The 56954-nt window shown below is 70.4% G+C and carries 50 protein-coding genes and 1 pseudogene (2 of these 51 running past the window's edge); 29 read left to right on the top strand and 22 right to left on the bottom strand.

Features of this window, described 5'->3' with window-relative positions; genetic code table 11:
• Nucleotides 1-44, bottom strand: a pseudogene (locus AB0I51_RS13940) (alpha/beta hydrolase-fold protein); its annotated part reaches 391 nt to the left of the window's first position; the annotation flags it as partial.
• A 261-nt stretch (nucleotides 45-305) separates the two neighbouring features.
• On the opposite strand from AB0I51_RS13940, the gene AB0I51_RS13935 reads away from it, so the two are divergent.
• From AB0I51_RS13935 to AB0I51_RS13915, 5 genes are read left to right on the top strand one after another with little or no spacing between them, the layout of a single operon-like run.
• Complete coding sequence (locus AB0I51_RS13935; RefSeq protein WP_362974660.1) at nucleotides 306-1502, top strand: CoA transferase; 1197 nt, start codon at nucleotides 306-308, stop codon at nucleotides 1500-1502.
• On the top strand, nucleotides 1499-2377 hold the full coding sequence (locus AB0I51_RS13930) for a CoA ester lyase (RefSeq protein WP_362974658.1): 879 nt from the start codon (nucleotides 1499-1501) through the stop codon (nucleotides 2375-2377). Before AB0I51_RS13935 ends, AB0I51_RS13930 begins: the two co-directional genes overlap by 4 nt.
• Nucleotides 2374-3210: a cyclase family protein gene (locus AB0I51_RS13925; RefSeq protein ID WP_362974656.1), complete on the top strand. Its 837-nt coding sequence runs from the start codon at nucleotides 2374-2376 to the stop codon at nucleotides 3208-3210. Before AB0I51_RS13930 ends, AB0I51_RS13925 begins: the two co-directional genes overlap by 4 nt.
• Nucleotides 3207-4622 (top strand): MmgE/PrpD family protein, encoded by a 1416-nt coding sequence (locus AB0I51_RS13920; protein ID WP_362974654.1) that lies wholly within the window; start codon nucleotides 3207-3209, stop codon nucleotides 4620-4622. The genes AB0I51_RS13925 and AB0I51_RS13920 overlap by 4 nt, the downstream gene beginning before the upstream one ends.
• Nucleotides 4619-5725 (top strand): phenazine antibiotic biosynthesis protein, encoded by a 1107-nt coding sequence (locus AB0I51_RS13915; protein ID WP_362974652.1) that lies wholly within the window; start codon nucleotides 4619-4621, stop codon nucleotides 5723-5725. Before AB0I51_RS13920 ends, AB0I51_RS13915 begins: the two co-directional genes overlap by 4 nt.
• Nucleotides 5726-5737: 12 nt before the next feature.
• On the opposite strand, the gene AB0I51_RS13910 is transcribed toward AB0I51_RS13915, so the two are convergent.
• Nucleotides 5738-7087, bottom strand: a complete 1350-nt coding sequence (locus AB0I51_RS13910) for a carboxylesterase family protein (protein ID WP_362974650.1) — start codon at nucleotides 7085-7087, stop codon at nucleotides 5738-5740.
• Nucleotides 7088-7358: 271 nt separating this feature from the next.
• Between AB0I51_RS13910 and AB0I51_RS13905 the strand changes: the two genes are divergently transcribed.
• Entirely contained in the window at nucleotides 7359-8171 is an 813-nt protein-coding gene (locus AB0I51_RS13905) for an AfsR/SARP family transcriptional regulator (RefSeq protein ID WP_362974648.1), read from the top strand.
• A 58-nt stretch (nucleotides 8172-8229) separates the two neighbouring features.
• Here the strand turns inward: AB0I51_RS13905 and AB0I51_RS13900 are convergent, their stop codons facing one another.
• From AB0I51_RS13900 to AB0I51_RS13885, 4 genes are all read right to left on the bottom strand, one after another.
• Nucleotides 8230-8538 (bottom strand): antibiotic biosynthesis monooxygenase family protein, encoded by a 309-nt coding sequence (locus AB0I51_RS13900; RefSeq protein WP_362974646.1) that lies wholly within the window; start codon nucleotides 8536-8538, stop codon nucleotides 8230-8232.
• Between the two features lie 99 nt (nucleotides 8539-8637).
• Nucleotides 8638-9459 carry a hypothetical protein gene (locus AB0I51_RS13895; RefSeq protein WP_362974644.1) on the bottom strand — a complete coding sequence of 274 codons (822 nt, stop codon included), beginning with the start codon at nucleotides 9457-9459 and terminating at the stop codon, nucleotides 8638-8640.
• Entirely contained in the window at nucleotides 9456-12431 is a 2976-nt protein-coding gene (locus tag AB0I51_RS13890; RefSeq protein WP_362974642.1) for a DEAD/DEAH box helicase, read from the bottom strand. The genes AB0I51_RS13895 and AB0I51_RS13890 overlap by 4 nt, the downstream gene beginning before the upstream one ends.
• 141 nt (nucleotides 12432-12572) lie before the next feature.
• On the bottom strand, nucleotides 12573-13772 hold the full coding sequence (locus AB0I51_RS13885; RefSeq protein WP_362974640.1) for a class I SAM-dependent methyltransferase: 1200 nt from the start codon (nucleotides 13770-13772) through the stop codon (nucleotides 12573-12575).
• Between the two features lie 342 nt (nucleotides 13773-14114).
• Here AB0I51_RS13885 and AB0I51_RS13880 point away from each other — a divergent pair, with 342 nt between their 5' ends.
• Both AB0I51_RS13880 and AB0I51_RS13875 read left to right on the top strand, forming a co-directional pair.
• Nucleotides 14115-15398 (top strand): activator-dependent family glycosyltransferase, encoded by a 1284-nt coding sequence (locus tag AB0I51_RS13880; RefSeq protein ID WP_362974638.1) that lies wholly within the window; start codon nucleotides 14115-14117, stop codon nucleotides 15396-15398.
• 32 nt (nucleotides 15399-15430) lie between these two features.
• Nucleotides 15431-15724 carry a muconolactone Delta-isomerase family protein gene (locus AB0I51_RS13875; protein ID WP_362974636.1) on the top strand — a complete coding sequence of 98 codons (294 nt, stop codon included), beginning with the start codon at nucleotides 15431-15433 and terminating at the stop codon, nucleotides 15722-15724.
• A 48-nt stretch (nucleotides 15725-15772) separates the two neighbouring features.
• Here AB0I51_RS13875 and AB0I51_RS13870 read toward each other — a convergent pair whose 3' ends face one another.
• Complete coding sequence (locus tag AB0I51_RS13870; protein WP_362974634.1) at nucleotides 15773-17305, bottom strand: FAD-binding protein; 1533 nt, start codon at nucleotides 17303-17305, stop codon at nucleotides 15773-15775.
• 149 nt (nucleotides 17306-17454) lie between these two features.
• On the opposite strand from AB0I51_RS13870, the gene AB0I51_RS13865 reads away from it, so the two are divergent.
• The 4 genes from AB0I51_RS13865 to AB0I51_RS13850 all read left to right on the top strand — a co-directional run bounded on the left by AB0I51_RS13865 (nucleotide 17455) and on the right by AB0I51_RS13850 (nucleotide 21737).
• Nucleotides 17455-18261: an SDR family oxidoreductase gene (locus tag AB0I51_RS13865; protein WP_362974632.1), complete on the top strand. Its 807-nt coding sequence runs from the start codon at nucleotides 17455-17457 to the stop codon at nucleotides 18259-18261.
• A 64-nt stretch (nucleotides 18262-18325) separates the two neighbouring features.
• Nucleotides 18326-19408 (top strand): sugar phosphate nucleotidyltransferase, encoded by a 1083-nt coding sequence (locus AB0I51_RS13860; protein ID WP_362974630.1) that lies wholly within the window; start codon nucleotides 18326-18328, stop codon nucleotides 19406-19408.
• A complete protein-coding gene (locus AB0I51_RS13855) occupies nucleotides 19405-20604 on the top strand; it encodes a class I SAM-dependent methyltransferase (protein ID WP_362974628.1) in 1200 nt (399 codons plus the stop codon). Before AB0I51_RS13860 ends, AB0I51_RS13855 begins: the two co-directional genes overlap by 4 nt.
• Complete coding sequence (locus AB0I51_RS13850; RefSeq protein ID WP_362974626.1) at nucleotides 20601-21737, top strand: aromatic ring-hydroxylating dioxygenase subunit alpha; 1137 nt, start codon at nucleotides 20601-20603, stop codon at nucleotides 21735-21737. Before AB0I51_RS13855 ends, AB0I51_RS13850 begins: the two co-directional genes overlap by 4 nt.
• Before the next feature lie 67 nt (nucleotides 21738-21804).
• Here AB0I51_RS13850 and AB0I51_RS13845 read toward each other — a convergent pair whose 3' ends face one another.
• The 9 genes from AB0I51_RS13845 to AB0I51_RS13805 form a co-directional block, all read right to left on the bottom strand.
• Complete coding sequence (locus tag AB0I51_RS13845) at nucleotides 21805-21996, bottom strand: hypothetical protein (protein ID WP_362974624.1); 192 nt, start codon at nucleotides 21994-21996, stop codon at nucleotides 21805-21807.
• Nucleotides 21997-22691: 695 nt separating this feature from the next.
• The gene (locus AB0I51_RS13840; protein ID WP_362974622.1) at nucleotides 22692-23141 is read right to left on the bottom strand and encodes a hypothetical protein; all 450 of its coding nucleotides are present in this window, start codon (nucleotides 23139-23141) and stop codon (nucleotides 22692-22694) included.
• A 110-nt stretch (nucleotides 23142-23251) separates the two neighbouring features.
• Nucleotides 23252-24238, bottom strand: a complete 987-nt coding sequence (locus tag AB0I51_RS13835) for a L,D-transpeptidase (protein ID WP_362974620.1) — start codon at nucleotides 24236-24238, stop codon at nucleotides 23252-23254.
• A gap of 139 nt (nucleotides 24239-24377) precedes the next feature.
• Nucleotides 24378-24950 carry a YbhB/YbcL family Raf kinase inhibitor-like protein gene (locus AB0I51_RS13830; protein WP_362974618.1) on the bottom strand — a complete coding sequence of 191 codons (573 nt, stop codon included), beginning with the start codon at nucleotides 24948-24950 and terminating at the stop codon, nucleotides 24378-24380.
• A 109-nt stretch (nucleotides 24951-25059) separates the two neighbouring features.
• Nucleotides 25060-26889: an MFS transporter gene (locus AB0I51_RS13825; protein WP_362974616.1), complete on the bottom strand. Its 1830-nt coding sequence runs from the start codon at nucleotides 26887-26889 to the stop codon at nucleotides 25060-25062.
• Nucleotides 26890-26917: 28 nt separating this feature from the next.
• Nucleotides 26918-27361, bottom strand: a complete 444-nt coding sequence (locus AB0I51_RS13820; protein WP_362974614.1) for a MarR family transcriptional regulator — start codon at nucleotides 27359-27361, stop codon at nucleotides 26918-26920.
• Nucleotides 27362-27448: 87 nt separating this feature from the next.
• Complete coding sequence (locus AB0I51_RS13815; RefSeq protein WP_362974612.1) at nucleotides 27449-28945, bottom strand: cellulose binding domain-containing protein; 1497 nt, start codon at nucleotides 28943-28945, stop codon at nucleotides 27449-27451.
• Nucleotides 28946-29159: 214 nt separating this feature from the next.
• Nucleotides 29160-30479: a radical SAM protein gene (locus AB0I51_RS13810; protein ID WP_362974610.1), complete on the bottom strand. Its 1320-nt coding sequence runs from the start codon at nucleotides 30477-30479 to the stop codon at nucleotides 29160-29162.
• Nucleotides 30480-30709: 230 nt separating this feature from the next.
• A complete protein-coding gene (locus AB0I51_RS13805) occupies nucleotides 30710-31369 on the bottom strand; it encodes a pyridoxamine 5'-phosphate oxidase family protein (RefSeq protein WP_362974608.1) in 660 nt (219 codons plus the stop codon).
• 138 nt (nucleotides 31370-31507) lie between these two features.
• Here AB0I51_RS13805 and AB0I51_RS13800 point away from each other — a divergent pair, with 138 nt between their 5' ends.
• The 13 genes from AB0I51_RS13800 (at nucleotide 31508) to AB0I51_RS13740 (ending at nucleotide 46950) form a co-directional block, all read left to right on the top strand.
• Nucleotides 31508-32047 carry a helix-turn-helix domain-containing protein gene (locus AB0I51_RS13800; protein WP_362974606.1) on the top strand — a complete coding sequence of 180 codons (540 nt, stop codon included), beginning with the start codon at nucleotides 31508-31510 and terminating at the stop codon, nucleotides 32045-32047.
• 5 nt (nucleotides 32048-32052) lie between these two features.
• Nucleotides 32053-32379 carry a hypothetical protein gene (locus AB0I51_RS13795; protein ID WP_362974604.1) on the top strand — a complete coding sequence of 109 codons (327 nt, stop codon included), beginning with the start codon at nucleotides 32053-32055 and terminating at the stop codon, nucleotides 32377-32379.
• Nucleotides 32376-33620, top strand: a complete 1245-nt coding sequence (locus tag AB0I51_RS13790) for an FAD-binding protein (RefSeq protein WP_362974602.1) — start codon at nucleotides 32376-32378, stop codon at nucleotides 33618-33620. Before AB0I51_RS13795 ends, AB0I51_RS13790 begins: the two co-directional genes overlap by 4 nt.
• A 139-nt stretch (nucleotides 33621-33759) precedes the next feature.
• Nucleotides 33760-35007 carry an ROK family transcriptional regulator gene (locus AB0I51_RS13785; protein WP_362974600.1) on the top strand — a complete coding sequence of 416 codons (1248 nt, stop codon included), beginning with the start codon at nucleotides 33760-33762 and terminating at the stop codon, nucleotides 35005-35007.
• An 11-nt stretch (nucleotides 35008-35018) separates the two neighbouring features.
• A complete protein-coding gene (locus AB0I51_RS13780; RefSeq protein ID WP_362974598.1) occupies nucleotides 35019-36875 on the top strand; it encodes a glycoside hydrolase in 1857 nt (618 codons plus the stop codon).
• 213 nt (nucleotides 36876-37088) lie between these two features.
• The gene (locus AB0I51_RS13775; RefSeq protein ID WP_362974596.1) at nucleotides 37089-38354 is read left to right on the top strand and encodes a sugar ABC transporter substrate-binding protein; all 1266 of its coding nucleotides are present in this window, start codon (nucleotides 37089-37091) and stop codon (nucleotides 38352-38354) included.
• 20 nt (nucleotides 38355-38374) lie between these two features.
• Nucleotides 38375-39343, top strand: a complete 969-nt coding sequence (locus AB0I51_RS13770) for a sugar ABC transporter permease (RefSeq protein WP_362974594.1) — start codon at nucleotides 38375-38377, stop codon at nucleotides 39341-39343.
• Nucleotides 39340-40206: a carbohydrate ABC transporter permease gene (locus AB0I51_RS13765; protein ID WP_362974592.1), complete on the top strand. Its 867-nt coding sequence runs from the start codon at nucleotides 39340-39342 to the stop codon at nucleotides 40204-40206. The genes AB0I51_RS13770 and AB0I51_RS13765 overlap by 4 nt, the downstream gene beginning before the upstream one ends.
• A 27-nt stretch (nucleotides 40207-40233) precedes the next feature.
• The gene (locus tag AB0I51_RS13760; RefSeq protein WP_362974590.1) at nucleotides 40234-43125 is read left to right on the top strand and encodes a glycoside hydrolase family 2 TIM barrel-domain containing protein; all 2892 of its coding nucleotides are present in this window, start codon (nucleotides 40234-40236) and stop codon (nucleotides 43123-43125) included.
• Entirely contained in the window at nucleotides 43122-44294 is a 1173-nt protein-coding gene (locus tag AB0I51_RS13755; RefSeq protein WP_362974588.1) for an MFS transporter, read from the top strand. The genes AB0I51_RS13760 and AB0I51_RS13755 overlap by 4 nt, the downstream gene beginning before the upstream one ends.
• Nucleotides 44295-44328: 34 nt before the next feature.
• A complete protein-coding gene (locus AB0I51_RS13750; RefSeq protein WP_362974586.1) occupies nucleotides 44329-45339 on the top strand; it encodes an ATP-binding cassette domain-containing protein in 1011 nt (336 codons plus the stop codon).
• Between the two features lies 1 nt (nucleotide 45340).
• Nucleotides 45341-46144, top strand: coding sequence for an ABC-2 family transporter protein (locus tag AB0I51_RS13745; RefSeq protein WP_362974584.1), 804 nt, complete (start codon nucleotides 45341-45343; stop codon nucleotides 46142-46144).
• Nucleotides 46144-46950 (top strand): ABC-2 family transporter protein, encoded by an 807-nt coding sequence (locus AB0I51_RS13740; protein ID WP_362974582.1) that lies wholly within the window; start codon nucleotides 46144-46146, stop codon nucleotides 46948-46950. The genes AB0I51_RS13745 and AB0I51_RS13740 overlap by 1 nt, the downstream gene beginning before the upstream one ends.
• Nucleotides 46951-47104: 154 nt before the next feature.
• Here the strand turns inward: AB0I51_RS13740 and AB0I51_RS13735 are convergent, their stop codons facing one another.
• The 4 genes from AB0I51_RS13735 to AB0I51_RS13720 all read right to left on the bottom strand — a co-directional run bounded on the left by AB0I51_RS13735 (nucleotide 47105) and on the right by AB0I51_RS13720 (nucleotide 51616).
• The gene (locus AB0I51_RS13735) at nucleotides 47105-48313 is read right to left on the bottom strand and encodes an MFS transporter (RefSeq protein WP_362974580.1); all 1209 of its coding nucleotides are present in this window, start codon (nucleotides 48311-48313) and stop codon (nucleotides 47105-47107) included.
• A gap of 56 nt (nucleotides 48314-48369) precedes the next feature.
• Nucleotides 48370-49665, bottom strand: a complete 1296-nt coding sequence (locus AB0I51_RS13730; RefSeq protein ID WP_362974578.1) for an MFS transporter — start codon at nucleotides 49663-49665, stop codon at nucleotides 48370-48372.
• Nucleotides 49662-50270, bottom strand: coding sequence for a helix-turn-helix domain-containing protein (locus AB0I51_RS13725; protein WP_362974577.1), 609 nt, complete (start codon nucleotides 50268-50270; stop codon nucleotides 49662-49664). The genes AB0I51_RS13730 and AB0I51_RS13725 overlap by 4 nt, the downstream gene beginning before the upstream one ends.
• Before the next feature lie 65 nt (nucleotides 50271-50335).
• On the bottom strand, nucleotides 50336-51616 hold the full coding sequence (locus tag AB0I51_RS13720) for a DUF3533 domain-containing protein (RefSeq protein WP_362974576.1): 1281 nt from the start codon (nucleotides 51614-51616) through the stop codon (nucleotides 50336-50338).
• Between the two features lie 124 nt (nucleotides 51617-51740).
• Here AB0I51_RS13720 and AB0I51_RS13715 point away from each other — a divergent pair, with 124 nt between their 5' ends.
• The 3 genes from AB0I51_RS13715 (at nucleotide 51741) to AB0I51_RS13705 (ending at nucleotide 54623) form a co-directional block, all read left to right on the top strand.
• Nucleotides 51741-52322, top strand: coding sequence for a TetR-like C-terminal domain-containing protein (locus AB0I51_RS13715; RefSeq protein ID WP_362974574.1), 582 nt, complete (start codon nucleotides 51741-51743; stop codon nucleotides 52320-52322).
• A gap of 131 nt (nucleotides 52323-52453) precedes the next feature.
• Nucleotides 52454-53875 (top strand): hypothetical protein, encoded by a 1422-nt coding sequence (locus tag AB0I51_RS13710; protein WP_362974572.1) that lies wholly within the window; start codon nucleotides 52454-52456, stop codon nucleotides 53873-53875.
• Nucleotides 53876-53897: 22 nt separating this feature from the next.
• Nucleotides 53898-54623 (top strand): hypothetical protein, encoded by a 726-nt coding sequence (locus tag AB0I51_RS13705; protein ID WP_362974570.1) that lies wholly within the window; start codon nucleotides 53898-53900, stop codon nucleotides 54621-54623.
• A gap of 16 nt (nucleotides 54624-54639) precedes the next feature.
• Here AB0I51_RS13705 and AB0I51_RS13700 read toward each other — a convergent pair whose 3' ends face one another.
• Entirely contained in the window at nucleotides 54640-55062 is a 423-nt protein-coding gene (locus AB0I51_RS13700) for an NUDIX hydrolase (RefSeq protein WP_362974688.1), read from the bottom strand.
• Between the two features lie 224 nt (nucleotides 55063-55286).
• On the opposite strand from AB0I51_RS13700, the gene AB0I51_RS13695 reads away from it, so the two are divergent.
• Nucleotides 55287-56855, top strand: coding sequence for a hypothetical protein (locus tag AB0I51_RS13695; RefSeq protein WP_362974568.1), 1569 nt, complete (start codon nucleotides 55287-55289; stop codon nucleotides 56853-56855).
• Here the strand turns inward: AB0I51_RS13695 and AB0I51_RS13690 are convergent.
• On the bottom strand, nucleotides 56800-56954 hold the end of the coding sequence (locus tag AB0I51_RS13690) for a DUF2264 domain-containing protein (RefSeq protein ID WP_362974566.1). Its footprint extends 1552 nt past the window's final position; 155 of the gene's 1707 nt are visible here — the last part of the coding sequence; its start codon lies beyond the right edge, outside the window; it ends in the stop codon at nucleotides 56800-56802. The genes AB0I51_RS13695 and AB0I51_RS13690 overlap by 56 nt on opposite strands.

Below are 56954 nucleotides of genomic sequence, written 5' to 3'. Positions count from 1 at the left end.
CCGATCCTCAACTCACAGGCGACCAGGTCGCCATCGCCCAACATGTGTGATACCCCCAGATACCAGGACGGTGCCGCCGATTCCCGACGGGACGCCGTGACCGGCCTGGATTCTTATACACCGGAACCGCGATGACTCGCACAGGCAGATAACGGGCATATCGATTGCCAGGGTGTTGCCGTGAGCAAACGATCGAGCACGTCGCGCGCTCCCGTCGGGCCGCCCCAACCGGCGGCTTTACCCGCGCTCGACGCATCCTCGAGCCCAGCCATAGTCGGCATGGCGAGGATCGGGCCCACTGGACCATGTCCTTCGCCAGGTCGAGAGGGTGCCCTGTGACGGATACGCGACTTCCGTTGGCCGAAATCAAAGTCCTCGACGTGTCCACTCTGCTCGCCGGGCCTTTTGCCGCCCGGCTGCTGGCCGACTTCGGTGCCGAGGTGATCAAGGTCGAGCACCCGTCGGGCGACCCGTTCCGCAGGTTCGGCCGGTCGCGGGACGGCGTCCCGCTGTGGTGGAAGGTTTTCAATCGCAACAAGAAAAGTGTGGTGCTCGACCTCGCCGACAGCGAAGACGCGGCACAGTTCCTGGAGTTGGCGGCCGGTGCCGATGTCGTCATCGAGAGTTTCCGGCCCGGCACGCTGGAACGGTGGGGGCTGGGCCCGGAGTTGCTCACCGAGACCAACCCGCGGTTGGTCCTCACCCGGGTCACCGCGTTCGGCCAGGACGGGCCGTACCGGGACCGGCCGGGTTTCGGCACGCTCGCCGAGGCGATGAGCGGCCTGGCGGCCATGTCCGGCGAACCGGACGGACCGCCCCTGCTTCCCCCGTTCCCGCTGGGCGACGCCATCGCCGGCCTGCACGCCGCCTGCGCGACTCTGATCGCACTGCGCGCCCGTGACCTGCTGGGCCATGGACAGACCGCGGACGTCGCGATCACCGAGACCCTGATCAGCTCCCTGGGCGCCCAGCTCACCGAGTACGACCAACTCGGCGTCAAGCCCGCCCGGTTGGGCAACCGGTCGAACAACAACGCGCCGCGTGGCGTGTACCGGTGCCGGGACGGCCGGTGGGTGGCGGTGTCGGCACCGGCGGTGTCGGTGGCCGAGCGGGTCATGCGCCTGGTGGGCCGGCCCGAGCTGTGCGACGAGCCGTGGTTCGCACAGGGCTCCGGCCGCGCCGAGCACCGCGAGACCATCGACGAGGCGGTTCAGCTCTGGGTCTCGGTGCACGACCGCGACGCCGTACTGGCCGAGTTCGAGCGGGCCCAGGCGGCGGTGGCGCCCATCTACGAGGTCGACGACATCGCCGAGGACCCGCAGTTCCAGGCGCGGTCGCTGGTGGCCCGGGTGCCCGACGCCGATCTGGGCACGGTGGCCATGCCGACGGTGCCGTTCCGGCTGTCGCGGACACCCGGAAGCATCAGGTGGGCCGGCCCCCGCCTCGGCGAACACACCGAGGAACTGCTACCGCACCCATGGAAGGAGGCGGCGAGCAAATGAGCGACGCGCAGGTGACGCACCCTGTCTACCGGAGCTGTCTGTATGTGCCGGGCCATCAGCCGGACCGGATCGCGCGGGCGTACGAGTCCGAGGCGGACGCCGTGATCATCGATCTCGAAGACGCCGTTCCGGTCCTGCAGAAGCCCCTGGCCCGGGAAACGGCCGCAGCCATCACGTCGGTGCCCACCCCCAAACCGACCTTCGTACGCCTGAACTCGATGCGCTCCACGCTGTGCGAGCAGGACGTGGCGGCCGTGGCGGGGGTCGGTCTCACCGGTGTGCGACTGGCGAAGACCGAGTGGCCCGGCGAGATCCGGCAGGTGGCGGAGCTGCTGCGGGAGGCGGACAGCCCGGCCGTCATCCACGTGCTCGTCGAGACGGCCAGGGGGCTGGAGAACGCCTACCAGCTCGCCACCGCCTCACCGTCGGTCGGCATGCTGGGGCTTGGCGAGTCCGACCTCCGGGCGGATCTGTACGCCGACATGGACGGCGCCACCATGGACGCCACCCGGACTCGGGTGATCATCGTCTCCCGGGCCGTCGGCCTGCCGAACCCGCTGCAGAGCGTCTTCCCCGACCCGCGCAACCCGGAAGGACTGCTCGCCACGAGCATCCACGGCAAGCGGCTCGGCTTCATCGGGCGTATGGCCGTCCACCCTTCGCAGGTGCCGATCATCCACCACGTGTACACCCCGCAGCAGCACGAGATCGAGGAGGCGATGGAGATCTGCGCCGCAGCCGCGCTCGCCAAGGAACAGAACCGGTCGATCGTGATCAACAGCAAGGGGAAGATGGTGGGCCCGCCCGCGGTCGCCAGCGCACGGCAGACCCTTCGGCTGGCCAACGCCCTGGACCTGGTGGGGAATGCGACGTGACAGCCACTTCGGAGCGGACCGACCCGCTGCTGGCCGCGCTGGCGGCCGGTGTCGAGACGATCGACCTCGCCCAGCCGCTGGCCGACGGCATGCCCTGCTCGCCCAACCACCCGGGATTTCGCATGGTGCTGTCGCGGCGTCACGGGGACATGGTCCGGGAGGACGGCGGATCCGCGGCCAACGAGGTGATCGTGACCGGCGGTCACGTCGGCACGCACATCGACGCGCTCGCCCATGTGTCCCAGGACGGCATGGTGCACGGCGGCGTGGACGCCGCGTCGGCCCAGACCGGGGGCTCGTTCACGGTCCACGGTGTCGACGCGATCCGGCCCGGGCTGTGCCACGGTGTGCTGCTGGACGTGGCGGGACTGCACGGCGTGGAGCGCCTTCCCGGCGGCTACGGGATCACGGCGGACGATCTGACCGCGGCCGCGGAACAGGCGGCGGTGCGTCCGCGGCGGGGCGGGGTCTGCCTGGTCAACACCGGCTGGAGCACCCTGTGGTCGGACCCCCGGCGCTACCTCGGGATCGAGTCCGGCGTGCCCGGCATCACCCCGGACGCCGCGGAGTGGCTGGTCCGGCACGGAATCCTGGCGGCCGGCGCGGACACCTCGGCGTTCGAACAGGTGCATCCTGGCCGGGGTCACGCCACCCTGCCGGTGCACCGGATCCTGCTCGTCGAGCACGGCACGCACATCATCGAGCACCTCCGGCTCGGCGAACTCGCGGACCGCGGTGTGGCGGAGTTCGCGTTCGTCCTGGCACCGTTGAACATCGTGGGCGCGACCGGCTCGCCGCTGCGCCCGCTCGCCCTGGTGAGCGGCGACCGATGAGCGGGATCCGGGGACTCATCGACGACGTGGCCGACTTCGCCGAGCACGCGGCGCGAGAGGGCCTGCCGGCGAGGCGGCGGGAGGTGGCCGTGCGGGCCGTGCTGGACACCGTGGGCGTCATGGTCCTGGGCTCGGCGCAGCCCGTCCTGCACACGGTGCTCGCCGTGACCCGCCGATGGGGGGTGCTGCCCGAGTCCACCGTGATCGGACACGACGAGCGCATGCCCAGCGCCTCGGCCGCCTTCGTCAACGGCACGCTGGCGCACTGCATGGACTACGACGACACGCACCTGCCGTCGGTGCTGCATCCCAGCGCGTCGATCGTCCCCACCGCGCTGGCCGTCGCCGAGGCCACCGGAGCCGATGGCCCGCGTCTGCTGGACGCCGTCGCGGTGGGCACCGAGGTGTGCATCCGGCTGGGCATGGCCGGATACGACGAGGAGCGGCGGAACTCGATCTTCTTCGACCGGGGCCAGCACGCGACCAGCATCTGCGGCGCAGTGGGGTCGGGCGTGGCGGCGGCGATGCTGCTGGCCGGTGACGCCGCCACGATCGCAGCCGCCGGAGGCATCGCGGCCAGCATGTCCAGCGGGTTGATCGAGGCCAACCGGACCGGCGGTACGGTCAAACGGATACAGACCGGGTGGGCGGCGCACTGCGGGGTCACCGCGGGCCAACTGGCGGTCGCCGGGCTCACCGGGCCGCCCACGGTACTCGAAGGACGCTTCGGCTTCTTCCGGGCGTTCTGCGGCGGGCGCGCACGACCGGAGCGGGTCACCGCCGAACTCGGCGACCGCTGGCACGCCGACCAGGTGCACGTCAAACCCTATCCGTGCAACCACTTCATCCACACCGCCATCGACGCCGCGATCGAGCTGCGGCGCCGGGGCGTCAAGCCCGGCGACGTGCTCGCCATCGAACTCGGCGTGGCGGAACCGGTGTTGCGCACGATCGCCGAACCGGCGGCCGACAAGGCCGCCCCCACGACCGGCTACGCGGCGGCGTTCTCCGGCCCGTACGCCCTCGCCGCCGCACTGGTCGGCGGCGGCGGTCTCGGTGCCTACGTCGGCGACTTCACCGACCTGGCGGTCCGTCGTCCCGACGTGCTCGACCTGGCCCGAAAAGTGCGGTGCCACGCCGACCCGGAGTGCACCAGGATCTTCCCCGACCAGCTGCCGGCCAGGGTGACCGCGCACCTCGCGGACGGCCGGACCGAGCAGGTGGCCTGCCTCAGCAATCGGGGCGGACCGGGTCGGCCGCTGACCGACGGTGAGCTGGACCTGAAGTTCTCGCTCAACGCCCGGACCCGTTACGACCCAGCGACCGCGGCGTCGATCAGCCACGAGATCCGTCGACTGGCCGGGGCCCCGGATGTCCGACCGACCATGCAACTGCTAGGAGGTACTCCGTGACCGGACTCAGCGCGGACCCGAAATGGGCGGCACTGGACCCCGCGATCCATCCGACCGACCCCGACGACTACCTCAGGGTCGCCCTCGCATGGCACTTCGGCGCCGAGACCGGGTCCCCCTTCTGGCTGAGGCGGGCCGAGAAGCTCGACTTCGACCCGCTGCACGACGTGCGCGGCTACGAGGACCTGGCGCTGTTCCCCAACGTCGTCGACGAGTTGCGGCACATCGCCGTCGAGGATCTGATCCCCCGCGGCTACGGACCCAACCCGCCGATGCCGAAGGTCTTCGAGACAGGCGGCACCACCGGCGCGCCGAAGCGGGTCATCCTGATGCCGGACTGGATCGAGGCGGCACTCGACCGGATGCTCGCCGGCCCGGTGTTCGCCGGACGGGAGCCGACCAACATCCTGGTGGCGGCACCGACCGGGCCGCACAAGATCGGTTCCCAGTACGACTGGGTCGTCGCGCGGCAGAACACGCTCAAGTTCGCGATCGACATCGACCCGCGATGGGTCAAGAAGCTGATCAGCCAGGGCAAGAACGACGAGGTCAAGGCGTACGTCGAGCATGTGCTGGACCAGATCGGGCACGTATTGGAGAGCCAGCACGTCGGCATGCTGGTGACCACTCCACCGCTGCTGCGGGCGTGCGCGGGTCGCCCCCGGCTCGCCGAGCTGATCAACTCCAAGATCGATGTGGTGTTCTGGGGCGGCGCCCACATGACCGTGGACGAGCGGTTCCAGCTCGCCCATGAGTACTTCCCGGACGTCAGGCTGATCAGCAGGTACAACAGCGCACTGATCCTGGAGGGAGCCAGGGAACGTGACGGGCTCGGTGCCGACACGGACATCACCTACGACCCGCGCAGCCCCGTGGTGACCTTCCGCGTGGTCGACCCCGGGACCCGGCGGCCCGTCGCGTACGGCGAGCGCGGGCAGGTCGTGATGAACCACATCAGCAAGGGCATGTTCCTGCCCAACAACCTCGAACGGGACAGCGCCGTCCGGGTTCCGGGCCGGCCCGGTCAGATCGGTGACTCGGTGGCCGGCCCGAAGCCCGTCGACACGTTCGGCGGCGAGCGCGTGATCGAGGGCATCTACTGAACCGAGCCCCGCCTACGGCTCGATCCGGTGCCGAGTGGGCTGTGCGGGGGACCAGGGTGCCCAACCCGGCTGTTCGTTCCTCGCCAGTCCCATCAGCGCGGCCTGCTGCTCGGCGCCCACCGCGCGGTCGACATCGGTGCCTTCCGAGCCGTGTGGATCGATGAACAGCGTGGGCAGATCGACGCCGTGCACCGCCTTTCCGGCGAAGAGCGGGTTCTGGGCGATCGGCGAGACGGTGGGGCTGTAGTCGAACGTCTGCCACCAGCCCCGGCCGCCGGCCCGGTGCGCCGCCGTGAGCAGACGTTCGGCCGGCTCGTAGTACACCTTCTCGGTGAGGAACTCGATCTTCTCGTCGTGGTCCGCGGCGGGATCCGGACCGGACCGGGCCGCGTACATCTGATCGACCATGTCCGACGAGTAGATGTCGTACGCCCTGGCTTCGTCCGCGGTGACCGAGACCAGCGTGGGGACGTCGGCCATGAGCCCGTCGGCGACGGACTCGAGCGGCGGCCGGGGCACCACCGTCCCGTCGACGAAGGGCCCGTAGTGCACTCGCCCGTCGCTCTTGAGGAGCCGCCGATGGATGTGCCGGAGCGCCACGTTCGGCACGGCGGCGAGCGCCGACGGAGTGGCCGCCAACGACTCCGCCCCGGCCATGAACCGCTCGGCACGGCGTACCGCCTCGGACCTCGTCACGAGAGACTCGGCGTTCCCGCTGTAGAGGGCGGCCTTGTGGAACAGGCCCCGGGCGGCGGGAGCGCCCAACAGCGTGCCCACGTCCGATCCGCCCGAGGACACACCGAAGACGCACACGTTGTCGGGGTCGCCGCCGAAGCGGCCGACATTGTCACGGATCCACTGCAGCAACAGGATCTGGTCGAGGACGGGCAGGTTGGCACTGTCGCCGAAGCCCGGGTCGAGGTCTCCGAGATACAGCCAACCCCACGGCCCCAGCCGGTAGTTCGCGGTGATGACGACCGCATCATGACGGGCCGCGTAGACCCACGCGTCCATGGACGGCGAACTGCCGCTGCCGTACACGTGGCCACCGGCGTGCAGCCACACCAGAACCGGCCGGGCCTGGCCGTCGGCGGCCGGCGACCAGATGTTCAGGTTGAGGCAGTCCTCCTGCTCGACCGCGTCCTCGTACACGACCTGCCACGACATGCCCGAGAAGATCGGCACCTGCCAACTGATGGGCCCCCACCTGGTCGTCTCGCCGGGGCCACCCGGCGGCGCCGGGACCGCGGGGCGGAACCGCCGCTCGATCCTTCCGTACGGCACACCGCGCCAGTTCGGCACATCTCGGTCCAGAAATCCGTGAACCGGTCCGGATGACGTCTCAACTGTCAGGTCACTCATCGCCGGTGCTCCTAAGGATCGACGGTGCCGGCTGGGCACGTCCGCCCGGCAGATGCTCACAGCGCGCACTCGACTCCCGCTCAACAGCTCGTCGAGCACAGTTCGAGTGCTCTTCACGGCGGGTGGCGCTCATGCGGAAGGCGGAGACGAATGCCCAGGGCGACCATGCAGGATTCACGGGGGCATTGATGCGGTACGCCCTTCAACGCCCGTGCCCCGGATGACACGCTCCGATCGTCTGTGATTACGAGACGACACGAAGGGTCCACTCATGCGGATGCAACTCGGTGTCCTCGGCCCGCTCCACGCCGAACTGGGCGGCTGCTCGATCGTCCCCACGGCCGGAAAGCCCCGGCAGGTCCTCGCCCTCCTGGCGCTGCGGGCGGGACGTGCCGTGCCGGTGGCGACCCTGATGGAGGAGTTGTGGGCGGACTCCCCGCCCCGCAGCGCCTCGACCACCCTTCAGACGTACATACTCCACCTGCGGCGAGCCATCGCCAGAGCGCTGCCCGAAGACTGCGCGGCGTCCCCGAAGGACGTCCTCGGCATGTCCTTCGGGGGCTACCGGCTCGCTGCCGTCGTCGAGGAGCACGACCTGAACGACTTCGAGGACCTGGCCCTGCGCGGCGCCGTCGCGCTGGAGGCCGGAGATCCGCCGGTGGCCGCGGACCTACTGGCCCGGGCCCTGGACATCTGGCGCGGACCCGCGCTGGAGGACGTGCCCCGGGGCACGGTCCTGGAGCTGGAGGCCATCGGCATGGAGGAGACCCGGATGCAGGTGCTGGAGCAGCGCATCACGGCAGAACTCCGGTTGGGCCGACAGGCGTTGCTCATCCCGGAACTGCGGGTGCTCACAGCCCGCCACCCGCTGAACGAGAACCTCAGCGCCCAGCTCATGACGGCCTTCCACCGGGCGGGCAGCACCTGGCGGGCGCTGGAGGAGTTCCGCAGGTTGCGCCGCAGTGTGGGCGAGGAGCTCGGCATCGAACCGGGCGCCCGGCTCCAGCGGCTGCACCAGTCCATCCTGAACGGGGAGTCGGAGACCGGCGATCCCGGCCGCCCCAGCCCGCTGCTCGCAGGCTGACGACCGTGCCACACCGCTGTCCGGCCGGCCGGTACCGGCCGGCCGGACAGCGGTTCCGTCATGTCTGCGTCCGGTCCGCCATGGTGCGCTCCAGAACGCCGACGTACAGGTTGGGGTCGCTGGTGCTCAGTTCCCGCAGGGCCCGCGCGTGCGGGGCGAACTCCGGGTGGGAAACGGCCTGTTGGAAGTGTTCCCGGCTCGCCCACTCGGCGATGTTGACGTACGTGCCGGGCCGGTCCGCATGGCGCAGCAGACGGTGCCGCAGAAAGCCGGGCCGGGCGCTGAAGAACCGCGAGGTCTCGTCGAAGACGCGCTCGAACTCCACCGTGGAGCCGTGCACATCGAAGCGGTTGACAAAGGTGATCACCTGGGGGTTGCCTCCTCCTGGGCGTGGGCGGGATCCGCAGGTGCCATCGTCGCCCCGTCGGCTCGACCGGGGCTCGAAAGCCCGGCCCGTCCCGGCAGGTCAGCCGCCCTCCGCCCGCTGCTCCTCGTCGCCGCTCAGGATTCCCCAGGCGTACCCGGCGGCCCGCCGCACCAGTTCGGCGAGCGCCTCGGTGTCGGCCTCGTCGCCGTCCGGTGGCGGACCGAGTCTGCGCACCATCCGGTCCGGGGCGACGGGCGGCAGCGGGTGCAGTGCCACCCCGGTCAGGTCACCACCGGCGAAGAAGCCCTCGTCGGCGGAGAGTTCGGCGGGGCCGGCCGGTGTTTCGCCGAACGGTGCGCTGCGTGCCGCACGGAGCCCGGCGAGCAGTTCCTCCCGGTTGCGGCCGCGCAGTGCGGGCAGCAGGAAGGGGTTGTCCTCAAGGGCACCGGCGAACGTGTAGTGCACGGCCGCACCGTGGACGCACGGAACACCGGTGTCGCGGCACCCGCACTCCGACGAGAACTCACCGCGCCGGGGGAACAGGGTGAGCCCCACCTGCCCGAAGGTCTCGTCGATGCTCTCCGGCATCCGGCCCTGGAGCAGACCGGCCGCGTGCTGGAGCTGACCCGCGAGGGCACGCACCGCCGCCTCCCACTCCTCGTCGGTGAACACGGGCAGGTTGAGCGTCACCCGGTAGGTGCGCCCTCCCTGCCCGACCCTCGCGGTCACCTCGCCCGGGCTGACCTGCAAGCCCTGCACGGCGCCGTTGCGGGCCAGCGAACGGCCGCGGGGCAGACGGGTGTTGGGGTAGGTGGCACCGAGCGACTCCAGGGCCCGGATCCAGCGCCTGCTCGACCAGGTCGCGCCAAAGGTCTGCTGTCGCTCGCGGGTGATCGTGCTGCGGCCGGTGGCCGGGCTCATACGTTGTCTCCCGAGTCGGCGAGCCGGACCAGAGCGCGCAGCGCCTCGTCGTCCAGCTCGGTCAGCCAGGTCTCGCCGGTGCCGACGACGGCGTCGGCCAGCGAACGCTTGCTCCGCAGAAGCGCGTCGATGCGCTCCTCGAACGTGTCGGCGGTGACCAGCTTGTGCACCAGCACGGTCTTGGTCTGGCCGATGCGGTGGGCGCGGTCCGTGGCCTGGTCCTCGACGGCAGGGTTCCACCACCTGTCGTAGTGCATCACATGTGAGGCGCGGGTCAGGTTCAGGCCGAAGCCGCCCGCCTTGAGGCTGATGAGCAGCAACGGCGGTGCGCCGTCGTCCTCCTGGAAGGCGTGCACCATCCGGTCCCGCTGCTCCGGCGAGGTCCCGCCGTGCAGGAACGGGACGCGGTCCAGGCCGAGTTGCGCCGACAGGTGGCTCGCCAGCAGGTCGCCCATCACCCGGTACTGGGTGAACACCAGCGCCCGCTCGCCCGCCGCCACCACCTCGCCGAGCATGTCGGTGGCCCGCTCCAGCTTGCCGGAACGCCCGGCGAGCTGCCCTGCGCCGGTGTCCTGTGCGCCGAGGTACTGGGCCGGATGGTTGCAGATCTGCTTGAGGTGGGTGAGCAGCCGCAGAACGTTGCCCCGCCGCTGGATGCCGGTGCCCAACCCCTCCTCGCCCGTGCCGAACGCCTCGTCCACCGCGGCCCGGTACAGGTCCGTCTGCTCTGCGGTCAGGTCGCACGACACCGTGGACTCCAGCTTGGCGGGCAGTTCGTCGACGACCGTGCTCTTCATCCGCCGCAGCATGAACGGCGCGGTGACGGTGCGCAGCCGCTCGGCGGAGCGGGTGTCGCCGTCGCGCTCGATGGGTACGGCGAGCTGCTCCTTGAAGCGGTGGTGCGAGCCGAGCAGGCCCGGGTTGGCGAAGTGCATGATCGACCACAGCTCGGAGAGCCGGTTCTCGACCGGGGTGCCCGTCAGGGCCACCCGAGCCTGCGCCGTCAGCCGGTACGCGGTGCGTGCGGTCTGTGCCGCCTGGTTCTTGATCTGCTGGGCCTCATCGAGCACGACCAGATCCCAGTCGACCGAGGTCAGCAGCTCGGCGTCCAGACGCAACAGCGCGTAACTGGTCACATGGACCGTGCCGGGGGTGAACTCCTCTGGGCGGGTGGCCCGTTGGGGCCCGTGATGCCGTACGACATCGAGGTCCGGGGCGAAACGAGCCGCCTCGCGGCACCAGTTGCTGACCACCGAGGTGGGACAGACGACGAGTTGGGGCCGTTCGCGGGGCCGTCCGGCGAGCAGGCCGATGGTCTGGAGGGTCTTGCCGAGGCCCATGTCGTCGGCGAGCAGGGCACCGAAACCCAGCTCGGTCAGCGACTGGAGCCAGGCGACGCCGCGCTTCTGGTAGTCGCGCAGGTCGGCGTGCACACCGGCGAGTCGGGGCTCCTCGTTCGCGATCGCCTCGCGCAGGCGGCCGACCAGCTCGGCGACCGAACCCTCGGCCAGCGCGGACACGTCGCCGAACTCCTCCGTACGGTGCCGGCCGCACAAGGCGACGGACAGGGCCTCAGCCGTGGACAGCCGTCCGGTCCGACCCACCAGGGCGGCCAGTTCGGCAACGCGCTCGCAGTCGACCCGTACCCACGAACCGCGCCACAGCGCGAACGGTTCCCCGCGCGCGGCCAGTTCGGCCACCTCGTCCGCGGTCACGACCTCGTCGCCCACCACCGCCTCCCAGCGGTAGGTGACGGTACGGTGCCGGGTCCCGGCGGTGTCCCCACGCCTGCCGCCACGACGGGACCCGACGCGCAGCCGGGGCCCGAGCAAACGGTCACCGTCGGCCAGTTCCCGCGGGACGATCACCTCGATCCCCGCGTTGCGGAGGTCGTTGCCGGCGTCGCCGAACAGGTCGGCGGCCTCCACGGGGGTGAGCCGCACCTGGGCGGGCCGCGCCTCGCCGAGGCAGACGGCCACGGGCCGGAACCAGCGGGCGGCGACAGCGAGCGACGCGGTCAGTGTCTCCTGCGGATGGTCCAGGAGGCGGTCGCCGAGCGGTATCGCCGAGGCCCGGCTGCTCCACACCCGCTGCGCGGGCAGCAACAGCGCGGGCTCGTCCGCGGCCTGCAGATGGAGGGTCAACGGCCAGGGCGCGTCCGGCCCGTCCGGCAGCCCCAGCCGCAGACACAGCCGGCCCACGACGCGCTCACCCGCGGCGGCGGCCACCCACCGTCCGACGGCATCGACGGAGGAAGAACCGGGATGCGCTGTCTCCGCCCGGTCCCCGGTCAACGCGGCGATCCACGCACGGGCGCCACCGGCCTCCGGGGTCCGGGCCACGGCCGCCGGGGCAGCCGCCCGTACACATGCGTCGGCCACGGCGTCGCCGAAGGCACCCAGCAGTGCCCGCGCCGACCAGACCCGGTCACCGACGGGACAGTCGGTGACGACGGCTCCGGCGTCGGACGGTCCCGTCAGCCGCAGCGCGTGCGCCGCCCCCGGCAATGCCTCGGCGAGCGTGTCCAGACGGGGGTCGCCGGACGGTTCGACACGCCAGTGCGCCAGGGTCCGCGCATCCGCCGCCGGGCGGAGGAAGGGAATCGTGTGCCCGGCGACCACGTGTTCCAGGGCCCAGCGCGCGGCCACCGACCAGGCGTACACCGACCGGCCGAGCCGGGCGTCGTCCTCCCCCGGCACGAGGTGGGCCAGCGTGCGCAGTACCTCGCTCAGCGGCACCAGCAGTGCGGGCACGTCCGCGTCGACCAGCCGGCCGTCACGGGGCAGCAGTGTGGGCAGCCGGTCGAGGGCCCGTGTGTCGTCCGCCCGGCCGAGCAGACCCGCCGCCACGCCGTCCGCCGCCGGGTCCGCCGTACCCCAGAAGGCCATGCGCCCCTGCCCCGGCAGCTCGGCGTCCGGTACGAACGTCGCCTGCAAAAGGCCGGGAAATCCGGGGGTTTCCAATACATCCATCCGGTGGTCCTGTCTTTCGGAATACGAGACGCCGACGGGCCGACGCGCAGTGCACACGGGAATCCAGGATAAACACGCCGGAGTGGTCGACATGACGGAACCGCCGCCGGAATATACATCGGCGGCGGTCCATGGCCGAAATTATTCGCCGCGTTCCGGCGCCGTGTACCAGCTGCGCGGGTCGACATCGCGCGGAACCCAGGAGGGGGCGCCCTGCTCGGTGTTCACGCCCTTCTCCACGACGACCAGGTTGTGGTGGACGTGCACCGCGCCGATGCTCCGTTCCCAGTGCGCGGCGGGGGAAGGGCCCGCGTCGCCCACCGGGGTGCGCTCCTGGTGGTTGAGCCCGTCGACCAGCGCCTTGACGAACCCCATGGAGGTGGCCGGGTCGTTCAGGTCCCGTTCGTTGCCGCCCCACCCCGGCCAGTACGCGGTCTGGGTGTCCTCGATCACGTACAGACCGCCGGGCCGCACCTGTGGAAACAGCGCGCGGAAGGAGGTCAGCACATGGTCGTTGAGGTGGCTGCCGTCGTCGATGACGATGTCGAAGGGGCCCCGCTCCAGGGCCAGGGCCGCCAGATACGAGGCGTCGGACTGGTCACCGAGCAGCGGCTCCAGCCGGGGCTCGGCGATGCCGCGCTTCTCGTAGACGTCCAGGCCGTGCACCGTGCCGCGCGGGAAGTAGTGCTTCCACATACGCAGCGAGGCCCCGCCCTGGTCGGGATCGTCGTAGCCGCCGATACCGATCTCCAGGAGGTTGACGGCCTGGTCCCGCAGCGGCGCGAAGTAGCGGTCGTAGTGGGGTGTGTACCAGTGCCCGCCCCACTTGTCGGACCGGAAGCGCACGGCGAGCTCGTTCAGCGAGCGGTGCGGCCGGGAGAGTGCGCCGACCAGCTGGTACAGAGCCGTCACGGCGGCGGCGCGTTCCGCGTGGTCGGGGTCGGCCGGGTCGAGCACGGGTCGGTCGGGCTCGGTGACGAGCAGCTCACGGGTGGCGTCGTGCCGGCCCGGTGTCCCGTAGACGGCGCGCAGGAACTCGACCAGGTCCTGGGTGAGCCGAGCCCGCACCGCCTCGTCCGCTCCCTGCGCCACCTCCCCGGTGCCGCCGCCCAGCGTGATCGTGTACGCCGACTGCTCCTCGCCCAGCCGAAGCCGTACCGCCACCGGGGTCTTCGCCGCGGGCTCGGGGAAGAGACGGGCCCGGTCGGCGGTCTCACGCAGCAGTGTCTCGGCGCAGCGGGCCACGCCGAGTTCGGCGAGGCCGGCGGCGATGTCCGCGTCCGAGCGCTCCGACAGGCGGATGAGGGTGGTCTCCAGGGCGGTGGTGGCGTCCGTCGGCACGGGTGCTCCTTCGTCGTTCGGGTGGTCGGCCCCGCCATGGGGCGGCGGCGACGTTAGGGAGGGCGGCTCGAGTGCAGCTCGACGACCGAAAAGATCCGGACAATGTGCCCGGTTATTCCGCGGGGCGACCCGGAGCAGGTTTTTACAAAAAGTCAAGCCGGTGCGAGTTATCCATTCCGAGAACAGAATTAATTGCGGCTGTCAAATCCGAACGGTCGCGAAGACATGTGAAATGAACGGGAAATCGGTGTACGGGCATCGGCCCTGCCGGGAATCCAGGCGCGCTCAAGTGCCCCCGGCGAGTCTGGACGGGTTTCCGGAACACCGGCGAAGAGGGACCCGATGCGCGTTCTGATCACCGTGCCGCCACTCGATGCGCACTTCAACGGCTGCGTGCCGCTGGCGTGGGCTCTGCGGACCGCGGGCCACGAGGTGCGGGTGGCCGCACAACCATCCCTGATCGGCGGCGTCACCGCCGCGGGGCTCACCGCCGTGCCGGTGGGCGACGACCCCGACCTCGCTCGCGTCATGGCCCGGCAGGGGCCGCTGATCTACGCCCACCACGAGGGCCGGGACCTGCGCCGGGACGCCACCGGACCCGACGGCCTGGAGTTCTTGCGCACCAGCAGCGCGCTGCTCACCGACGCCTTCTACTCCCGCGTCGGCAGCGACCGCACCGTCGACGACCTCGTCGCGCTGTGCCGCACCTGGCGTCCGGACCTCGTCGTCTGGGAGACGTTCACCTTCGCCGGGGCCGTCGCCGCGCACGTCACCGGCGTACCCCACGCCCGGCTGCTGTGGGGGCCCGACCTCTTCGCGCACATGCGGGACGCCCTCCTCGACCACCTCCGGCACGCGGGGACGGATCCCGGCAGCGCGCCGGGGGCCGATCCGCTGCGGGACTGGCTGACCCGTCAACTCAACCGCCACGGACGGGACTTCACCGAGAAGGTGGCCCGAGGACTGTGGCGCATCGAGCAGATGCCGCCCGAACTGCGGCTGGCCCCCGGGCAGCACACCGTCCCCCTGCGCCACGTGCCGTACAACGGGCCGGTTCCCGCCGTGGTCCCGCCGTGGCTGCGACAGGATCCCGAGCGGCCACGGGTCTGTCTGACCAAGGGGCTGAGCGTACGCACCATCGACTCGCCCGACGGACGGGCGGTGACCGTGGGCGACTTCTTCGAGGCGGTCGCCGATCTCGACGCGGAAGTGGTCGCCATCCTGGACGCGGCCGACCGGGAGCAGCTCACATCGGTGCCCCCCAACACCCGGGTGGTCGACTTCACACCGCTGGACGTGCTGCTGCCCACCTGCGCGGCAATCGTGCACCACGGCGGCGCCGGCACCTGGTCGACCGCCGCGGTCCACGGAGTACCCCAGCTGATGCTGGCCTCCATGTGGGACAACGTCTACCGCGCCGTGCGCACCCAGGAGTTGGGCGCGGGCCTGTTCCTGCCACCCGCCCGGCTGACCCCCACTGCGCTGCGCGACGCGGTGGAGCACCTGCTGACGAAGCCCGCCTACGCCGACGGCGCCGAGCGACTCCGGCACGCGATGGCCGCCCAGCCGAGCCCGGCCGCCGTCGTCCCCGAACTGGAGCGACTCGCCGCGCGACCAGTCGGCTAGCCCGTACCGCACTCAGGAGGAGAGACACCGTCATGGCACTGTTCGCCGTTCTGGCCACACAGGCTCCGCGAGGCATCAGCGGAGACGAGTTCCGCGCCCGGCTCCCCCGGGGATTCGCCTACACCAAGTCCTTGGTGGACAAGGGCGTGATCAAACACAACTGGGTCCGTGTCGGCGCGGCGGGCGGCCTGCTCGTCTACGAGGTCGAGTCGCACGAGGAACTCCTCGGCCACCTCTACGACAACCCGTTGAGCCCCCATCTCACCTTCGAGGTGATCCCGCTCGCCGAACCCGGCGCCTTCCACTCCACCCGCTACGCCGACTGAACGCACCGGTGGTGGGGCGGAAGCACAGTCCCCGCCCCACCACCCACGTCAGGCCCCCTGTTCCCGCGCCGGTTCCACCGACAGGGCGTGCCGGAAGATTCCCTTCGGGTCCCAGCGGGCCTTCGCACGCTGCAACCGTGGGTAGTTGTTCTTGTAGCAGAGCGTGTACCAAGGCACCCCGGAGGTGTTCCACTCCGGGTCGGCGAGATCGGTGTCCGGGTAGTTGACGTACGTGCCGTCACTCGTCCCGTCCGGCACGGGCACCCCGCCACTGTGGGCGTACACCTCCCGGTACAGACGCCGGATCCAGTCCAGGTGCCGGGCGTCCTCGCCCGCCTCCCGCCACAGCGTCACGAACAGCGCCTTCAGTACGGCACTCCGCTGAGCCGTGGCGGTGGCGTCCGGCGCCACGGCACGGACCGCGCCGCCGTAGGACATGAACAGCACGCCGGCGCCCGGGTTCGCGTACCCGTCACCAGTCAGGCCCTCGTACAGGGCGGCCAACTGCCGGTCCGTGTACCCCTTGAGCAGATACGCGGCCTTGCCCTTGGAGCGCATGCCGGTGACGGTGTCGGGCAGTGTCGGCCGGAGCGTCGTCTCCAGCCACGGCCGGGAGCGCACCGTGTGCGCGGGGCGCAGCCCCACCCCCTCGTCGAGCGCGTCCACGTACGCCTGCAGCAGGCCCTGCGCGTCCGGGACCGTGGCGTCCATCTGTGTGCTCATCAGCAGCACCCCGGAGGCGCGGTGCATCACGCCGAGCACACTGAACAGGGAGGCGTAGGGCGAGTCGGGCGCGCTGTTGCGCTCGTGCCACTCGGCGTGGTTGCGCATCAGCCGACTGAACCGCTCCTCGCTCATGTCCTGCCACGACCAGGTCACCAGGCTGTCCAGGACCGCCGCCGGAGGCCGCGGCAGCAGACCGGAGGGGTCGGTGCCGGACGCGTCGGCGGTCCGCAGCCAGTACCGGGTGACCACCCCGAACGTGCCGCCGCCACCGCCCGTGTGCGCCCACCACAGATCGCCGAGCTCCCCCTCGTCGTCCCGGGTCGCCACCACCAGCCGGGCCCTCCCCGACGCGTCGACCACGACGACCTCGACCGCCTGGAGAAAGTCGACCACGCATCCGTACCGGCGGGTCAGCATGCCGTACCCGCCGCCGACGAAGTGTCCACCCGCGGCGACGGTGGGGGACGCACCGCCGGGCACGGTCACCCCCCACCCCTTGTAGAGGGTGCGGTAGACGTCGCCCAGCCGGGCCCCCGGTTCCACCGCGAAGGCGCCCATGTCCGGGTCGTAGTACACCTGGTTCAGTTCGGACAGGTCGATCAGGAAGGCGGTGTCCGGACCGTCCACCAGGTCGTCGAGACAGTGTCCGCCGCTGCGGACCGCGAGCCGCAGCCCCGCGCCGACGGCGTCCTGCACCGCCGCCACGGTCTGCTCGGCCGTGCCGACGACGCGTATCTCCTGCGGGCTGCCGGCGAACCGGTGGTTGACCCCTCTGATCAGATCCTCGTACCGGGCATCCTCCGGGGTGACCCGCACCGGCCCCACCGGCGGGCAGCGGCGTGCGCCGTCGGCCATCTCACACCCTCTTCGCACTCTGCGGCCCTGCGGGCCGGTCGGCTGTTGCCCGGCCACCCCACAGCGTCCGCCTCGAACCCGGCTGGAACCCGGCAGGAGTGCCGCCGCGTCGAGCGGGGTTCGAGCGGCCGCCCGTACGGTCCGGCGGTGTGACCGACAACACCGCAGAGACCACAGGATCCCCGCCCACGGACGTCCTCGCGACGTCCCCGGAGGGCAAGGCCGTCGTCGTCACCGGCGGCGGCACCGGCATCGGGCGCGCTGTCGCCCACCGGTTCGCGGAAGAGGGCGCACGGGTCCTCGTCGTGGGCCGCACCCCCGGCACCCTGCGCGAAACCGCCCGGGAACATCCCCGGATCAGAACGCTCGCCACGGACATCACCGCGCCCGACGGACCGGACACGGTCGTCGAGACGGCGCTGGAGCACTTCGGCCGGCTCGACGTGCTGGTGAACAACGCCGCCCTCGGCATCGGCGGGACCCTGGACACCCTCGACCCCGCCGGTCTCGACGCCCAGCTCGCCACCAATCTGCGCGCCCCGATGTTGCTGACCCGCCGCGCGCTCACTGCCCTGGAGAAGAGCTCCGGCACGATCGTCAACCTCAGTACCGCGGGCTCCCTCGGCCGCCGGGCCTGGCCCGGGATGTCGGTCTACGGCGCCACCAAGACCGCCCTGGACTTCCTGACCAGGACCTGGGCGGTGGAACTCGCGCCCCGCGGAATCCGGGTGGTGGCCGTGGCACCGGGTGTCATCGACACCGGCATGGCCACGCGCAACGGCGCTAGCGCGGAGCAGTACGCGGCGTTCCTCGACGACATCCGCCCCCGCATCCCCTCCGGCCGCGTCGGCAGCCCCGAGGAGATCGCCTGGTGGGTGGCCCGGCTCACCGACCCGCTCGCGGGGTACGCCAACGGCACCGTGCTCGCCGTGGACGGCGCCCTGTCCGTGCAGTGATCCCCGGAAGGAGACCACGTCCGATGCGAGCACCGCGGCAGTCGGCGACCGAGCAAGGGATCCCGTGAAGGCACTGGTGCTCGCCGGGGGCGTCGGCTCCCGCCTCCGGCCCGTCATCCACACCTCCGCCACGCGGCGCGTGCCCGTGGCCGCCGAACCCGTGCTGTTCTACGGCCTGGAGGCCATCGACTCGGCCGGCGTCGAGGACGTGGCCGTCCTGGTCGGCGACACCGCTGCGGAGATCCGCGCCGCGGCCGGCGACGGCAGCCGGTTCGGACCGTGCGCGACCTGCGTCCCCCAGAAGTGCCCCCTCGGGCTTGGGAACAACTTCGTGCTCGGCGGCTTCGACCGGCTCGTGGCCGGATTCCGGGCCGGTCGGCCCGACGCGCAGATCATGCTGACCAGGGTGAAGGATCCCTCGGCCTTCGGGGCGGCCGAACTCGGCCCCGACGGCCGGGTCATGAGGTCGGAGGAGAGGCCGGCCCACCGCCGCGGCGATCTGCCGCTCGTCGGTGTCTGCCTCTTCGGCCCCGCGGTGCACGACGCCGTCGCGGCCGTCAGCCCCTCGCCTCGCGGCGAACTGGAGATCACCGACGCGATCCAGTGGCTGATCGACCACGGGCACGACGTCCGGTCCGTGGAGATCCCCGGCTGCTGGAAGGACACCGGCAGCGTCGACGACCTGCTGGAGGTGAACCGCACCGTCCTGGAGTCGGTGACCGCCGGCGTCGAGAGAACCGGGGTGACCGACTCCTCCGTCGGCCCGTACACCGGCGCCGACACCGCCGAGCGGCATCGGACCGGGCACGCCCCGTCATCGCCGACGGCGCACACTGCCCCAGGCGCCCGGCGCCGCCCGGCGTCCACCACGGCGCCGTCTCCGGCACGACGATCCGGTACGGCTCGGCCTGCGCGATGTTCCACCTGCCGGGCGCCGCCCCGCACCGGATCCGCCCCGGCCACCACCGACGCACTGGCCCACCCCGCGCCGCGGCGAGCCCGAGCACCGCTTGACCCCTGTTCGAGCCGCGGCCCCTACGGTCGCACGCATCCGCCGAGCCGCGGACGCGGCGTGCACCCCTCTCGCACACCGCGCCGCCGGCACCCCGCACCCACCCGAACCGAGGAGAAGGTAACCGACCCATGACTCCGGACAGTCTTGTCGAGCGGCTCGTCCTGACAGGCACCGCGCCCGACTCCGAGATCATCCTCCTCGTGAAGGAAGCGGGGCTCCAGCGCCTGACCGGCATCCTCGTGGACGAGGTGCTGTTCCGCTGTGAGGATCCGGTCAACACCACAGCCGTCGACATCGCGTTGGAGGTGACCCACGGGGACGAACTGCGCCGCACGGTGCTGCGCATGGTGCGGGGCGAGCCGATCCGGGTGCTCGACGCCGACGATCCGACGGTGGTGATCCGACGGCACTTCCGCTTCGCCCTCCCGGACCTGGTCCGCAGGCTGTACGGCCCCGCGCAGCAGCCCCACAGCCGCGACGTCACCGATGTCTTCCTCCCCGAACGACCGGCCGACCTCTCCGAGTTGCCGCAGATCCTGCAGGCCACGCACCAGGCGGGCGGCACGCTGCTGTCCGGATGCACGACCGGGGGCCCCGGCCTCGGCGCGCTGTCGGTGGCGTACGGCTCCGACAAATGGGCCAGTTTCCACTGGTACACCCAGCACTACGAGCACCACTTCGCCCGCTACCGGGACCGGCCCGTGCGGGTGCTGGAGATCGGCATCGGCGGTTACGCGGGCGACCTGGGCGGTCCCTCGCTGAAGATGTGGAAGCGGTACTTCCATCGCGGGCTGGTGTACGGGCTCGACCTGTTCGACAAGTCCGCGCTCGACCAGCCCCGGCTCACCGCGCTCACCGGCGACCAGGGCGACCCGGACGCACTGCGCGAACTCGCCGAGAAACACGGCCCGTTCGACATCGTCATCGACGACGGCAGCCACGAGAACGAGCACGTACGGATCTCCTTCGACGCGCTGTTCCCCTACGTCCGCCCCGGCGGCCTCTACGTCATAGAGGATCTGCAGACCGCCTACTGGCCGCGGTTCGGCGGCACCACGGGCGCCGAGGCCGCGCCCGACACCTCGATCGGCCTGCTGAAGCGGCTCCTGGACGACCTGCACTATGCGGAGTTCGACCCCAAGCCCGAGGGAGCGCGGACAGTCACCCAGGCACAGGTGATCGGCGTTCACACGTACCACAACATCGCCTTCGTGGAAAAGGGAGTCAACGGCGAGAGCAGCATCCCGGCCTGGATGGACGACGAGGCGTGGAAGGCGCTCGGCGCCATCACGCCGGAGGAGGGCCGCGAGCTGGGACGGTCGCGATGACACCGACCACGGGAGCCGCGGCCGACATCACCGCCCTGCTCGGCCTGCTGTGCGAATACCTCTCCCCCACACCGCCCCAACTGAGCCTGCCACCCGGCGCGTTCGCCTCCACCGAGCTGTACGAACTGGAGCGGGAGAAGATCTTCGGGCAGGGCTGGATCCTGGTCGCCCACACTGACCAACTGGCCTCGCCGGGCGACTATCTGGCCCTGGACATCGCGGGCGAACAGGTCCTGGTCACCCGGGGCCGCGACGACCTGCTGCACGCGGTGTCCCCGGTCTGCCGACACCGCCTCATGCCGCTGGTCGAGCCGGGCGAGGGCCACACTCAGGACCTGACCTGCCCGTACCACCTGTGGCGCTACGACCTCAACGGCCGGCTCATCGCCGCGACCCATATGCGCGGCAACACCGCCTTCGACCCCAACTCCTGCCGGCTGCACGGCTTCGCGGTCGAGGAGTGGCACGGTTTCGTCTTCGTGAGTCTGGCCGCCGACCCCGAACCGCTCGCGCCGCACCTCTCGGTCGTCGAGGAGGAGATGACCAACTACCGCCTCGACGACATGGTGCAGGTCTACTCCTGGACCGAGGACTGGCACTGCAACTGGAAGGTGGCGGTCGAGAACACCCACGAGAACTACCACGCCATCGGATTCCACCCCGAGACCGTGCGCCCCCTGATGACCGGTGGCATCGACATGGACGTCCATGTCGACACCCCCTTGGTCACCAGGCTGCTCACCCCGGCGGGACAGCCCATGGAGACCCTGGTCCTGCCGCTGACCCCGGACGAGCGCAAGGTTCTCTACAGCTTCCGCGTCTTCCCGTGCGCGAGTGTCGCCACGTTCGGCGAGACGATCGCCTGGCTCAGCTTCATCCCGGTGTCCGCGGACCGCACCGTTGTGCGCGGTGGCGCCGTCATGCCGCGCCGGCTCGTCGAACAGGCAGGGGCCGAGAACATTCGGCCGCCCCTGGCGGAGTTCACGGAGCGGGTCAACGAGGAGGACCGGCGGGGACTGGAAGCGGTGCAGCGGGCAGTGGGGTCCCGTTACGCGGCGCGCGGCCACCTCAGCCCGAAGGAGCCCGGGGTGCTCGCCTTCTACCGCTCGCTCGCTCACGCGCTGACCCACTGAGCCCCGTGGCCCGTCGGGTGGGGGAGCCCCACCCGACGGGCCACGGTGCGCCGCGCCGGTGCCCTGCTCATGATCGATGCCGCGGCTCCTCCGCGGGTGCCGTCCCGGCCTCGCGCACGCCGGTCAGGGTGAGTTCGAGGATGCGCCCCACCAACGCGGCGTGGCTCAGCAGGGCCGGTGGCGCGACAGCCGCTTCCGGACAGGCGTGGTGTTCGGAGCCGTACACGGAGAACCGCCGGAACTTCAGGTCCCTCGTCATCAGTCACCCCCGTCGTCCGCGTACCGGGAAGGTCCCGGCCCGGATCCCCCAGACTTCCGCAGCGTCCTACACACCGACTGGACCCACGGTCGACGCCCGACGGACACCGACGCCTCCTGCGCGTGTTGGTCGAAGTGCCCAGTCCTGCGCCGACGTTCATGCGGAGCCCCGGCCGGAGGCGCTGGACTATTTGGTACAGCACTTGGCCCTGCAGGCTGGATGTGAGGAGGGTGGGAATTGCGGCGACGTTCGAACCCCGTCCACGACGTGGTGCTGAGGCCGGCACCGAGGCCGGTCACCGAGTCGGAACACGGACGCCTTCGCGTACCGCAACACGATCGTCGTCCCCGTTCTCGGCTGCGGTCGGGCCCGCGTCTGCGACCCGGCCTCGGCCGACGCCACCACCCAACTGCACCGCCCCTTCCCGCAGCAGGGACGGCGACGATGGCTGCAAGGAAGGCCGTGAACAGCGTCTGGTCCCCGGCTTCCGACGTGCTGGCCGAACGAGTTCCGCGAACTGCGCAGCCCGTCCTCGCAACGGCTGATCCCTTGAGGGGCTCCGCGTTGTGGAAGTGGGTCGGGGGGATGCCCCTGCCAGGCGCCTCCCCTTGCGGCTGCGGGGCTGGGCCATGCCCCCTGAGGCGGCCGAGTCGTTCTTCAGCTCCGGACCGCCGGGCCGTCAGCCACATCGCCCGTCACTGTTCCGGCGTGGAACGGCGCCCGTGCCACTCGCGTGCGCCCGCCCGCCGCATCAGGTCCTCGGCCGTGGCGGCATCGGTCAGGAGCGGGTGCACGCGCTGGACGTAACCGGTCTGTCCCACAAGGGACTTCCGCAGTTGCTTCAGATTCTGGGCGCTGTAGGAGATGTCCCCGCGCTTCTCCACGATTCCGGCAGCGATGGCCAGCGGCTCGATGTCCACAATGAGAGTGGTCACGGGGTTCACCTCGATGCCGGCAGCGCAGTTCACTCCGCCCTCCCTGAAGTCGAGCGAGAATTCGTACTCGACGCCACCGCCCTTGTAGCTGGAGACCGGCAGGACAAAGGTGGTCTCGATCGGGCCGGAGAGCCCCAGGGCGGTCGCTGTTTCCGCGTACACCGCCCGCACCTCCTCGAAGAAGGTCTTCGCCGACGGAACCACGGGCACCTCACGTCCTCTCTGTCGTCTCGACAGTGGGATGCGGGTCGCCGTGCTCGTCCTTCGCCACCCGGATGCGGCGAAGGACGAGGGATGTCAACCCGTGGCCGGCACCACCGTCACAGCGTCGCAGTGGTCCCCTCACCGGAGCCGCTGCCCGCCAGCCACTGGCTCCAGTCCAGGTTGAAGTCCGCGTAGCCGTTGTCCGCCGGGGCCTTGCCACGGGGGGAGCCGGTGATGGTGATGGGGTCGCCCTGCTTGACCTGGCCGTAGAACCACTCGGCGTCCGAGAGGGAGAGGTGGACGCAGCCGTGCGAACCGCGGGCGCTGCCGGTGCCCGGGTTCGGGTCGCCGGTCGAGTAGTGGACGTAGGTGCCGGACTGGGTGAGGTGGATGTCCCAGGGCAGCGTCAGGTCGTAGTAGTTGGGGCTGCCCTTGTCGCAGCTGATGCCGACGCTGCAGGAGGTCATGTGGACCTTCTTCTGCTTGTCGATGACGGCCATCGTGCCGTCCCACGTCGGGTACTGGGCGCTGCCCGCGTTGATCGACAGGGTGCGTACCGTCGCGCCGTTCTTGGTCACCTTCATGGTGTGGTTGGTGACCGAGACGTCGGCGCGGACGTCGTCGCCGATCTTGAAGGTGTGGGTGTAGTCGTGCACGCCGTAGCGGCCGTTCCCGTTGCTGACGCCCGTCATGTCGGCGTCGATCTTCACCGTGGTACCGGAGGGCCAGTACGTCTTCGGGCGCCAGTCGGCGCGCCTGTCGCCCATCCAGTGCCAGGCGCCGACCACCGGCTGCGATGCGCTCACCTTCATGTGCTTCTCGACCGCGGCGTGTGCCTTGGCCGCGACCGGGTTGGTGAAGATCACCGAGACCGGCATGGCCACGCCGACCGTGGTTCCGGTCTGCGGCGTGATCGTGTCCAGCAGCATCGGCGGGCCCGCGGGCTTCGTCGGCGACGGCGAGGCACTGGCGCTGGGCTTGCCCGACGCCTTGGCGTCGTCCCCGCCCGCCTTGGCGCTGCCGCCTCCGCCGCAGGCACTCGCGCCCACCAGCACCGCACCCGTGACAAGTGCGATCCCTATGCTGCCCTTGCGCCGTCCCACGGTTTGCCCCACTCTCTCGTTGCTTCGGCCCTGACGGGCCCGACTTCATGTCAGACGGATACGCCGGGGGCCTCAGTTGCGGATGCCACGTAAAACGTGTCCCAAGATTCGCTGTGTATGCGGATTCGCCGTACCGGAGTCAGCGTTCGAAGACACCGGTGAGGCGGGCACGGCCCAGGACGGGGGCGGGGACGGCGGAAAGGAGGGCGCGGGGGCGCACCCGGTCCACCGATGGGGCGGCGGATGTGTCGTCCAGTGCGGTCGGCAGGGCGAACAGCTGGAAGACGTAGCGGTGCGGGCCGTGGCCCTTGATGGGGGCGGGGCCGTGGTAGCCGCGTCCGACGGTGGAGCGCAGTACCCGCACCCCGGGGCCGGGGTGGCGGGCGGAGAGGGTGCCGGGGTCCAGGTGTCCGGCCGCCGGGTCGATCAGGGCGAGGCAGTGCACGGCGGGCCTGGCCAGGGGTACGTCGATGTCCTCCACGACCAGCAGGAGCTGGGCGGTGCCGGGTGGGGGCGTGGTCCAGGCCAGGTGGGGGGACCCGTCGGCGCCGCCGATGTGCTTCGCGCAGTTCCGCAGCGGCATGGTGGCGCCGTCGGCGAAGTCCTGGCTGGTGAGGGTCAGGAGCTCGGGGCCGCGCAGGTGGGGCAGGTTCCACGCGGTGTGGGTCTCCCCTGCTCTGCGGTTGTCGAGGAGTCGGCCGAGCAGGGTCATCGGGTCGTCTCCGTCCTCGCTACGACCTCTGCGGCGGTCGTGGTCTCGGCGGGCCCGGGCGGGACGCGCCCGGCGGCGCGCCGATGGGCGGGCGTGGGGTCGGTCGGTGTCATTGGCACGGGGGTGTCTCTCCTGTGGTGGTCCCGGTCGTCGGGCTGTCCGTCCGGGCGGGCGAGGGCGTCGCGGTGCCGGATGTTCGCGGTGCTGGGGTCTTGGTGGCGGATGTTCGCGGTCCCGGGTGCCTGCGGGCGGCCGGGTTCGCACCGCGCAGGAGCGAGGCGATCGCGGCGAGGAGGGCGAGGCCGGCGCCGAAGGCGAACACGATGACGAGGCCGGAGTGGAAGGGCCCGGATATCAGGGTCGGGAAGAACTCGCTTCCGGTGAGGGCGTGTTGCTGTGCGGCGGTGAGGTGGTGCAGGGCGCCGCTGGGCTGGAGCAGGTGCTGGACCGGGTTGACGCCGAGCTGGGCGGCGAACAGGGAGGAGACCGGGGGCAGTTCGCCGACCTGGGTGGCGATGTGGGCCGGTACGCCCTGCTGTTCCAGGCCCGCGGTGAGCGTGTGCGGGAGGCTCCTGGCCAGTCCGGCGATCATGAGGGAGAAGAAGACTCCGATGGAGACGGCGGTGCCGGAGTTCTGGAAGGTGGCGCGCATTCCCGAGGCGACACCGCGCAGGCTCGCGGGCACACTGCCCATGATCGAGGAGGAGTTGGGGGAGGCGAACATACCGCTGGCGATCCCGTTGACGGTGATCAGCACGGCGAAGATCCAGTATCCGAAGTCGATCGGCAGGCACATCAGGCCCAGGAAGCTCGCGCCGAACAGCAGCGCGCCGCCGGTTGCCAGGCCCCGTGAGCCGAGCCGGTCGGAGAGGTAGCCGGAGACGGGTCCGGCCACGAGGAAGCCGGCGGTCAGCGGCAGCATGAAGATGCCGGCCCACAGGGGTGTGTCGGCGTAGTCGTAGCTGTGCAGCGGGAGCCAGATGCCCTGCAGCCAGATGATCAGCACGAACTGCATCCCCCCGCGGCCGATCGAGATGGCCAGGCCCGCCAAGTTGCCGAAGGTGAAGGCCCGTTGGCGGAACAGGCCGAGCTGGATCATCGGCGCCTGGACGCGCTTCTCGATGACGACGAAGGCCGCCAGCAGGAGCAGTCCCCCGGCGATCAGCGCGTCGGCCAGCGGGTTGGTCCAGCCCATGGTGTGGCCGCCGTAGGGCTGGAGGCCGAAGGTGATCGCGATCAGGGTGGCGCTGAGGCCGACGCCGAAGGTGATGTTGCCCCACCAGTCGATACGGCCGCCGGCGCGTCCGGCGGTCTCGCGGAGGGTGCGGTAGGCCCACACCGTGAAGAACACCCCGACGGGGACGTTCACCCAGAACACCGCCCGCCAGTCCCAGGCCGACAGCAGACCGCCGGCGACGAGACCGATGAACATGCCGCCCAGGGCGGCGACTTGGTTGATACCGAGGGCGAAGCCGCGCTGTTCCTCGGGGAAGGCGTCGGTCAGGATCGCGGCCGAGTTCGCGGTCAGCATCGAGCCGCCGACGGCCTGGAGCACGCGCCAGGCGATCAGCCACATCGCTCCGTGGCCGCCGTCGAAGGGGTCGAAGGAGAGCAGGACCGAGGCGAGGGTGAAGACCGCGAACCCGGAGTTGTAGATCCGGACCCGGCCGTACATGTCGCCCAGGCGGCCGACCGTGACCACCAGGACGGCCTGGACCAGCCGGTAGCCCATGATCATCCACAGCAGATACGCGATGTTGCCGGGGGCGAGCGGATCCAGGTGCACACCACGGAAGATGGCCGGCAGGGCGATCAGCACGATGGAGCCGTCGAGTGCGGACATGAAGACCGCGGCGGTGGTGTTGGTCAGCGCGGTCCACCTGTAGCGGTCCTCGCCGGCCGTGCGACGCGGGGTGCGAGCCCTGGTGGGTTTCGTCATGCGTCTGCTTCCTCCGCGGCCGTAGGCGTCAGATGTTCTGGGCCAGTCGCTCCAACAGCGGTGCGGCTGCGGCGAGTTGCTTCAGCTCCGTCGGGGTGAAGGTGCCGCCGGTCAGGGCTCGGCCGATGAGTTCGGCGCGCGCGTTGCGTTTGTTCCGCAGCGCTTGGCGGCCCGCGTCGGTCACCGTCAGCACCACGCGCCGGCCGTCCTCCGGGTCCGGGCGGCGCTCGACCAGGCCCTGGGTCCGCAGCGAGCCGAGCGTGGCCCCCATGGCCTGCGCGGTGATCTGCGCGTCCCTGGCCAGCGCCGAGGAGGTGGTGGGGCCGGCACGGTCCAGCTGTGCCAGGGCGGCCCGCTCGGGCATAGTCAGCCCACCCTCGACGGGCAGTTGACGCACCCGCCGCAGCAGCACGCCGATACTCGCCATCAGGGCCGAGGCGACCTCTTCGGGGTCTAGGTCTTCGTCACTCATACACTAAGGCTAGTTTATCAACCTGCCTTAGTAAACTGCGGTGCTACGGCAGCCGACCGCAAGGGTCTACCTGACTCACCGTCAGAACTAGTCGCAGGCCGCCCCGTTGAGAGTGAAGCCGGACGCTGCGGAGTTCTTGGAGTTGTTCCAGGTGCCGAGGAAGCCGAAGGTGAGGCTGCCGTTCGCGGCGACGTTCTTGTTGTAGTCGGCGGCGGTGGCGGTGACCCGGGAGCCGTCCTGGGCGACGCTCGCGTCCCACATCTGTGTGACCTGCTGGCCGTCGCGGTAGGACCATGCGACGCGCCAGTTGTCGAGGGCCTTGGTGGTGGTGACGGTGACCGTGGCCTGGAAGCCGTCGTTCCACTGGCCGACGAGGTCGTAGGTGACGTCGCAGCTCGCCGCGGCGGGCGGCCGCGCCGGCGCGCCGGTGGTCGGCGCGGGGGCGTCGCTCGCGGTGGCCGAGGCGGTGCCCTGGGGTTCGGTGTCGGGGTTCTTGTCGCTGGGCGCGGCACTCGCCCTGCTGTCGCTCGCCGTCGGCCGACCGGACGCGGACGGCGTGGTCGACGGGTGCGTGCCGACGGAGGAGACGGTGGAGCCGGGGTCGATCACCGGCTGGGTGTCGGCGTCGTCGCTGGCGGTGTTCTCGCGGCCGGAGCCGCCCATCGGCATCATCGACACCCCGAGCGCCACGAACGAGAGGAGGACGGCGGCGACGAGCAGTCCGTTGCGCACGAGACGCGCCTTGCTCGCGCCCTCCCTCGGTTCCCCGGCCTCGAGTTCGGCCACGGGGCGCCCGGCGCCGAGCCGTACCTCGGCTGCCCGGCGGCGGCGCTCCAGATAGGCGAGCCCGCCCCAGCCGATCACGCCGCTCGCGAGGGCCGAGGGCAGTCCGCCGCCCTGCAGTCGCAGACAGGCGGCGGCCTCCGCGCACTGCACGCAGGTGGCGAGGTGGCGCGAGAGGTCCTCGGGGGTGTCGGCGGACGGCGAGCGGGTGACGGCGTCGAGCAGCCGGGCGTAGCTGCGGCACTCCGCGGCCATCGGCGAGTCGAGGTGGTTGCGGTGGCAGCGGTCCCTGAACAGGCCGCGCACCTGGGCGAGTTCACCGGACACGATCGCCGGATCGAGTCCGAGGCGGCGGGCCACGACGGTCAGCGGCAGTGCCTCGACCTCGGCCAGCCACAGCAGTGCCGCGTCCGGCTCCTGCAGGTCCCGCAGCCCGCGCAGGGCGATCGGGCGCTGCAACGGCATGCCGTGGAAGCGGGCCGCCTTGTCCGAGTTGAGCCAGAGCCTCAGGTCCGGGTCGAGCCGGTGCCCCCGCCCGGCGAACTCCCACTCCGCGGCCGTGGTCCGTACGGCGGTCAGCAGCAGCGGTATCACCGGCAGGACGCGACGGGTCGGCGCGCGCATCGGACCGGACCCGGCGGAACGGGCCTCCTGTATGCCGAGTGCGAAGGCCTCGCTCGCCAGCTCGGTGGCCGAGGCGGCGCCGGACGTGCACAGGTCGGCGTAGGACAGCACGGCGTCCCAGCACTCGGTGAACAGCGCGGCCTCAGCGGCGTCCTGAGGAGTCGGCAGGTCGGGCATGGGTCTCCTGCATCCACGAATGACGGCCAACTAGCTCTGACATTAAGCGAGTTGGAGGGGGGCTGCCTCGTGACAGGGCCAGAGCCTTTCACGCGTCCCACACAACTGACAAGCCGGGTATTCAATTACGGTAACCGTCAGTCGCCTCTGTGCAGTTGTACGTGTTCGAGGCTCTCCCGTCTCACCCGTCGCAGGAGTTGTCCACACCGTTACCTTACAAAGGCGCGGGCTCCTCGGCGGGGAGGCTGTCCATGAAGGAGCTGACGGAGAAGACCGCCCGGCCGGGGCCCGGTTCGCCGTATCCGGGCGGGGACTTGAGCCCGAAGTCCTCCATCGTCGCGCGGTAGGCCTCCAGCAGCCGGATGTGGTACTCCAGCGGCGCACCCTGCGGGTTGGCCTTGCCCAGCGGGGTGGTCGGCTCGGGGCACCAGGTGGTGAAGCGGGGCGTGATGCCGTGCGACATGAAGAAGCGCAGGCCCTCGGTGGTGGACGCGATCGCCTCGTCGACCGTCTTGAAGCCGAAGGGCTCCGCCATCTCCACGCCGGCCACGAAGTTGGGGATCACGTTGCGCGCGCCGAAGATGTCCGCCGAGTCGAGGATGCGCTTGTGCCACTCGTCGCGGCCGACGTAGCGCTCCTTGCCCGGGCAGTGCAGCTTGAACAGATACTCGTCCCACACCTCGTAGTTGGGGTGGTAGATCTGCACGCCGTAGTCCTTGAAGCGCTGCACGTCGTCCTTCGGCAGCGCCTGGGCGACGACCTTGCCGATCCAGCGGCCCGGGAAGCGCTCCTCGATGGCCTTGGCGTAGTGGCCGTAGAAGTCGGCCTCGTCGCGCCCGGCGACCGTCTTGGTGATCGCGCCGCCGGTGAGGGTGTACGCGGTCGACACCTTCGCGGTGTCGTAGCGGTCGATGATCTCCAGGGCTTCGAGGACCTCCTCGACGTCCTTGACTCCTGTGTACGGTCGACCGGCGGCCTTGTGCTGGCGCCAGTTGTGGTTGATGTCGCAGTACTGGCACTCCTCCTTGGCGCCGAAGTACTGGCAGACCCGGAAGACGGTCAGGTAGATCAGGTAGCCCCACTGGATCGTCGGAGCCACCTCCATGACGGACTTCCCGTTGGCGAGCTTGTGCCGGTAGTACTCCGGCATCGGCGGCACACCGACGTCCGCGATCCGCTTGCCGTCGAGGTAGAGCCCGAGGACACCGTCCTCGTCCGAGGCCACGCGGTACGGCGACGTCGGGTTCACCCGCACGGAGACGACGGTCCGCCTCAGGTCGTACGGGCCGCCGGTGAGGATGATCTCCTCCGGCGGGCGACGCAGCGCGGCCTCGCCCAGCTCCGGCAGGGTGCCGTGGTCGAAGGAGAAGATGAAGTAGGACTTCGGCTTGACCTCGCCGCCCTCGTTGTCGCTCAGCGCGGACGGATCGAAGGCGACACCCCCGCGCAACAGGTCCTCCTTGAAGACGGCTTCCCGCGGCACATGCGGAAAACGCTCCATCAGATCCTCGACCAGTGCGGTGCGGCTGCCCATCCCGTATCTCCTCCCGGCGCGTGCGCCCTGCTCGGACGTACGACTCCTCACGGTATGCCCCCGGCGGTTCGGTGGTGGGAGCGGGGGGCGCGGTGCGGTGCGGTGTGGCGCGGGTCGGTCGGGTCGAGCCCGCTCGGCGATACGTCCCCGGCGTCACCGCCCCGTACCGCCCCGTACCGCCCCGTACCGGCGCGGGAGCGCCCCGGGGGCGGACAGAGGTTCTTGCCGGGTCACCCCTGGCCGGCCCCCGCTCGGCGCGCGATGTGGTCCGGTACCGGGATGCCCGCCGGCAGCGCGGGGTCCGGCACGGGCGCGCCCCAGATCGAGGCCAGCGGCAATGTCCCCGCCCACAGACCCAGCCCGGCGTCAGGCCCGTCCCCGTCGTCGGGCGCACCTGTGCGGATCTTGACCGAGGCCTCCTCCAGGGAGAGCGCGAGCAGGGTGGTGGCGGCGAGCTCCTTGCGGTTCGGCTGCCTGGCGTACGACCACTGCCCGGGCGTCGCGTGTTCGGTGAGGCGGCGCAGCCCGGCCAGCTTCTCCTCCGGGTCGGCGACCTTGCGCGGCACCCCGTGGATCATCGCGCTGCGGTAGTTGACCCCGTGCTCGAAGACCGACCGGGCGAGGACCAGCCCGTCGACGTGCGTGACGGTGACGCAGACGGGGGTGCCGCCCGCGAGACTGCGACTGGCGACGGACCCGTGGAGATACAGCTCCCGCCCCTCCCGCCCGTACACCGTGGGCACGACGACCGGCCGCCCCTCGATCACGACCCCGAGGTGACAGACGAAACCGGCGTCGAGGATCGCGTCCAGGTCGGCACGGTCGAGGCTGCCCTGTTCGCGGAGACGGCGGTGGCGGGTGAGGTCGGTGTCAGGCAGACGGTCTGTCATGACGCTGGAGACTACCGATCCAGCACTCAAATGGCGATAGAGATGTCTATGTGCACATCCATATGCACATCGAGCGACGAAATCCGAAGCATTTCCAGCGTGTTGACGTAGCTGACGTTTCTCGTCAGAATTGTCAGCATGAGCAAGCGGGACGACATCGTCACAGCGGCCGTCGACGTCTTCAGCCGATACGGGTTCCGGCAGACCTCGATGGAACTCGTCGCGCGGGCCGCGGGCGTGTCCCGGCCCGCGCTGTACCAGCACTTCGCGAACAAGCAGGACGTGTTCGCCGCCGTCGCCGCCCGCGTCACCGACGTCATGACGGACGCGGCCCACCGCGCCCGCGACGCCGGGGGGACCCCGGCCGACCAGGTCTACGGCGTGCTGTCGGTGAAGCTGGAGACGGCGATCGGCGTCGCCGAGGCGCGGTTCCGGCAGGAGCTGGTCTCGGAGGCCGCGGCGATGGGGCTGTCCTCGACGGAGGACCGGCTGGTGGACGCACTGGTGGACGCACTCTCCGAGGTCCCCGAACCCCGCGAGACGGCCGAGCTCCTGCTCGCCTCGACGGTCGGCATCGGCCAGTCCGACGGCACCCCGGAGGCCCTCCGCCATCGCCTGCGCCGACTGGTCGACCTCGTACTGGGCGGCCTCGACACCGCATCACACCAAAGGAGTTGAGCACCATGATCGGTACGCTCGTCCTCGGTTTCGCCGCGGGCTTCTGCGCGGGCAACGGCCTCCCCTACTACGTGATGGGCAGCACGGGAGAGAGCACCGGCCCAAGCCCGTTCCGCCCCTCCGCCACCGCCAACGTCCTGTCCGGCTGGGTGCTGATCGTCGCCGCGGCCGGCTGCTGGCACTATGCCGATACGCAGGCACATCCGCTGCCGACTTATGCTGCGGCAGCAGCAGGAGTCCTCCTCGTCGGGCTGATCCACGCCCGCCTGTGGCGCACCGACCCCTGGGGCAGGACACACAGGCGCACGCTCTCGGAGGGACGGCAGGGATGACGGAGACGGTCACCAACTGGGCCGGCAACATCACCTACGCGGCGAAGGAACTCCACCGCCCGCACACACTCGACGCGCTCCGGGCCCTCGTGGCCGAGAGTACGCGGGTACGGGTGCTGGGCAGCGGCCACTCCTTCAACGAGATCGCCGAGCCGGGCCCGGACGGCACCCTGCTGTCGATCGCCGCCCTGCCGGCCGAGTTCGACGTGGACACGACGGCCCGGACGGTACGGGTCTCGGGCGGCGTCCGGTACGCGGAGCTGGCCCGCCGGGTGGCCGAGCACGGGCTCGCGCTGCCCAACATGGCGTCCCTGCCGCACATTTCGGTGGCCGGTTCGGTGGCGACCGGCACCCATGGATCGGGGGTCGGCAACGGCTCGCTCGCGGCGGCCGTGCGTGAGGTCGAGATCGTCACGGCGAACGGTTCGACGGTGACGATCGGACGCGGCGACGACCGCTTCGACGGTGCCGTCACCTCGCTCGGCGCGCTCGGTGTCGTCACCTCCCTCACCCTCGACCTGGAGCCGGCCTTCGAGGTCGAGCAGCACGTCTTCACCGAACTCCCGCTCACCGGGCTGGACTTCGAGACGGTGGCGGCCTCGGCGTACAGCGTGAGTCTGTTCACCGACTGGCGGGAGCCGGGCTTCCGTCAGGTGTGGCTGAAGCGGCGCACCGACCAGGCGCCGGTCGACTTCCCGTGGGCCGCGCCCGCCACGGGGGCGCTGCACCCGGTGCCGGGGATGCCCGCCGTCAACACCACCGAGCAGCTCGGGGTGCCGGGCCCGTGGCACGAGCGACTGCCGCACTTCCGGGCGGAGTTCACCCCGAGCAGCGGGGCGGAGCTTCAGTCGGAGTATCTGCTGCCGCGGTCGGCCGCACTCGACGCGTTGTATGCGGTCGACGGGATCCGGGAGACGGTCGCCGGTGTACTGCAGATCTGCGAGGTGCGGACGGTCGCAGCCGACGCGCAGTGGCTGAGCCCCTCGTACGGACGGGACACGGTGGCGCTGCACTTCACCTGGGTCGAGGACACGGCGGCGGTGCTGCCAGTGGTGCGGCGGCTGGAGGACGCGCTGGACGGCTTCGACGCGCGACCGCACTGGGGAAAGGTGTTCACCACCCCGGCGGAGCCGCTGCGCGGGCGCTATCCGCGGCTCGGCGACTTCAGGGCGCTGGCCCGGGGTCTCGACCCGGAGAGCAAATTCACCAACGCCTTTGTCCGGGACGTCCTCGGCGGCTGACGGCGCGACCCACCGGGCGGCGACTTTGTATAGCCCCTTTCCTAACCCCTTGTCGAACGTCGCCCGCAGCCCATAGCCTTGCCGCGCGCCGGAGCCGTCGTGCCCCGGCATGACGGCACAAAGGGTGGGGGCACCTCCGGTGAAGCGCACATCACGCGACATCCGTACCGCGAACCGCTACGAGGTGCTGCGTCAGATCATCGCCCAGTCGCCCACCTCCCGGCAGGAGTTGGCCGCCGCGACAGGGCTGAGCCTGGCCACGGTGGCCACGCTCGTCGGTGAGCTGCTGGACCTGCGGATGATCACCGAGGTCGGGTTCGAGGACTCGGCGGGGGGCCGCCCCCGGGGTCTGGTGGCGGTCAACGCCTCGGGGGGCGCGTTGATCGGTGTCGACATCGCGGAGACCTACGTCCATGTCGAGCTGTTCGACCTGGCGCTGAACGTCCTCGCCCGCGCCGACGAGGACATGCGGCCCGGCGAGAGCCGTCCGGAGCAGGTGGTCGGTCATGTCGCCGCCGCCGTCGGCTCGGTGGTCGCGCAGGCCGGTGTCGAGGCGGCCCGTGTCCTCGGTGTCGGAGTGAGCGTGCCGGGCCAGGTGGACCGCAAGACCGGCATCTCGGAGTACGCGCCCAACTGGGACTGGCACGACGTGCCCCTGCTCGACCTGCTCTCCGAGGTCATCGCCTACCCCCTCTACCTGGACAATCCACTGCGGGCCGGCGCGGTCGCCGAGATGTGGTTCGGGGCGGCGCGCGGGCGCGGGGACGCGGTGGTGGTCAACCTCGGGACCGGGGTCGGCGCCGGGCTCGCACTGGGCGGCGGGCTGTACCGGGGGGTGAGCAACAGTGCCGGCGAGTGGGGTCACACCACGCTCGTCCTGGACGGGCGGCTGTGCCGCTGCGGCAACCACGGCTGTGTGGAGGCCTATGTCGGCGCGCCCGGGATCATGCTGAATCTGCGGGAGTTGAGCCCGCAGAGCCCGCTGCTGCACCCCGAGGACCAGACCGCCACCATCGACGCGCTGGCCCGCGCCGTGGCCGCGAACGACCCGGTGGCCCTCAAGGTCGTACGGGAGACCGCCCGTTACATCGGCGCGGGCATCGCCAACCTGGTCAACGTCCTCAACCCCGAAGTGGTCGTGCTCAGCAGCTGGGTCGCCCGCAAGCTCGGCGATCCCCTGCTGCACGAAGTGCGCGAGGCCGTCCAACGGCACGCGCTCAGGCGGCCGTTCGCCGCCACCGAGATCGTCCTCTCTCCCATCCCCACCGACCCGGCGTGCCTGGGAGCGGCGACTTTCGCGCTCGAAGGGGCACTTCAGTCGGTCGGCCAGAGGACCGGTAAGAACCGCACCACCCAGGCAAGGAGCCGTACCGCGCCACCTTCATGACGACGGAAGGGATGCAAGTGACCCAGCCCCACCCCAGGAGATCGATCCTCGCGACAGCGGCAGCCGCGCTCGCCGTCACCGGGGCCCTGATATCCGCTCCGCCCGCGAACGCCGACGGCGTCGCACCGGCGGAGGTCTCCCCCCACGCGGCCCAGACCATCGACAACATCGGCGCGTCCGGCGCCTGGTGGGTCAACGACCTCCAGTACTTCAAGCCCGAGGTGCAGGCCCGGGTGGCCCAACTCCTGTTCTCCGAAAAGGGCTTGGACCTCTCCTCGTACCGCTACAACATCGGTGGCGGTGGCGTCGCGGTCACCACTCCGGCCCGCGCCGCCCAGGACTTCCTGAACGCCGACGGCAGCTACGACTGGAGCAAGGACAAGGGCGGCCAGACGTTCCTCAAGTACGCCGCGAAGTACGGCGTGCAGGACCTGATCGGCTTCGTCAACAGCGCGCCCGCTCAGTGGACGACCAACGGGCAGAGCTGCGGCGGCCAGTTGAAGGCAGAGAACGAGGGCGACTACGCGAAGTACATCGCCGATGTCACGGCCCACTTCGCGAAGCAGGGCGCGAGGTTCGACTACATCAGCCCCTTCAACGAGCCGAACAACAACTTCGGCGACTGCGGCCAGGAGGGCATGCAGGTCACCGTCGACCAACGCGACGACATCGTGCGGGCGTTGGGCGCCGAGCAGCGGGCCCGGAAGCAGAAGACGAGCATCATCGCCGACGAGTCGAGCAGCACGGTCAGCTTCAGCACCGAGGTCCCGCAGTGGATCTCGCAGCCGGACACCGCCCAGTACGTGTCGGAGCTGGCGCACCACACGTACAACAACCCGAACGACGGCCAGTTGGGCAACGTCTACGAGACGGCGAAGACGGTCGGCAAGCCCTCCTGGGCCACCGAGATCTGCTGCTTCGGCAAGGGCACCACGGGCTGGAACCAGGAGTACGACCCGACGATCGACAACGCCCTGCTGATGTCCCGGATCATGTACAAGGACTTCGCGAGCGCACACGACTCGGCGTTCCAGTGGTGGGTGGCCCTCGCCAGCGGCTACGGCACGGACCCCGCCGCGCGCAACGACGTCGGCTGGAACGACGGGCTGATCTACTACGACCCCGACTACGCGACGGACGGCAACCAGACCCTCTACTTCACAAAGCGGTACTACGCGCTCGGCCAGTACAGCAAGTTCGTGCGACCGGGCTCGGTCGCACACAACGTGACGGGCGCGCCGAGCGGTGTCGAGGTGACCTCCTACGACCGGGACGGCAAGTGGGTCGTCGTGGTCAACAACCAGAACACCACGGACACTTCGCTGAACCTGCACTTCAACAGCAAGGTACCGGTGCGGGCCACGCAGGCGGTGCGGACCTCGGCCACGGAGAACTGGGCGAAGGTCGCCAAGCCGGACGTGAGCGGCTCCACGGTTTCCGCGACCCTGGCCGCCCGCTCGATCACGACGTACGTCCTCGACCAGAAACCCCGCAAGGGCCAGGGGAGTTCGACGGCCGTCACCGGCGCCCTCCAGGGCAGGCAGTCCGGCAAGTGCCTGACGGCGGACGTCTCGGGGGCCGCGATCGGCACCTGCACGGGAGGGGCCGGGCAGACGTGGTCGTACGACGCGAAGGGTGGCTTGAAGGGGGCCAACGGGTATCTGACGGTGGGGAGTTCGGGGCTGACGACCACGGCCGACTTCACGGGTGATCCCGGCCAGCGATGGCTGCTGAACGCCAACGGGCAGATCCTCGGCGAGGCGTCCGGGAAGTGTCTCGACGTGAGCGGTCAGGCGACCGCCGACGGCAGCAAGGTGATCCTGTACAGCTGCAACGGCGGCGCCAACGAGGCCTGGTCGAAGCTCTGATGACCACCTGACACCTGGTGCGGGCCGGCTGCGCGGCGGCCCGCACCTTCGTCACGTCCGGTATTCCGAACCTTGCACAACGCTTCGAACAGACTTCGTCCAACCCCTTGCCGAAGCCTTAGGCGAAGGTTAACGTCCCGCACCGCAACTCGATTTCAGCCACGGGCAGCTGAGCCGTGGAGCCGCAGCCGCGCGAGAGACAAGGACGTCACCATGTCGGCAATGAGCAACAGCAACCTTTCCCGCCGATCGATATTCCGGGCGGCCGCGGGGATGGCCGCGGCCGGCACGCTGGCCGCGTGCGGCGGCAACAACGGGCGGGGCGGGGGCTCCGGTTCGGGCACGAACCTCGTCCAGTACTTCCACGCTTACGGCGAGGCGGGCACGGAACAGGCCATCAAGCGGTACGCCAAGGCCTACTCGAAGGCCAACGTGTCCACCACCTGGATCACCGGCACCAACTTCGAAGCCAAGCTCTTCTCGTCCCTGCTCACCAAGCAGGCACCGGACGTCTTCGAGTTCCACCCTCAACTGCAGCTGGTCAAGAGCGGCCAGGTGGCCGACCTGAGCGACATCATCGATCCGGTCAAGGACGACTTCAACCCAGCCGACATCAAGTCGCACACGGTCGACGGCAAGGTCTACGGGATCCGGATGATCGACGACCCGCAGTTCTTCTATTACCGCAAGTCGATGCTGGAGAAGGCCAAGGTCGAAGTCCCCACCACCCTCGACGAGTTGCTGGAGGCCGCCGCCAAGCTCACCACCGGCAAGGTCAAGGGCGCCTACCTCGGCAACGACTTCACGGCGGTTCAGAACAACCTGATCTGGTCGGCCGGTGCCGACACGCTCAACGAGAAGAACGAAATCGCCTACCACACGGACGGCGTCGTCGAGGGCCTCAAGAAGCTCCGCCAGCTGTTCACCAGCGGTCACATCCTCCTGGACGCCCCGACGGACTTCTGGGACCCGTCCTCGCTCAACCAAGGCCTGTGCGCCATCCAGTGGGGCGGCATGTGGTCCATGCCGGCCATGCAGAAGGCGCTCGGCGACGACCTGGGCGTCTTCCCCTTCCCGAGCATCGGCTCCAGCGGCAAGCAGTCGGTCTACAACGGCGGTTGGTCGATGTTCGTCAACGCCAAGAGCAAGAACCTCGAAGCGGCCAAGGCGTACGTCAAGTGGCTGTGGATCGACCAGAAGAAGTACCAGGAGGACTGGGCGCTGTCCTACGGCTTCCACATCCCGCCGCGCACCTCGATCGCCAACGAGGCCACCAAACTCAAGTCCGGCCTGCCCGCCGAGGGCGTGAAGCTCTTCACCGACTACGGCCACTTCGACAACATCGCCTTCGACCAGACGATGATCACCGCGTTCAACGACGTGATCGCGTCCACTGTCCGCAAGAACGGCAACCCGGAGGCCGCGCTCGACGCCTGCGACAAGAAGGTCAACGTCGAGCTCAAGAAGCTGTTCGGATAGGCCGGCGGACGGAACCCGAGATGTCGACCACCACCACGCGCGGGGTCGCCCAGCCCGCCGCGGCCAAGGCCTCGAAGGCCCGGCCGCGGCGGGGGCTGCGGTCCAACGCCACCCTGAACTTCTGGCTCTTCACCGGCCCGTTCCTCATCGGCCTGGTGATCTTCGTCTTCGTCCCCATCGGATGGAGCATCTGGCTCAGCTTCTTCGACGCCCGCTACACCGTCACGCCGAGCAACTTCATCGGCTTCGACAACTACAAGCAGATCCTGACCAACAGCAACTTCCCCGACTCGCTGCTGACGTTCACGGTGTTCGCCGCGTTCATCGTGCCGACCACGTGGGCGCTGTCACTGGGCCTGGCCCTGCTGGTCAACCAACTGCGGTTCATGCGGGCGTTCTTCCGGTCTGTGTTCTTCCTGCCGACCGCCGTGTCGTACGTCGCCGCAGCACTGATCTGGAAGATGTCCATCTTCACCGGCGTCCGCTTCGGCCTGGCGAACACCGTCCTCGGCTGGTTCGGCGTCGACAACATCGCCTACCTGTCCAACCCGACCCCGCCCTGGTACTGGGTGGTCATCGTAACGCTGCGGCTGTGGATCCAGTCCGGCTTCTACATGATCCTGTTCCTCGCCGCACTGCAGAACATCCCGGCCGAGCTGTACGAGGCCGCCGAGATCGACGGCGCCAAACGAGGCTGGCAGACCTTCCGCTACATCACCCTGCCCCAACTGCGGGCCACCTCGACCGCGGTGATCCTGCTGCTGCTCATCGCCGCCTACCAGGCGTTCGACGAGTTCTACAACCTCATCACCACCAAGGCGACCTGGGCGCAGACCCCGCTCATGGAGCTCTACAAGGCGGCCCTGGGCACCAACCAGGACTACGGCGCCGGCAGCGCGGGCGCCGTCATCCTGTCCCTGCTGATCTGCATCGTCACCCTCGCCCAGGGCAAGATCATGGGCTTCGGAAGGGGGGAGGAGTCCAAGTGACCTCCACCGCACCGCAGTTGACCAAGACGCGGAGGAAGCGCGGCGGCATCCTCGGCAACACCGGCCTGTACGTCGCCGTCGGCATCGCCGCCCTGCTCTTCCTGATCCCCTTCTACCTGATCCTCCGCAACGCCCTCTCCACGGACTTGGAGATCACCGGCGAGAACTGGAAGCTGCTCCCCTCCTTCCAGTGGGGCAACATCTCCGAACTCTTCGACGACCAGACCGTCCAGTTCGGCCGCGCCCTGTGGAACTCCACGGTCGTCGCCGTCCTGACGACCGTAGGCACACTCCTGGTCTGCTCCCTGGCCGGCTACGGCCTGGCCCGCATCCCCTACAAGCACTCCAACAAGGTCTTCTACGTCGTCCTGGCGACCCTGATGGTGCCCACGGCCGTCACCTTCGTACCGAGCTTCGTCCTCGTCTCGTCACTCGGCTGGGTCGACACCTACCGGGGTCTCATCATCCCGGGCCTCTTCAGTGGTTTCACCTGCTTCCTCTTCCGGCAGTACTTCCTGGGGTTCCCCAAGGAGCTGGAGGAGGCGGCGCGCGTGGACGGACTCGGCTACTGGGGCGCGTACTGGCGGATCGTCGTACCCAACTCGCTGAACTTCTTCGCGGCGATCGCCACCATCACCTTCATCAGCGGCTGGAACGCCTTCCTGTGGCCGCTGGTCATCGGCCAGGACCCTAGCTCCTGGACCGTGCAGATCGCTCTGTCGTCGTTCATCACGAACCAGACCGTCAACTTCCATCTCATCTTCATGGCCACCGCGATTTCCATCCTGCCCCTGGTCTTCGTGTTCCTGTTCCTTCAGCGCTGGCTGGTCCAGGGAATCGCACAGACCGGCATCAAGGGCTGAGACCCGCAACTCACGACCTGGAGACCGATGACTTCCAGCACCGCCGCCGACTACATCGAGGACGTCTCCCCGGGCACCGGAGCCCTCCCGCCCCGCGCCCGCTACACGTCCTCGGACGCGAAGTCACTGTCCCTCAACGGCAGTTGGCGCCTCCGTGTGTCGGCGACGGCCGACGCCGAGGACGACTCGTTCACCGAGGAGGGCTACGACGCCGGGGACTGGGCCGAGGTCACGGTCCCCGGCCACTGGGTCCTGCAAGGGCACGGCTCCCCGATCTACACCAACCACCTCTACCCCTTCCCGGTCGACCCGCCGCACGTCCCGACCGAGAACCCGACCGGCGACCACCTGCGTGTCTTCGACCTGCCGTCCGAGTGGCCCTCGGACGGCGGGGCGGTGCTGCGCTTCGACGGCGTGGAGTCCTGCGCCCGGGTCTGGCTCAACGGCACGGACATCGGGGAGTTCAAGGGCTCCCGGCTGCCGCACGAGTTCGCGGTCGGACACCTGCTCAAGCCGAGCGGCAACGTCCTCGCCGTCCGCGTGCACCAGTGGTCGGCGGGTTCCTACCTGGAGGACCAGGACCAGTGGTGGCTGCCCGGCATCTTCCGTGACGTCGCCCTGCTGCACCGCCCGCCGGGCAGCGCCCTCGACTTCTTCGTGCACGCCTCCTACGACCACACCAGCGGCGCGGGCACCCTGCGCGTCGACTCCGACGTCGACGGCCGGATCACCGTGCCCGCCCTGGACATCGATGTCGCGACCGGTGAGTCGGTCACCGTGCCGGTGCGGCCGTGGACGGCCGAAACCCCGTACCTCTACGACGGGTTGCTGACCACCGAGGGCGAACGCGTCCCGCTGCGCATCGGCTTCCGGACCGTCGAACTCTCCGACGGCCTGATCAAGGTCAACGGGAAGGCGGTCCTCTTCAAGGGCGTCAACCGCCACGAGTGGCACCCCGAGAAGGGGCGCGCCCTCGACCTGGAGACGATGCGCGAGGACGTGCTGCTGATGAAGCGGCACAACATCAACGCGGTCCGCACCTCGCACTATCCGCCGCACCCGGCCTTCCTGGACCTGTGCGACGAGTACGGCCTGTGGGTCGTCGACGAGTGCGACCTGGAGACCCACGGCTTCACCGAACAGGCCTGGCGGGACAACCCCGTTGACGACGACCGCTGGACACCGGCCCTGCTGGACCGCGCCGCCCGGATGGTCGAGCGGGACAAGAACCACCCGTCGATCGTCATCTGGTCCCTCGGCAACGAGGCCGGCACCGGGCGCGGCCTCACCGCGATGGCCGAGTGGATCCACGGCCGTGACCGCTCACGCCTGGTCCACTACGAGGGCGACATCAACTGCCGTGACACGGACGTCTATTCACGGATGTACGCCTCCCACGCCGAGGTCGAGCACATCGGCCGGGAACTGGACGGCGGCACCCACAAGCGCCGTCAACTCCCCTTCGTCCTCTGCGAGTACGGGCACGCCATGGGCAACGGCCCCGGCGGACTCGCCGACTACCAGCACCTCTTCGAGTCGTACGACCGGCTCCAGGGCGGATTCGTCTGGGAGTGGATCGACCACGGCATCAAGGACGAGCGCCACGGCTTCGCATACGGCGGCGACTTCGGCGAGGAGCTGCACGACGGGAACTTCGTCTGCGACGGACTGCTTTTCCCCGACCGCGCGCCCTCCCCCGGCCTGATCGAGTTCAAGAAGGTCATCGAGCCGGTCTCCGTCGACGGCACCGACGGCTCCGTACGGGTCACCAACAAGCACGACTTCGCCGACCTGTCCGCATTCGCCTTCCAGTGGTCCTACCAAGTGGACGGCGAGACGGTCGAGTCGGGCCCGCTGACGGTGCCGCCGCTCGCACCCGGCGAGTCGGCCGACGTGAAGCTGCCCGCACCGCCCGTGGAGTCCGACGGCGCCGAATCCCATTGGACGGTACGGGCCTCGCTGGCGGCCGACACCGCGTGGGCTCCAGCCGGTCATGTGGTGGGATGGGGCCAAATCCCGGTCACGGCACGCCCGTTGCCGTATGTCTCCGCCACCTCCGCTCCCGTCCTCGGCGAGCGGCGGATCACTCTGGGCCCGGCATCCTTCGACGCCCGTACGGGCGAGTTGAAGTCGATCGGCGCGGTGGACGTCACCGGTCTCCGCCTGGACGTATGGCGGGCTACCACCGACAACGACGACGGCGCGTCCTGGCAGACGGACATCCGCCACGGCCTGCTCTGGCGCAAGTTCGGCCTGCACCGGATGCGACACCGGCTGGACGGCGTGGAGTTGAGCGAGGACGCGCTGACCGTACGCACCCGGGTGGCGCCTGCCGCCTGGGAGATCGGGCTCGCCACGGTGTACCGCTGGACCTCGGACGGTTCGCGGCTGCGGCTGACGGTGTCCGTGGCACCCGAGGGCGACTGGACGGTACCGCTGCCGAGGCTCGGTGTCCGCTTCGGGCTCGACGCGGGCGCCGACCGGGTGAAGTGGTTCGGCGGCGGCCCCGGCGAGGGGTATCCGGACACCAAGTCGGCTTCGCGGCTGGGCCGTTGGGAGTCCACGGTCGACGGCCTCCAGACGCCCTACGTCCGTCCGCAGGAGAACGGTGCCCGCGCGGACGTCCGCTGGGCGGAGCTGGGCGGGCTGCGGATCGACGGCGACCCGGAGTTCTGGTTCACGGCCCGCCGCTGGACGACGGAACAGCTGGACGCCGCCGCCCACCGCACGGACCTCACGCCCGGCGACACCGTGTGGGTGAACCTCGACCACGGGCAGCACGGGATCGGCTCGCAGTCCTGCGGCCCGGGCCCGCTCCCGCAGTACTTCCTCAACGCCGAACCCACCGAGTTCTCCTTCGTGTTCTCGGAAGCCGTGTTCCCGGAAGCGGCGTTCCCGGAAGCCCCGGAGACCAGTTGACCGGCACCGTCGTGAAATCGGCTGCGGCCGACCGGCTCTTCAGCCGGTCGGCCGCGGTCGCGTCCTGCGTCGGCTTCGTCCTCATCGGCATGCTCCAGGCCCTCTACGGCCCCGCGATCCCGGGTCTGCGCCACGAGTTCGGGCTCTCCCCGTCCGGCGCCGGTCTCGGCCTGAGTCTGCACTTCGCCGGCGGGGTCGCCGGTGTCCTCGCCTTCAACGGGATCCACTCCCGGATCAGCAACAGGGCACTGCTGGCATGGGGTTACGGCCTGATGGCCGCGGGAGGCGCGGGCTTCGCGCTCGCTCCGAACTGGCCCCTCGCGCTCGCCGCCGCCTTCCTCGGCGGCCTCGGCTTCGGCGGCATCGACTACGGCCTGAACCAGCTCTTCGCCGTCGGCTTCGGCGACCGCTCCACCGCCATGCTGAACGTGCTCAACGCGCACTTCGGCATCGGCGCGGTACTCGGCCCGGCGATGGTCGCCCTGCTCGGTCCGGACCACTACCCGTACGCGTTCGGGGCGTGCGCCGTACTGGCGGCGGTGTTGGTGTGGGCGGGCTCAAGCGGTGTACGTACACGTGTATCCGACGCGTCACCAGCGACGGCGGACGGCAGCGGGCTCGGCCTGTCCCGGGTTCTCGTCGGCTTCCTGGTCCTCTACATCCTCAACGTGGCGGTCGAGGCGAGTGTCGGCGGCTGGGAGCCCACGCATCTGGAGACGGTCGGTTACACGGCGACCGTGGCCGCGTCGGCGACCTCCGTCTACTGGCTGATGATGACGGCGGGCCGCTTCCTCGTCGTACCGATCACCCTGCGGTACTCGCCCGAGCGCATCCTCACGGTGTGCGCGGCCGGGATGACGGTGTGTCTGCTGTTGACGCTGGTTAAAGGAGTGGCACCGGTGGCGTACGCCGGTGTTGGCTTGTTCATCGCACCGGTCTTCCCGACGGGTTTCGCCTGGCTCACCAGGGCGCTTCCCCAGGCCGAGCGAGCCGGGGCGTGGGTGATCGCGGCCTCGAATGTCGGCGGGGTGGCGGCTCCGCCGCTGCTCGGTGTCGGGATCGAGGCCTCCGGGATCCACGCCGTGCCCTGGCTGTTGACCGCGCTGTCGGCCGCGTCGCTGCTCGCGACGCTCCGGCTGATCCGACTGACGAGGAGGTCCGCATCATGAAGGCCCTGTTCCTGCTCACGCGAAGGCTGGCCGAGTGAACGCGAGCAGTATCGAGGTCCGGGGGCTGTCCCGCACCTTCCACACCACCGTGCGGCGCCCCGGTTTCGTCGGCGGGCTGCGCTCGCTCGTCAACCCGGACCGCGTGCCCAAGTACGCCGTCTCCGACGTCTCGTTCGATGTCGCCCCGGGTGAACTCCTCGCCCTGCTGGGCCCGAACGGCGCCGGCAAGTCCACCACCATCAAGATCCTCACCGGGATTCTCACGCCCACCTCCGGGGAGGCTCGGGTCGCGGGCGTGGTGCCGTACGAGGAGCGGGAGCGCAACGCCCGCAACATCGGGGCGGTGTTCGGGCAGCGCACCCAGCTGTGGTGGGACCTGCCGGTGCGCGAGTCGTTCTCGATCCTGCGGGACATCTACGAGGTGCCGAAGGCCCAACACGCGTCCCGGCTGCGGGAGTTCGACGACCTGCTCGAACTGTCCAGCTTCTGGGACACCCGGGTCCGTCATCTCTCCCTCGGCCAGCGCGTCCGCTGCGACCTGGCCGCCGCGCTGCTGCACGATCCGCCGGTCGTCTTCCTCGACGAGCCGACCATCGGCATGGACGTGGTGGTGAAGGAGCAGGTCCGCGAGTTCCTGCGCCATCAGGTGGAGGAGCGCGGCCGTACGGTCCTGCTGACCACGCACGACATGACCGAGGTGGCCCGGCTCGCCGAGCGGGTCGTCCTCATCAACCACGGCCGGCTGGTGCTGGACGGCACCCTCGGCGAGATCCGCCGCAGGTTCGGTTCGACCTGGCAGATCCGCGCTTCGCTGGCCGACGCGCACGCCGAGGTCGTACCGCTGCCCGGCATCGCGCTGGTGCGGCGGGACGGACCACAGGTGGTCTTCGGCCCGGAGGGGACCGAGGGGCCGACCGTCCACCAGGCGCTGAAGCAGGTCATCGAACGGTACGAGGTGACCGAAGTCGCCATGGACGAGGCGGAGTTGGAGGACGTGATGCGGGCCGCGTACGTCCAGGCCGGCCCGCGCGCCGAGGAGACCTGAGATGGCCGCCCTGCACGCCTGGCGCGCCGCCCGCGTCACCCCGCTCGGCGAACTCCTCGCCCCGCCCCGTATCACCGCCGCCCTGCTCCGGCTGACGGTGCAGATCGTGCTGGTGGCGTCCCTGTGGCGCGGCCTGTACTCCCAGACCGGCACGACCGCGGGACTCACCGGCGACCAGGCGGTGACGTACGCCGTACTGGCCGTACTGGCCTCCCGGCTGCGGGAGTTGGACCAGTACGCGGGACGGGACACGGTCCTGCAGCACATGCACTTCGGCACGATCATCTACTGGTATCTGCGTCCGCTGCCGCCCCGGCGCTACTACGCGCTGCGGGCGTTCGGTGAGCAGATGTACGGGCTGGTCTGGGCGCTGACGGGATACGTCGTGTGCCTCGCGGCCGGGGTGGTGGAGGCGCCCAAGTCACCTGCCGTGGCAGGGGTGTTCGCACTGAGCATGCTGCTGGGGCAGCTCGTCCTGTACTACGTCATGCTTGTCATCGACCAGTTGTGCTTCTGGACGCTCCGCAACGGCGCCGCGATGCTCATCCTGATCTTCGCGCAGAACCTGCTGTCCGGTGTGTACGCGCCGCTGTGGTTCTTCCCGGACTGGTTCATCACGATGAGCCGCTTCCTGCCGTTCCAGGCGACCCTGAGCGTGCCGCTGTCGATCTACGTGGGCCGCATCCCGCTGTCCGACGCGGGCACCCAACTCGCCCTGCAGGCCGTCTGGGTGGCGGTCCTGTCCCTGTTCACCCGGTTCCTGTGGCGGCGCGCCGCCCGTCGAGTCGTCTCGCAAGGGGGCTGATGCCTGTGAAAGCCGTCCGGATCGTGTGGCGCATCACACGGCTCAACTTCCGTGCCCAGCTGGAATATCGCACCGAGTTCCTGCTGATGATCGCAATCGGCGCGATCTGGCAGGTGTCGGTGATCGTGTTCGCGACGGTGCTGCTCACCCGGTTCGCCGGGATGGGCGGCTGGGACAGCTCGGACGTGCTGCTGATCCCGGCGACCCGTATGATGGCTCACGGCCTGATGGTGCTGTTCCTGGGCCGGATGCACGGTCTCGGCCGGTACATCCAGGAAGGCCGTATCGACATCTATCTGGTGCGGCCGATGCCGGTCCACCGCCAGGCACAGCTGGAGTACTTCCCCACCAACGCGATCGGCGACCTCACGGTGGCGGGCGGCCTCATGGTGGGCGCGCTCAGCCGCAGCCACCTGGACTGGACGGCGGGCCGCATCGCGTATCTGATCGCCGCGCTGGTCGGCGGCATGCTCCTGGAAGCGGCCCTCTTCACGACCGTGGCCTCCGCCTCCCTCCGCTTCCCGTCCGCGGACTACTGGAGCCGCTGGGTCGAGGACCTCCTCGGCACCTTCGGCAACTACCCGCTCAACGTCCTGCCCCGCGCGGTGGGCGGCTTCCTCACCTACGGCCTTCCGCTCGCGTTCGTCGCCTTCCTCCCGGCAGCCGTACTGACCGGACACGGCCACGACATCGGGGTGCCGTACTGGCTGGCGGCGAGTTCACCCCTCGTGGGCCTGCTGACGTATCTCGGGGCGCGGCTGCTGTGGCGGTGGAGCCTCAGCAACTACACGGGGGTGAACGGGTGACCGCGACTGCGGTCCCGTCCGGCTCGGCGCACCGCGCACAGCCCCGAAGATCGTGGTCAGGGGCAGCACGGTGGACGTAGGGCTCTGCGTGGGCTGACCGAGTCGACCGGGTTCACCGGTTGAGGGCCCGGTCCTGGGCGTGCGCCCGAGCCGTTCAGGACCGGCCGGACCGCCGTATCGGCGTCAGCAGTGCGACGACCGCGATCAGTACGCAGCACGCGCCCGCCCCGACGGCGACCGGTGCGGTGCCCCGGCGTTCGGCGGCCCAGGTGAGGACGGCCGCGCCGATGGGGGCCGCCGCGTAGTGGAGGGTCCAGAAGGCGGAGGTGACCCGGCCCAGCAGCCGCTCCGGCGTCACTTCCTGCCGCAGCGACATGGAACAGGTACCGGCCACCTGATCGCAGCCCAGGAACGCGGCGCTCGCCAGCGCGACGGTCGGCACGTCGTACGCCCGGCCCAGCGAGGCGAACGCCGCCCCGCACACCGCGACGGCCCCGATCCAGCTCGCCCCGAAGCCGAACCGGCGCCGCACCCTGGCCACCAGCAGCGCCCCGGTGATCGTGCCGAGCGCGCCGACCGCCATGACCGTGCCCACGGTGCCGTCGTCGTGCCCGAGGTCGTGCTTGAGGTGGTAGATCACCAGGTCGTTGAGGCCGAGGGTGAAAAAGCTGAAGCAGAAGAGGAGCGCGGTCAGGGCGCGAAGTACCGGGTGCCCGCGCAGGAAGGCGACTCCGATACGCAGGTCCCGCCACAACCCGCCCCGCTCCGAGCGCTGTTCGGGGTCGGGGCGGCCACGGAACCGTACGAACGCCAGACAGGCGGCCGACACCCCGAAGCTGGCCGCGTCCACACCGACGGCGGCGGCCGGACCGCTCCAGGCCGCGACGATTCCGGCGCCGAGCGGCCCGAGAACTCCCGCCGCGGCGGCGCTGGCGTTCAACTGCCCGTTGGCTTCCGTGAGTTGCCCGGTGCCGACCAGCCCGCGAACAACCGTCACATAGCCGACGGAGAACAACATGCCGACGGCCTCGCACAGCGGCAGCACCACGTACAACAGCCAGAGCCTCGGCCCGAACAACCACACCAGCGGAATGACCCCGTACAACACCATCCGCACGAGGTCGCACCAGATGAGCAGCGTGCGCCGGTCGACCCGGTCCACCACGACCCCCGCGAACACCGCCGCGACAACCGAGGCCGCCCCACCCACGGCCGTGAGCAGCCCCATCCGCGCGACCGATCCCGTGGCCTGAAGCACCAGCAGCGGCAGCGCGATCAATGCGAAGGAGTCACCGAGCACGGAGAGGGTCTGGGCTGTCCAGAAGGTGCCGAAGTCCCGTTGCCGCCAGAGAGGTTGGGCCATTCCGGCAACCCTGGGGCGGGGAGTGGCGGCCGGGAAACGAAATACCGCGGCCCGGATCAGTCCGGGTGGGTGACGGACTCCGTGGTCGCCCTGTGTCCCAGCACCCGTGTCCCCGGTATCGGCGAGGGCAGCAGCCACAGCACGCACATCGCCCCGCCGACGGCCGCGACGACGAGGGTCGCCCTGAGGCCGACCAGCGTGGCGAGCCCGCCTCCCGCCAGGGCGCCCAGCGGCCGGACCCCGTAGTTGACCGTGTTGTACGCCCCGGCCACCCGGCTCCGCAACCCGTCCGGAACGACCGATGTCTGGAGCGAGTTGAGGTTGACGTCGAGGAGCATGACGCCGAAGGCGGAGAGGAACTCGGACGCGCCCAGGGTGCCGAGGCGGGCCCAGCCCGGGCCCGTCGCCGCCGCGATGAGGGCGATGGGGGCCGGGTACAGGACCGCCCCGACGACGATGCTGCGGCCCACGCCGATCCGGCGGGTGATCGCGGGAGCCGTCACGGCCCCCAGGAGGCCGCCCGTCGCCCCCACTCCGAACGCCAACCCGATTGCCCCGGGCGACAGTTGAAGGATCCGGTCGACGAACAGCACCACCAGCCCCGTGCTCGACAGGAACGTGAAGAAGTTGACGGTCGTGGCGCAGAGGAGCCCGGCCCGCATGACGGGTTCGTGGATCACGAAGGCCAGGCCCTCTCTCGCCCGCCGCAGCAGCGAGGGGCCGGCCGACTGGGTGCTGTCCGCCGCTTCGTCGATGCGGGTGCGTCCGACGAGGATCGCCGACGTGACGAACGACAGCGCGTCGGCGATCACCGCGACCGGTGCCGTCAGCGCCTGCACCAGACCGCCGCCGATCGCGGGGCCCGCGATGAAGGACACCGATCTGCTCGCGCTGAGCTTGCTGTTGGCGTCGACGTACGCCGTCTGCGGCACGAGGTGCGCGAAGTAGGACGAGTAGGCCGTGTTGAACACGACCGCCGCCGTGCCGGTCAGCAGGGCCACCGCGTAGAGCTGGCCGAGCGTCACCGTGTCGAGTGCGTAGGCGATCGGGAGGGTCAGCAGGACGGCGGCGCGGAACAGGTCCGCGAGCAGCATGAGTTGGCGCTTGCCGGGGCGGTGGTCGACCCAGGCGCCCAGGAACAGGCCGAGGAGGTTCGGGATCCAGACGAGGGCGGTCAGCCAGGCGACCTGGTTCACGGAGGCGTGCAGTGCGCCGACCGCCAGGATGGGCAGGGCCAGTTCGGAGATGCGGTCGCCCAGCTGGGAGACGGTCTGGCCGCACCAGAACCGTACGAACCGGCGGTCCCGCCACAGCGAGCCGGGCGCGGGCCGAGGTGTCCATCGGCCCTTCATTCGGGTATGTCCGTCGGGCTGTCCTCATTGCCGGCGCCCTCCGGCAGGGTGTACATCAGCAGGCGGACGCCCCTGCCGTCGGGCGGCCGGCGATCCCGGTTGCGGGCGACGTACGGCGCGATCAGTTCCTCCATCGCGTCCTTCAGCGCGGCCAGTTCCGCCGCCGTCACCATGATCCGCGTGTCGGCCGCCCCGGCGAGCCTGGTCCACTCCGGTTCCAGGTCGGGCGCCGTCCCGGTGAGCCAGCGCAGGGGCACGTCCGCTCTGCGCGCGAACATCTCCCCGGCCAGCTCCTGCGCGGCCGACCAGCCCTCCTCGTCCTCCGCCGCCTCGAACCGGAAGCCCCGCGCCACCGCCGCCCAGCGCCGCTCCCGCCGGTCCGTCCCGCCCTCGGCGTCGCGGACCAGGCCGAAACCGGCGAGATGGCGCAGATGCCAGCTGGTGACGGACGGGGTGGCACCCACGTGCGGCGAGAGCCGGGAGGCGGTGGCCGGGCCGTGGCGCTGAAGGCGTTCGAGGATGGCAAGCCGCACCGGGTGGGCCAGCGCCCGCATGATCTTCGGGTCGGATATCTCCATGTCGCCGAAGCGATTGCCGGAATCCATGATGCGAGAGTGTTCTCTCAGAAAGTCTGACAGTCAACTCTCAGATCTGGCCGCACAGTTGAGCCTCAGGCCGCCGGCTGCGGCGTCAGGCGCTTGTGCCCCTTCTTGTCGTAGTACCTGACCATCGCGAAACCGAAGAGCAGGCCGATGGCCGCACCGACCCCGATCATGGTCCAGGCGCGGGTCAGGCCCGCGTCGCCGCGTGCGTCGAAGTAGAGGATCGCCCGTACTCCGTCGCTGAGCTGGCGCATGGGTTCGAAGTGGGAGAGGAAGCGGTAGAAGCCGGGGACCGCCTGGAGGGGGACGGTGGCGCCGGAGGACGGCAGGCCCAGGACGATGAACACGAACATGGAGACCAGCTGGCCGATCCCGCCGAACGCGGCGTTGATGGCCTGCACGCCGAGGCCGACGGCGAGGGCCGCGCAGTAGGAGTAGATCCACAGGAGCGGGATGTGGGTCGCGTCCATGCCGAGGATGCTGACGCTCGCCAGCATGATCAGGGAGACGCTGAGGAGGGTGATGCCTGCCGTCATGACCATCTTCAGGAGCAGGGTCTGGGTGCGGTTGATCGGGACCGTGGGACGGCGGGTGTGCCAGGGGCCGATCTCGTTGTCGGCGTAGCCGAGGGCCGTGTCGACGCCGTTGCTGATGACGTTGCCGCCCATGAAGCCGGCCAGGACCAGCAGCAGCGTGTAGTAGAAGGCGGTCAGGCCGATGCCGCTGTTGTTGCCGATGGGATGGCCGACCTGGGTGGCGATCCGCACCGGGTCGGCCAGCAGCAGCTTCTGCGTGGAGTCGGCCTTCGTGGCTGCCGCCGTGAGCTGTTTGCCGATGGTGAGGGAGGCCTGTTGCGCGGCGGTCGTGGAGATCTTGCTCGCGAGGGAGGAGCCGAGGCTGCCCTTGCCGGGGTTGGTGAGCACGGTGATCGTGGGCCGGGCGGTGGCGTTCGTGGTGGTCAGAGCTGCGACGGAGTCCGTGAAGCCGACGGGGACGACGAGGGCGCCGTAGACCTTGCCGGAGTCGAGTTCCCGCTGGGCCTGGACTCTCGTGAGTTGCCTCCAGCCGGCCGCACGGCTGCTGGTGTTCGTCACGATGGCGTGGGCGATCTGGGTGCCCAGGTTCTGCTGCTGGCCGGGGAGCGGTTTGCCGGTGTCGCTGTTGACGAGGGCGATGGGCAGGTTGTGCAGCTCACGGTTGGGGTTGACGATGCCGCCCATGTAGAGCAGGGAGAGCAGCAGCGCGAGGAGGCCGGTGAGCACGGTGGGGATGAGCCACAGCTTGGGGCGGCCCAGGAGTGCGGTGGCGCGGAGGCCGGTGGGGGCGGGGGTGCCGGAGTCGTCGTCCATGGTGGTCAAGTCTGGTGCCGGAGTCCGGTGGCGGTGGTGTGGAAACACGCGGAGCACCCCTCTTGTTACTGGCTATTGTCCTAGTGTCTCCAGTTGCCGCAGACCGGAGGAGAGGTGGTGCACCGTGGCGCGTGCGGGACTCACCGCCGACCGTGTCGTGGCGGCGGCGGCCGACCTCGCCGACGAGGTCGGCTTCGAGAACGTCAGCCTGTCCGCGCTGGCCCGCGGCTTCGGTGTGAAGGACGCGAGCCTGTACTCGCACGTCAGGAACCTCCAGGACCTGCGCACCCGGGTCGCATTCCTCGCGGGCGGCGAGCTGATCGACCGCATCGCCGTGGCGGTCGAGGGCCGCTCCGGGCGCGACGCGCTGGGCGCGTTCGCCGGCGCCTACCGGGCCTACGCCCTGGAGCACCCGGGCCGGTACGCGGCCACCCAGATCCGCATCGACCAGGCCCTGGTCGCCGCCTCCCCCGCCCTGCGCCGCACCGCCGAGATCACCTACGGCCTGCTGCGCGCCTACGGCCTGGAGGAACCCGATCTCACCGACGCCGTACGCCTGTTGCGCAGTACGTTCCACGGCTACTGCGCCCTGGAGTCCACCGGCGGCTTCGGCGCGCCGCGTGACGTGCGACGGTCGTGGGAGCGGGCGGTCGACGCGTTGCACGTGGCATTGACGCACTGGCCGCGGGAAGCCGCGGACGGCTGACGGAGACGGTGGTTCCGGTCCACGCCCCAGGCGCATCGCTGACCACTTAGACTGGAAGCTTCGCGAATGCCACGTGCCACCCTGGGGGGAGGGAGCGCGACTTGTCTCAACAGCAGCTGGGACGTGGTCCCTTGAGAGCGCCGGGAGCGCCCGGTCCGGTACCGCCGGGCGGGAGTCCACCGGCCCGGTTCGTGGGCTGGCTCGGCCGGTTCGGGTGTGTGGCCGCCGGGTACGCGGTGTTCCAGTTCCTGTTCGAGGTGCTGCCCGACTCGATCGACGGGGCGGCCGCCAAGTATCTGATCTCCGGGCTGAGCGGCCTGGCCACGGCCGGGATGACCTGGCTGGCCGCGGCCCTGCTCCGGGCCCGCACGTCCGGCCCCGCACCGCCGACCGCCCCCGCTCCCCCGGCACCCGCCGTCCCAGGCCCGCTGCCGCAGGTGTTCGCTTCCGCCTACGACACCCTCGTCTCCCAGATCGCCGAAGTCGACGACCCGGTGCGCGGCCGTCTCATCGGCTGGCCGCACTCCCTCCAGGAGCTGGACGGCCCGGCCCGGCCGACGTCGCTGGCCACGGCGTACGGCCTGCACATCGTGCTGGACCTGGGCGTGCCGGACGGACGGCTGCACACCGGCGATCTCATCGACACGCTGTGGCGGCTGCGGCTGCAGGGCGGCGGCTGGTCGGCACGTTCGCAGGGGGCGGTGGCCCGCCCGGAGGTCACCGCGATGGTGCTGGGCGCGCTGGCCCGGGCAGGAGCCTCCCGGGAGCGGCTGGCGGACGAGGTGGCCCGCTGCGAGGCCGGCTTCACGCCCGAACTCGACAGTACGGGACGGGCGTTGACCCATGTCGTGACCACCGTGATGCGGGGGCTGCTGCGCGCGGCGCCAGACGCGCCGGTACTTCCCGTGCTGCGGGACGCCCTGGTCGACGGCGCGTTCCCCGACCCGCAGCGCCAGCACCGCCGCTGCTGGAGCCACCGGCTGTCGGCGCTGCCGTGGCCCGCGCATCCGGACCGGCCCGTCGTCCGTCATCCCGCCCAGCCCTCCGCCGTGCACACCGCGCAGGCCGTTGTCGCCCTGGACCGGGCGGCCCGGGTGCTGGGCGAGGGGCCGGTGGAGCGTGCGGCGCGCGAGGACGGGGTGCGCTGGCTGCTGGCCTGCCCGGCGACCGCGCACGACGCCTGCGCCGATCTGGCGAACCTGCGGGAGGATGTGCGCCGCCGCCACCCGGACGACTCCTCGCACCACGAGGTGCTGAACGTACGGCACTTCACCGCGTCCTGGATCCTGCGCGCCCTGCTCACCCCGGGCGCCCAGGAGATCGCCCGGCAGGACGGTCTGGAGGAGGCCTGGCAGGAGCGGCTGAACGGGGCGGCGGGCGCGGTGTGGGCGGCGCAGACCGACGGGATCTGGTCCTGGAACAGGGACGGGTCGATGTTCACGACGACGGAGGAACTGCGCCAGCCGATCTGGATGACCTATCAAGGGCTTTCGGCGCTGCGCGCACATGCCGTATGGATGTATCAGCCGGATACTCGAACGAGGCTGCTGTGAGGGCGAGTTGGAGAGTGAGTGCATGGGCGGTCGGCAGATCCTGGCGGCGCGGCAGCTGCTGACCGAGGCGCTGGACGGCGACCTGTCCGACGACGGGACGGTGACCGCGGCCCGTGCCGTCATCGCCGAACTGGGCTCTCCCGAGCGGCTGTTGGAGCTGGTGGCCGAACTCGCCTCCGGCGAGGGCGATCCCGAGCACTGTGCCGGGCTGTCGTACCGTCATGTACTGGGTTTCGACAAGCTGTTGCTGATCGACGGCGGCCCCCGCCACATGCTGCGCGCGCATCTCTGGCATCCCGACGCGGCGGCGATCGGCGCGGAGGACATCCACAACCACCGTTCCCCGCTTGCCTCCTACGTCGTCCGGGGCCGGCTCGCCATGGAGCTGTACGAGGCGCGCGGCGACGGCGGGATCACGGCGGACCGGTACGAGGAGTCCCTCGCCGAGCGCAGTGCCGACTGGACGCTGCGGCCCACGGGTCCGGCGCGGCTGCGGCTGACGCATGTGGGGCAGTACGCAGCGGGCAGCGCCTACGCCCTGCCGGCGAAGACCCTGCACCGGGCCTGGTGCGACACTGACGTACCGACCGTGACACTGTTCCTGGAGACGGGGGCCGAACGGCGGCGCCACACCGACGTGTTCACGGCCGCGGGCCCGCATCCGGGCGCGGTGGCGAAGGTGCCGCTCGATGTGAAGGACTATCTGGGCGCGTTGAACGGTCTGGCGGAGTCGCTCAGAAGCTCATGAGGGCCCGGCGGAGCATTCAGAAGTCCGTGAGGGCCTGTCGTACGACATCCAGGTTGTACGCGTCGATGTCGAGGCCGGAGTAGGCCAGCTCGGAGGGCCGCAGCCAGCGGTACGCCTGGTCGGGCTCGGGGAGGGTGATCTGCAGCGACAGTGGCCTGATCAGGAAGTTGTCCTGCCAGTTCTTGGTCTCGCGGCCCTGATACTCGCTGACGAAGGACGACTCGCCGATCTTGCGGACGATCTCGCCGAGGAGCCCGGTCTCTTCCTTCAGCTCGCGCAGCGCACCGTCCTCGGACCGCTCGTCGGGCTCCAGCTTCCCGCAGGGAACGCCCCACACCCGTGGCAGGAATCTCTCGGTCGCGCTGCGGCGCACCAGAAGTACGCGCCCGTCGTCGTCCATCACGACGGCAGCCGCCAGCCGCTTGTCGCCGGGGTCCATGGTCATGGTTCCTCGGTCCCTCGCCGGAGATGGGTCCAAAGGGTCTGATACCCAGGAAGGCATCCAACGTACCAGGATCGGCCCGCCCGGGCTGTGGAGCCGGTCTCACCCCCGGACGGAGCGGCTCTTGCCTTCGGACGGAGCCCGTCTCACCTCCGGACGGCTCCGGAACATTCCGCCCGGTGGCGCGGCAACCTCCGCCGTACGGGCGGCGACCTGGGGGCATGACCAACGCAAGACGCACCACTTCGCACCGTCACCGCGACCGCCGCCGTATCGCCCGCAAGCCGCTTGCGGGCTCGCTCGCCGTCGCGGCCCTGCTGGGCGGCGCGTGGTACGCGACCGCGGCGACGGACAGCGCCGACCGGGACAGCGGCAGCGGGAGCTCGACCGCGGCCGGGGCGAACACGTCCGCCTCCGAGTCCACGGGCGCCACCGCCGGCGCCACGGCGACCGCGACGGCCTCCTCCGCGAAGACCACCCCGTCAACCACCCCGAAGGCGGTCGCGAAGACCCCGGTTGCCGCCGCGGCCGCGACCGGCACGCTCTCCCCGACCAGCACCGCGGTGCCGCTCGCCGCCAAGTTCCCCTATCTGACCGCCGGTTACAACAACACCCGCCAGTGGACCAGGACTTCCACCGCCGTGGCCCCCGACGGCACCCTGCGCGTCGCCTGGCCCGCCGCCGACGGCGTTCACGTGACCCCGCTGAACGCCGCCGGAGTGCGCTCGGGCGCCGACACGGTCGTCAAGGGCGCCAAGGAGGTCGGCGGTCTGGTCGCGCACAACGACGGCTTCGCGCTGCTCACCCGGGTGGCAGACACCAACAAGTGGAAGGAGACGGCCGCCGCGATCATCCGCTACACCAACGGCAAGCAGACCTTCCGCACCAAGCTCACCGGCACCGCCTCCAACGACACCTCCCCCGGTCTCGACGGCCAGCTCACCTGGAACGGCACCAAGTACGGCGCGTACTTCGTCGTGCACGGCGCGGGCGGTTTCGCGGACGGCCACTTCGGCGACAAGCTGGCGTACATCAGCGCCAAGGGCGCGAAGCTGAGCGGTGGTTGGAGCTGGGGCTGCAGCCACAACGAGGGCATCGCGCTGCACGCGGAGACCTCCGGCGCCTTCACCTCGCTGTGCTTCGACGACTGGCGTTCGGGCCTGTTCGTCTCCACCGGGATCGGCGCCCCGGACGTCGCGCCGGTCGTGCAGCGCGAGCAGTGCTGGGCAGGGTACTGCGGTGGTAGCTTCCCCGGCCGCACCGGTGACCTGGTGAAGTCGGCGAGCGGACGGTACGCCACGGCCTTCGCCTCCCGTGGCGCCGCCTCGGCCAAGAAGAACTCCGCCGACTCCAGCGGACGCGGCTGGACCGTGACCCCGAGGACGAGCACCCACCAGGTCGCCGTCGCCTTCATGGCGAACCGCAACTCCGGCCCCGGCAAGGCGGTCTACCTCACGAGCGCGGCAGGCACCGAGAACGTCGACGTGCACATCGCGCCCTACGGCAAGGACCGTCTCCTCGTCTCCTGGGAGTCCCTGAAGGGCGCCAAGTGCGCGGCCGGCACCTGCACAGGCACCTTCACGGGTACCCATCTGCGGCTCATCGACTGGAACGGCAAGTTCCAGAGCGCGGACAAGGTGGTGAGCACCCGGATCAGCGGCGACATCGCGGTCCTGAAGAGCGGCGCGCTGACCTGGGCGTACGCACCGGTCACGCCGACCTATGCGAGCCCGCTCAACGGGGCTTCGCCGACCGCGACGAGCCTCCGGATAGCCCGGCTGACTCCGTGAACCGGTAGTTCGTCCGCCGGCCGCCGGCCCACTGAACGGAGACGCCGTGCTCCCCGTCGACCTCCACGGACACCAGTTCCGCGAGGGGACGGGGGTCCG

It is taken from the genome of Streptomyces sp. NPDC050549 (genome assembly GCF_040655035.1).
Classification (GTDB): Bacteria; Actinomycetota; Actinomycetes; order Streptomycetales; family Streptomycetaceae; genus Streptomyces.
Note: the sequence above shows the minus strand (reverse complement) of the source record. Positions and strands in the feature narration are given on the sequence as shown.

Excerpts from the sequence above, each read along its gene's own strand:
- AB0I51_RS13935 (WP_362974660.1), top strand. The coding sequence starts at position 306 with ATGTCCTTCGCCAGGTCGAGAGGGTGCCCTGTGACGGATACGCGACTT.
- AB0I51_RS13930 (WP_362974658.1), top strand. The coding sequence starts at position 1,499 with ATGAGCGACGCGCAGGTGACGCACCCTGTCTACCGGAGCTGTCTGTAT.
- AB0I51_RS13920 (WP_362974654.1), top strand. The coding sequence starts at position 3,207 with ATGAGCGGGATCCGGGGACTCATCGACGACGTGGCCGACTTCGCCGAG.
- AB0I51_RS13910 (WP_362974650.1), bottom strand. The coding sequence starts at position 7,087 with ATGAGTGACCTGACAGTTGAGACGTCATCCGGACCGGTTCACGGATTT.
- AB0I51_RS13905 (WP_362974648.1), top strand. The coding sequence starts at position 7,359 with ATGCGGATGCAACTCGGTGTCCTCGGCCCGCTCCACGCCGAACTGGGC.
- AB0I51_RS13895 (WP_362974644.1), bottom strand. The coding sequence starts at position 9,459 with ATGAGCCCGGCCACCGGCCGCAGCACGATCACCCGCGAGCGACAGCAG.
- AB0I51_RS13890 (WP_362974642.1), bottom strand. The coding sequence starts at position 12,431 with ATGGATGTATTGGAAACCCCCGGATTTCCCGGCCTTTTGCAGGCGACG.
- AB0I51_RS13880 (WP_362974638.1), top strand. The coding sequence starts at position 14,115 with ATGCGCGTTCTGATCACCGTGCCGCCACTCGATGCGCACTTCAACGGC.
- AB0I51_RS13875 (WP_362974636.1), top strand. The coding sequence starts at position 15,431 with ATGGCACTGTTCGCCGTTCTGGCCACACAGGCTCCGCGAGGCATCAGC.
- AB0I51_RS13870 (WP_362974634.1), bottom strand. The coding sequence starts at position 17,305 with ATGGCCGACGGCGCACGCCGCTGCCCGCCGGTGGGGCCGGTGCGGGTC.
- AB0I51_RS13855 (WP_362974628.1), top strand. The coding sequence starts at position 19,405 with ATGACTCCGGACAGTCTTGTCGAGCGGCTCGTCCTGACAGGCACCGCG.
- AB0I51_RS13850 (WP_362974626.1), top strand. The coding sequence starts at position 20,601 with ATGACACCGACCACGGGAGCCGCGGCCGACATCACCGCCCTGCTCGGC.
- AB0I51_RS13845 (WP_362974624.1), bottom strand. The coding sequence starts at position 21,996 with ATGACGAGGGACCTGAAGTTCCGGCGGTTCTCCGTGTACGGCTCCGAA.
- AB0I51_RS13830 (WP_362974618.1), bottom strand. The coding sequence starts at position 24,950 with ATGACCCTGCTCGGCCGACTCCTCGACAACCGCAGAGCAGGGGAGACC.
- AB0I51_RS13825 (WP_362974616.1), bottom strand. The coding sequence starts at position 26,889 with ATGACGAAACCCACCAGGGCTCGCACCCCGCGTCGCACGGCCGGCGAG.
- AB0I51_RS13820 (WP_362974614.1), bottom strand. The coding sequence starts at position 27,361 with ATGAGTGACGAAGACCTAGACCCCGAAGAGGTCGCCTCGGCCCTGATG.
- AB0I51_RS13815 (WP_362974612.1), bottom strand. The coding sequence starts at position 28,945 with ATGCCCGACCTGCCGACTCCTCAGGACGCCGCTGAGGCCGCGCTGTTC.
- AB0I51_RS13810 (WP_362974610.1), bottom strand. The coding sequence starts at position 30,479 with ATGGGCAGCCGCACCGCACTGGTCGAGGATCTGATGGAGCGTTTTCCG.
- AB0I51_RS13805 (WP_362974608.1), bottom strand. The coding sequence starts at position 31,369 with ATGACAGACCGTCTGCCTGACACCGACCTCACCCGCCACCGCCGTCTC.
- AB0I51_RS13800 (WP_362974606.1), top strand. The coding sequence starts at position 31,508 with ATGAGCAAGCGGGACGACATCGTCACAGCGGCCGTCGACGTCTTCAGC.
- AB0I51_RS13795 (WP_362974604.1), top strand. The coding sequence starts at position 32,053 with ATGATCGGTACGCTCGTCCTCGGTTTCGCCGCGGGCTTCTGCGCGGGC.
- AB0I51_RS13790 (WP_362974602.1), top strand. The coding sequence starts at position 32,376 with ATGACGGAGACGGTCACCAACTGGGCCGGCAACATCACCTACGCGGCG.
- AB0I51_RS13780 (WP_362974598.1), top strand. The coding sequence starts at position 35,019 with ATGCAAGTGACCCAGCCCCACCCCAGGAGATCGATCCTCGCGACAGCG.
- AB0I51_RS13775 (WP_362974596.1), top strand. The coding sequence starts at position 37,089 with ATGTCGGCAATGAGCAACAGCAACCTTTCCCGCCGATCGATATTCCGG.
- AB0I51_RS13770 (WP_362974594.1), top strand. The coding sequence starts at position 38,375 with ATGTCGACCACCACCACGCGCGGGGTCGCCCAGCCCGCCGCGGCCAAG.
- AB0I51_RS13760 (WP_362974590.1), top strand. The coding sequence starts at position 40,234 with ATGACTTCCAGCACCGCCGCCGACTACATCGAGGACGTCTCCCCGGGC.
- AB0I51_RS13745 (WP_362974584.1), top strand. The coding sequence starts at position 45,341 with ATGGCCGCCCTGCACGCCTGGCGCGCCGCCCGCGTCACCCCGCTCGGC.
- AB0I51_RS13740 (WP_362974582.1), top strand. The coding sequence starts at position 46,144 with ATGCCTGTGAAAGCCGTCCGGATCGTGTGGCGCATCACACGGCTCAAC.
- AB0I51_RS13735 (WP_362974580.1), bottom strand. The coding sequence starts at position 48,313 with ATGGCCCAACCTCTCTGGCGGCAACGGGACTTCGGCACCTTCTGGACA.
- AB0I51_RS13730 (WP_362974578.1), bottom strand. The coding sequence starts at position 49,665 with ATGAAGGGCCGATGGACACCTCGGCCCGCGCCCGGCTCGCTGTGGCGG.
- AB0I51_RS13725 (WP_362974577.1), bottom strand. The coding sequence starts at position 50,270 with ATGGATTCCGGCAATCGCTTCGGCGACATGGAGATATCCGACCCGAAG.
- AB0I51_RS13720 (WP_362974576.1), bottom strand. The coding sequence starts at position 51,616 with ATGGACGACGACTCCGGCACCCCCGCCCCCACCGGCCTCCGCGCCACC.
- AB0I51_RS13705 (WP_362974570.1), top strand. The coding sequence starts at position 53,898 with ATGGGCGGTCGGCAGATCCTGGCGGCGCGGCAGCTGCTGACCGAGGCG.
- AB0I51_RS13700 (WP_362974688.1), bottom strand. The coding sequence starts at position 55,062 with ATGGACCCCGGCGACAAGCGGCTGGCGGCTGCCGTCGTGATGGACGAC.
- AB0I51_RS13695 (WP_362974568.1), top strand. The coding sequence starts at position 55,287 with ATGACCAACGCAAGACGCACCACTTCGCACCGTCACCGCGACCGCCGC.